Genomic DNA, 47,470 nt, shown 5'->3' with positions numbered 1-47,470 from the left:
AAGGCTCCAGGTCATTCAGGCGTAGGCAACCCCCATGATCAACCGCCCTGCCGTGCCCACCCCACAACACCGAAACAACGGTGTGTCACAACACATCTCAACAGGTCACGGAACCGAAAACCGACCTTGCCCCAGCCCTGCCTCGTGCCACCAGATCGCGGACAACTCGAACCGATAACCTGCGGGTACGCGATGGCGACGGATGGCGGCGGTGGGTAATACACTCACGATCATGAAAAGTGGCCGCTGATCTGCGGTAATGTCGAATGCGGGCGGCCAAAGCCGGAAACTCGGGCTAGATGGCCACCACACGGTCAACCTCCTGCCTGCTGGGCACACGAATAACCCTCCGTGTATTGGGAGGTCAGAAATTCGGGTCGAACTCGGCCAGGGACGCATGTCGCTCGTCTGGCGCGATCTGCACGGGTTTTCCGGTCACGCTGCGGTGGCCGAGATGGTCGCCCGCGATGTCGGCAAAGTGCCGGCTCCGCCTCGCCCACTGCCGCGGACGCGGGTCGGCGTAAACAACAGCATAACTCAACTAGTCCTCAAATAAGCGCCGATACGGTTACTTGAGGACAAGTAGGGCAGCCGCACTTGACTGTTGTGGCCGGTGAGGGTTGGCGGACCCTGTTGATCACGGAGGCCGCCGTTTCGCGATGATCAGGTTGTGAGTCAAGAAAATCACGAGGCGGCTGCGGCCGCCATGGTAGAGGGGGGAGCTGGCGGTGTCGAATCTGGCCATGCCGCATGAGCGGTCGGCGCCGTGTTTTGCGCGGGCCGAGCCGTTTGCGCAAGCGGGAAAGTATGTGGCGGCGTTGATGAGTGATCTCCCACGCCAGGATGGCTGTTCGATCGCCGAGCATGCCGGGGATGCCACGCCGGATCGCACACAGCGGCTGCTCGACCACGCGGTCTGGGATCACGAGGCCGCGATGGCGATGATCCGCGGTTTCGTGGCCGAGCACCTTGGCGCGGGAACGCGGCTGGTGGTGGCGCTGGATGAGTCCGAACAGGAAAAGACCGGCGCGGCCACGGCTGGGGTGCAGCGGCAGTACCTGGGCTGTGCGGGGCGGATCGCCAATGGTGTGAACACCGTGTACTGCACGTATGCCACTCAGGATGGACATGCTCTTGTCGGTGCCCGCATCTACCTGCCGGTCGATCAGTGCGGCGATGACGAGCGCCGGGCCGCGCCGGGTATCGCTGATGACGTCGAGGTTCGCACCAAACCCAACTGGCGCAAGAGATCCTTACCGACATGGTTGCCGACGGCACGCTGCCGCCTGGGGCCGGTGGGGACGAAGTGTATGGCCGCGCCGGGCGACTGCTTGCCTTTCTCGAAGAACACGAGGTGGGGTACATGCTGTGGGTGGAGTGCACCTTCCGCGCCGAAATGGCGTCCGGCCTGAGGATCCGGGCCGATCACCTGGTGAAGCGGTATCCGCGGGCCGCCTCGTGGCCGACTTACTCGGCGGCCGGCTCGAAAGGCGAACTCGTCTACGCCTGGGCACGGATCTCCACCACCAGTCCTCGCCACTTCCTGCTGATCCGCAAACACCTGACCACCGGCGAACTCGCCTACCACTACTGCCACATCCCCGAAGACAGGCCGATCCAGATGATGACCCTGGTCCGGATCACCGGTCTGCGATGGCCCGTCGAGGAGGATCTTGAGTTCAGCAAAGACCATTTCGGACTCGATCACTCCCAGATCCGGCTCCACACCGCACTCTTGCGGCACATCGTGCTGACTATGGCCGCCCTCGCCGTCTGCGCAATCACCGCCGCCCGTGCCAAAACCCGCACACCAACACAGGTCCTGCCTGCCACCGCGGATGACGAGCCACCCGCCGACCCCGGCCTGACCGCGCTCACCGTAGCCGAGATCAAACGACTGTTCACCCTGATCACCCGCCGACACCAGCCCGAAACCCACCACCTGCACTGGATCTGGTGGTGGTGGCGACGCCACCAAGCCCGCGCACGGCTGGTACCACCACCGAGCCCGACTCCGCCGACAAACCCGCACACCACGACAACATCAAGTGCGGCTGCCCTGCTAGCGGGAAATCATCGTTCGTGGAACGTCAGAACGCCACCACGCCGGCGATCAGGTCCGGTGGCAGGTCCTTGGCGACCAGTACGTCAACATCATCCTGCGCGGCCGGGATCTGGCGGCCGCCGCTCGAGCTGCTCACCAAGGTTACCGTGGGCTCGCTGTGGATCCGGGAGCAGCTCGATCGGCGGACGCGCGGCCTGGTCGCCCCTGGCAATGCTGGTGGCGCTCAACCGGCCTGACATAAGATCATTCGTGCGGAAGTGGAATAGGTGCGGCAATTCGTTGCCAAACGCACCCTGACCGGCACTCCTGCCAATGAACAACGACCGGGGCCACAGTAATGGTGGTCACATGTGAAAGTAGGTGAGCTCGGCGGTCATGGGGAAACAGTACGTTGCTGCCGCACGCGCGGACAACTCGTTCCATTTGATCTCCGATGGCCATCGGGCCGTCGAACTGGCCGGAAAACCCGGTGCTCATCTCTACACGCAGGCGGAGTTTCGTGGAACGGCACAAAGTGTGTCGCCGGAATTCTGGATGGACACGTTCATCCCGTTACTGCGCCGCTTCTCCAGCGAACGTGTTGCGGCCCGGCTGACCGCCGCCGCGAAACGCGCCCGCACCCACGTCGACACGTACCAGGCCGGCGAGCTCGGCCCTGCCGAGCTGGCGACCGAGATATTCTTCGACCGCCAGCTGACCAGGCCACGGGAACAGTTCCGGTCCCGCGCGAGTCTGCATTGCCATCTGCGCTCCCTGCGGGAGTCAAGGGCGCGATTGCGGATCGGTTTGCCGCTTTTTTCGCGAAAGCCCGTGTCTCCGGTCAAGAACCGCGGCCCGTATCCCGACCTCGCCGAGATCGCGTCGCTGCTGCGCTGCCACGAACTGGCCGCGATGCTATCGTGGGTATACGATGAGGAAGTCGAATTCTTGATCTTCGCGGACGGCATGAAGTATCGTCGTGCGTGTCGAACAGCCATGTCGCGGGTGCAGTGGTATCAGGACGGCCTGCGGTTCTGGTCCGACCAGCTCGGCATCGGCGACTTGGTGAAGATCGTCGACTACGAGGACGCCCTGTCGTCCGCGCTGGGCGTGGACGACACCTGGCGGAGGGAATCCCGCTACGAGGAGTATTGTGCCCAGATGGCGGCGACTTACGGCCGGTATTTCGATCCATACGATCCAAAATCGAGTCTGGCGGCCATTGGCGAAATGTCGCCGGAGGGCGCCCAACTCGCATATACCTTCCGATCCATCGCATCAACAGTGTCGTATCAGACCGACGAACTGACTGAACGGGTTGTCCGCGGGGAGGACGAGGCCGCCTGCCAGTACCTGACGTATATCGGGAATGTTTTCGTTGATCTACGCTCGGCCCCGTCGGGAACGAGTTCACTGGTTGACGTCGCCCGCGATGTCGAGTTGCGCACGGAAGCATGGCAGGCCGCTATCCGCTACGTGGCGATCTCACTTGTGGACCGAGAACTGGACGTGTGGTCACTGATCAATCCGGCCGGCGTCAAAATGACGATCCACGGAAAATCCGGGGAGATCCAGATTCGACCAACCCGCTCGGAGTACACGGGTGTCACGGCTCAGCACTCCGTGGGCGGGATCACCCATTCGTCGAAAGGAAACAAGATTACCTTTTCGTATCGGCTCCAGCATGAAAGCGGTGGTGACACTCCCGTGCTGTTCGACGGGCCGGCCAGTTCGGCGGGCCGGGAAGGAATTCCCACCCTCATTCAGGCCATGGCGGTCGACCAGCAGCCGATTTGCTACGTGAGCTCCACCGGCCGTGCACCTTTGGAGATTCTCAGTGACTGTGTTGCTGACTTATAGTTCAAGCGTCGTGTGGGAGACGGTCGCGCGTCTTGGCTGTCCACCGTGTCCGAGCACGTTCACCACAACGATTCCCGCGGCGGATTTGGACAGGCTGGCGTCCGACGTCGGCGCCAGAATCGAGCGTTCCGCGGTGCGGTTGGCCCAGCGTGCCCGGCAAGGTGTCGATCTGCTGGCGGGGCTGCGGGTGTATGAGCGCGTGGACGACCTGTGGTACCGAAGAGCGGCGGCAGTCGCCGAACTGTTCCGGGACGGCAAGGTGGCCGGAAACGCCGGCTACGTGGACGCGACCACGATACAGCGCAGCGTCGTCGCCGCGATGGATCACGGCGACGGCCTGGTGTACGAACTCGGCTGGGGCCAGGCGAAACGACCGGTCGGGGGCCTGAAGACCGAGGGTTGCGACGCCGACCTGGCCGAGATTGTGGCCATTGCCCGGCTCGCCACCATGACACGGGCCACCCAACTACTGCTCGACCAGCCGGTGAGGCTGCGGATCGTGCCCGGCGGTCGCCGCTTCTACGATGCCCTGTTCACCCGGCCGGAAGCCGACGAAGCCTACAACGAACAACGCGCGGCGATCGCCACCCGACTCGGTCACGGTGGCCTGATCACCATCGCAAAGGACGCCTTCGACGACCCCGACGGGCTGTGCGAGCGGTTAGCCGCCATCGACCGGGCGTTCTGGCCTTCACCGACTCAGTCGGAGCTGCGATTCATGCAGTTCGCGATCGACTGGGCACACGTACTGGACGCCGTCGAGGCGCCACACGGCCGACGACCGCCCAATGTGCTGAAGGCACGGTGGGCAAAGCTGTCTCCGGCCAATCGTGCCTTGCTGGTGCGCCACCTGTGCGTCGCGCTGGTGAACCCGGAAACCATTGGTGAGGTGTGCGACCACTTGATCGATCGGGCGGCCTTCGCCGACTCGGTCAGCTGGATGGCGATGACGGTACGGGACTCGGCGGCCAAATACGCGCTTCTGAGCCAGATCACCCGGCGCGACGCCGGGCCACACGGACAAGCACCAGGCGTGCTTCGGCTCACGGTCATGGAAAAGGCTGACCAACCCCAGGTTCCGGTGCTCAGCCTGCTGGGCAGCCAGCACGGGAGCTTCCTGCCGCAGCATGTGGTCGCACTGGTCGCGCGGGACGGCAGGTGCTTGCGTTTCCTGCCCAGGATGTCGGTGCCTGATGGCCACACCCTGGTCACGGCCGCACTGTCCGGCACGGAACCGCGGCCACTGTTCTTCACGGACCTGTCCTGGCAGGAGGCCACGGAACTCCTGCGGAAGATCGACCTTGTGAATATGAGCTAGGAGCACACCAGCAACCATGTCGACAGAGGAATTCGCCAGCACGAAACTGTTCAGCGACCGAGCCAGCTACTACGCCAGGTACCGCCCGTCATATCCCCAGGCCATTTTGGACATGCTCCGGCGCTTGGTGCCGCCGCCGGCGGATGTGGCGGACGTGGCGGCGGGCACCGGCATCCTGTCCAGGGCGCTGGCGGAAAGCGGGTACGCAACGGTGGCCGTCGAACCGAACCCCGCCATGCGCGGCGAGATCCTGGACGGCGCACCGCCGACATTGACCGTCGTCGAGGGCACCGGCGAGGACACCCGACTCACCGCCAGTGGTCTGGATCTCATCGCGGTCGCCCAGGCCTTCCACTGGCTGGAGCCGGTGGCGGCGTTGCGCGAGTTCCGCCGGATTGGCCGCCCGAACTGCCTTGTCGCCATCGTCTGGAACACGAGGCAGTTCACCGCCACGGAATTCATGCGTGACTATCGCGCGATGCTGCTCGAACACGCGCCCGACTACGAGCGGATGAAGGCGAAATGGGCCAACCTGCGCGAGGGCGCCAAGGCATTCTTCCCAAGCTGGACGCTGGAGAGCGCGGTCGACAACACGGTACGCTGGGATCGGGACACGTTCCTGGGCAACCTGTGGTCGGTCTCCTATGTCCCGCCCGTTGGCACGGATGGGCACGACGAGATCGCCGCCGCCGCGAACGACATCTTCGACAGGCATAGTGGCGACGGGCACGTGGACTTCGTGCTCACCACGATGCTCGTGGTCGGCCCGTTGGGATAGTGAGCCTTTTCCGCGTAAGCGTTTGCGTCTCGATCGGCGCCACCGTGATCGCGAGCGACCTGATTCGCACTTCCGGCCCCACCCATGACCACCCACAGCCTCCGACCGTTACCCGGAAAGGCTCAATGAGCATGACAGCAAGTGGACAACTCGAGAAGGTGCGGGTCGGGCTCCTCGTCTATCCGGAGGTGAACGCCCTCGACGTCATCGGACCGGCTGAGATCTTCGCCGGATCGTCGCACGTCGACGTGCACCTGGTGGGGAAGACGATCACCCCGGTGCGCACCTCCGGCGGGTGGCGCATCGTCCCGACGACATCCTTCGCGGACACGCCTGAGCTGGATGTGCTCTGCGTCCCGGGCGGGGTTGGACAGATCGCGTTGATGACGGATGAGAAAACGCTGGGGTTCGTCCGGCGACAGGCCGCTACGGCCCGGTACGTCACGTCAGTGTGCACCGGCGCACTGCTACTGGGCGCGGCCGGTCTGCTGCGGGGATACCGGGCGACCACGCACTGGATGTCGCACGACCAGCTCGCGCTGTTCGGCGCGGTGCCACAGCGGCAGCGGGTTGTCGTGGACCGCAACCGGATTACCGGTGCCGGCGTGACGGCGGGCATGGACTTCGCGCTGGTGGTGCTGGGCGAGTTGTTCGGCGAGCAGGAGGCCCAGGCCGTGCAGTTGGCGGTGGAGTACGACCCGGCGCCGCCGTACACCGCGGGACAGCCGCACCTCGCGTCCGCCGACGTGGTCGCGCAGGTCACGGCGCGGGCCGTGGCCAAGCAGGACAGCAGGCTCGAGACTTCGAGGGCCGCGGTGCTGCGCCTTCGCGACTTGTGATCACCCAGCTCGTTGTTCGGTGCGTGAAGGAGTGATTCTTGGATCGGGCCAACGTTGATGACACCTCGATGTCGGCGCCACCCCTGCGCGTCCTCCGGATGGTGCCGCTGAGCGCGGCTCAAGCTCTGTTCCAGTGCGGCATCAGCGTCGACCTGACCCTGACCGGCTTGGTCGGCTACGAACTCGCCCCGACGCCTGCGCTGGCGACGCTCCCTTTCGCCGCGATCACCCTGGGCGCCGCCGTGATGAGCGCGCCGGCGTCGTGGTGCGTCAAGAAGTGGGGCTACCGGGTCGCGTTCCGGCTCGGCGCGTCGGCGGCGGCCGTCGGCGGCGCGCTGTCGGCTGTCGCCATCTGGCTGCACCTCTTCCCGCTGTTCGCTGTGGGTACCCTTGCCGTGGGTATCTACCAGGCGTTCGCGAACTACTACCGGTATGCGGCGGCCGACAGTGTCCGGGCGCAGGACCGAAGCCGGGCCATCTCCGCCGTGCTGGCCGGCGGGACTATCGCAGCGATCATCGGACCGCTCCTGGCCGCCGCCGCCAGGGACGTCTTCCCCACGGCCTACGTCGGATCCTATTTGCTGGTGAGCATCCTGGCACTGGCGTCGACACTGGTCCTTGTGACGTGGCGCGGCGAATCACCCGTCACCGCGCAACCCGAACCCGACCGCACTCCCGCCATGACCGCCGCGGCGCCGCGGCGACTGGCCGACATCGTGCGCCGGCCGGCATTCCTCGTCGGCGTAGGCGGCACCGCACTGGGCTACCTGGTGATGATGGAACTGATGACCGCGGCGCCACTGGCAGCAGTCGAACACGACCACACGGGCGTCCAGGGCGCGCTCATCGTGCAATGGCACCTGCTCGGCATGTTCGCGCCAGCGTTTTTTTCCGGCTGGATCATCAGCAGGCTGGGTGCCATGGCCGTGTTGTGCTCGGGTATCGCGCTGTCCGCCGTGGGCGCCGTCATCGACATCGTGGGTACCTCGGAGGTTAACTTCATGGTGGCGCTACTCGCGGTCGGCGTTGGCTGGAACTTCCTGTACGTATCGGGCACCACGTTTATTGCCAACTCGTACGACACGCACGGACGCACCAGGGCACAAGCCGGCGCGGAACTGACGACCATGACCTGCTCGGCCATCGGCGCGTTCTCCGCCGGCGCCCTGCTCGACGCGTTCGGCTGGGCCGGACTCAACCGCATGGTCCTCGTCCCCCTGCTCATTTGCGCAATCCTGGCGTTCTACTACGCGCGAGCGCGCCGGGGCCCGGCAACACCGGCCGGATCGATCGGATGTTGAAGCGTGGGGTAAGCGGGACGCATTGCTGCGCCCGCTCCCCTCAGAACCGGGCGTGCCCGCTTTCCAGGCACCACGGCTCAAGCAAGCCCCATGGGCGACGGGGCTTCTGCCTTCGCGTCATCGCTGGTGCACTGCCGCTTCGGCGAGCACCCGCCGTTGGCGGTGCGCGTGCGGGAGCCGGTAGAACGTCCGATCCTGGCCGTCGACGTGTTCGACGATGTATTGCTTACGCAGCACTCGCCGGACAGTCATGAACCACTGTTCCCATTCTCGCGGAGTACGTGGTTCGTGGTCGGCGTGCAGCAGCAGTTCCCCGCAGGCCGGACAACGTCCGCCCTGAGCTCGCAAGAGCCGGGCGGTGTGCTCATCCACCGGCGGGGCCTTCCGCTTGCGTCGCCGTTCGGCCCAGTAGCCGGCGAGGTGCGGGTCGTCCGGGGACGATCCGCCCTGCACCGGGAAATGCCGGACGATCTTCGCCCAGGCGAACTTCGTGAGGTAGGCGCCACTGTCGCGGTCGCCGAACACCCACCGATCCTGTCTGGACTTGTTGAACTTGCCGAAATACCGGGTGGCGACCCAGCCTCTCGACTTGTCCTTGAGCAGGTGTGTCGGTCGTGTCGGATCGGCTCTGAGTAGGGCAAAGGCCTTATCCTGTCTGGGTTTGCGACCTCAACGCAGCCCGGACAAGAAAGGCCTTTGTGGTGAGGAAGGTACCGCATGTGCAGAGTCGGCGGAACGCGACACGTCGGCGGCGGCGGGTGGCGGCGCGTCACGCGCGGGCTGGGCACTGGGCCGTGCAGTCCACGCCGATGCTCGGCTCGCAGAAGGTGTCCTACGAGGTGGGCGGGAACGTGGACGCGACCTGTTTCGGGGGGATCGCCGCGCTGCACCGGCTGGTGGTCAGGTTGGGTCTGGTGGATCGGATCAACGACGATCTCGAGTTGGTGAAGGTGCACCTGCCGTATCACGAGTCCGATCATGTTTTGAACCTGGCCTACAACGTGGCCTGCGGCGGCACCCGCCTGGAAGATATCGAGCGGTTGCGGCACGACACCGCCTACATGAACGCGCTGGGTGCGGATCTGATCCCCGATCCGACCACGGCGGGTGATTTCTGTCGCCGGTTCAGCGAGACCGACGTGGTGGCCTTGATGGAGGCGACCAACGCCGTGCGTGGGCAACTGTGGTCGGGTCGGGGCCGTGAGTTGTTGGGCCCGATGGCCTACATCGATGCCGACGGCACGATCGCGCCCACCTGCGGACAGTACAAGCAGGGGATGGACATCTCCTACAAGGGTATCTGGGGATACGCCCCGTTGATCGTGTCGCTGGCCAACACCAAGGAGTGCTGTATTTGGTCAACCGGCCCGGTAACGCGCCCAGCCATCAAGGCGCGGCAGCGTGGATCGACAAGGCGATCGGGTGGGTGGCCCCGCACGCCGAGCGGGTCTGTCTGCGCGGGGACACCGACTTCTCGCTGACCGCGCACTTCGACCGCTGGGCCGAGAAGGTCGACTTCGTCTTCGGTATGGACAACACCACCGCGCTGCGTTCCCGCGCCGACGCTCTGGCCGAGTCGGAATGGACACGGCTGGAGCGGCCCGCGCCGTATCAGGCCGGCACCGGGAGCGCCCGTGCCCGCCGGGACAACCACAAACAGCGCATCGTGGCAGAACGCGGGTATGTCAACCTGCACCTGCACCACGAAGACGTCGCCGAATTCGACTACCAGCCCGGCAAATGTGCCCGCCCCTACCGGGTGGTCGCGCTGCGTAAGAACATCAGCAAGACCCGCGGCGAGCAGGTCCTCTTCGACGAGATCCGCTACTTCTTCTACATCACCACCCGCACCGACCTGTCCGCGGCCGAGGTTGTCGCGTGCGCCAATGACCGCTGCGACCAGGAAAACATCATCGAACAGCTCAAAAACGGCGTAAACGCGCTACGCGTACCGCTGTATGACCTGGTCTCCAACTGGGCCTACATGGTCATCGCCGCCCTGGCGTGGAACATCAAATCCTGGTTCGCCATGATGATGCACCGCCACCACGACCGGCGTGACTACATTCGCAGGGAATTCCGCCGCTTCGCCACCCACATCATCCTCATCCCAGCCATGGTCATCCGCCGCGCCCGCAGCATCACCATCCGGCTCATCGGCTACCAACCCAGCCTCGACCGACTCTTCAGCACCAGCAACACCATCGAACGCACCCGCTTCGGCTAACCCGCACCCGATTCCCGGACCCGCAATCCGCAAACCGACCGTCGCGGCAACCGCGGCGGCGACCACACCTGCCCACAACCGGAAAACCAGCGCCACACCCTCACCACGACCACCGCCACACCAGCCGATCCACGCCATCACCGCGCCCCAAACCACCCACCAACACACCCGACACCCACACCAACAAGATCAACTCAACCACGGCACGATACGGGAACCCGACACGCTTATTTGAGGACTTGTTCGGGTGCGAACGTCTGGCCCACCGGTAGGTGAGGTGCCAGACGTGATGGTCAAGGCCGGTGAAGATCCGGCCGGAAACCACGCTCCGGTAGTAGGCCGGCCAACCTCGGACGATCGGGTTGAGTCGGAATATCACTGCGGCGGCGTTCGAACCGTGCATGCCGCGCACTTCCGCCGACCGCGAGCACCGCCGCCGTCTCCCGCGCAAGGCGGCGGCCTCGGTCAACCCCGGCGGCGCGCTGCTGGTGTACGACCGCATGCTGGACGAGGACCCCGAAACGTGGAGAACCTGGTGTTCAGCATCGACATGCTGCTGGTCAGCGACGGCGGCTCGGAGTACCCGGCCAAGGAGATCCGCGAGCACGCGGCGGAGGTGGGCTTCACGGAGTTCTCGTCGAAGCCCCTGGGCGACTACGACACGCTGGTGGTGTGCCGCAAGCCCTGACGGGCTTTTCGTGACTCGACCCCCTGCCCACCCGGGCCAGGGGGTCGGCTCATGCCCCTCGTCGGCCCCCGGCAAGGTCCTGACTCGAAAATCGGCAGGTGAGTGGGCACGCCAGGTCTGCCCCGGTGGGCGCTGGGTCCGCTGGACTACCACCACGCGGTGAAGGGCTGGACCTTCGCTGCCATCGGCTGGTCCCTGACCGACTGCTGACGTGCTTGGGGGTACGAACCAAATTCGGCGGAAGGGGCCGTCTGCCGTCCAACAGGGGCGTGGTGAGGGCATGTCAACCCCCGTGCCGGACCGGCTTGCGTCAAGGCGGCGAGGCTGCCCGGCTCTCGGTCGAGGGACACGGCCGAAACAGCAGCTGGCACGGCGGAGCATCGCACCACCGAGCAACGCCGACATGATGATCGTCGTGATACTCGCGCAGCACGCGTTTCCAGATCGCGTGGGGGAGTCCTGTGCCCGCCGCTTGGGCTGAGCCTGCTCCTTCCTGGTGAACCAGGGTGATTCCGGCAATTCGGACATCTCCCGGGGTGTATACAGGGCCGTGTTCCGAACGAGGGAGGTAATGGTGGAACGCAGGGAAAACCCGTGGGGAAGACGGGCGCGAGCTGCGCTCGTGGGCGCGCTCGCAACGGTCATGGTGGTGGTGTTCGCGCCGCAGGTGCAAGCGGCGACGAATCCGTACACACCTGAGGGTGTCTGCGGCTCCGGCTATCGGCGCGTCTCGCCGGACGCGACGCTGACTCTGAAGAACGGCTCGCAGGTGTGGGGCCACACTTACCTGCTCTACAGTTCGGCCACGAGGAAGAACTGCGTGGTCACGCTCAAGCAGTTCGAGGTCGGCGTGGAAACCTTCACCGTCGCAGACTTGCAGGTGCAGGGCTCGAACATGGTCGGGGACGCCGGCTACTACTCGTACTACGCGGGGCCGTACTACGCGTACGCGCCGGGTCGGTGCGTCCGCATCCACGGCGTGATCTGGGAGGACGACATGGTCCGCTACGCGCAGGCGTACGGGCCGTACGGCTGGTGTGGCTGACTCATCGGCGTCTTCGTTCCATACTTCGACGAACTACTTGGCCCCGCTGCTGGTCAGAGACTTGGCGCGAGCCAGCTGCACCGCGGCCTGAACCAGCGCGGTCCTGGTCTTGGCCTGTGACCAATCCACGGTCTCGGGCGCGAGTTGCCCGCCGCTGGTCACCGGCAGGCCGGGCGGGAAAAGCCGAGCCTGGCCTACCAGATCGCGCGGGAGCTGGGGTTGGATCGGATGCACCGCGTGCGCGGACGTTTCCCGCGGGTCTACACCATGTACCCCCGGTTCGCAGGAGTTCGCGGTTTCCGACCGGGGCGGGCTGGTCGTGGCCAGGTCGAATGGTGCGACCGGTAACCACCGGCCGCCGGTGCCGTCCGTCCAAAGGGCGTATTTGGCCGGTTGGATTACCCCGTTGCGAAGTTTCCTGCTCTAGTACGTCTGCGCATTGCGTGTCTCGCCAGGCGCTCGCGCCTACCACGACGATCTCCGCCGCCGCGGCATCGGCCACCACGCCGCCCTACGCCAGCTGTCCAACCGACTGGTCGGCAACCTGCACGGCTGTCTCAAAACCGGCACCCTCTACGACGAGCACACCGCCTGGGCACACCACCAACAAGATCAACAAGCCGCCGCTCGACAAAACGAGATCATGGGGTGTCCAACGCATCAGAATATGAACCACACGGCGCTGGCCGAGCGGCTCGAGATCACGATCCGCCGGTGGGCACCCGTCGCCTGCTGGAGCGCGCGGCGGGAGATGCGCTGGGATCACGGATGACGTGGTTCCCAACCGGCTGGTGCCGGGAGCGCCACCAGTACGCGATGTCACCTTTGTCGGGCCGCAGGTTGTCCACCAGCCACGCCGTTCCCGATGGTTGCCAACACCAGGGCACCTCGTCCGGCGGCAGGTTGAGCGCGCTTTGAGGCGCTCGATTGTCAACGGCGGCCGAGATGGTTGGAGACGCAGGGTGGGGACGATGGATTGAGATCACACGGACCAACTCGGAGGGTAACTGCGGAATCGAGGTCGACACCGGAGGCAGACACCCGAACGACGTTGACCAGATCACGATCCACGCGCGCGGTGATGCCGCGATCGAGTCACTCGCCAACGTGTTTGGGCGGGCAGGCCGTCCGATATCGCCGTGCAGAGTGACGCGCCCGCACCGTGCGGAACGGGCGCGTCTGTGCTCAACCCTCAGATGACCCGCACGCCCTGAGCCTGCGGTCCCTTCTGACCCTGTCCGATCTCGAACTCGACGCGCTGGCCTTCATCGAGAGACTTGAAGCCGTTGCCCTGGATCTCCGAGTAGTGCACGAAGACGTCGGGACCGTCGCCATCCTGCGCGATGAACCCGAAGCCCTTCTCGCCGTTGAACCACTTCACACTGCCTTGCGCCATGCCTATATCTCCCTGCGGCGCCGTCTTGTCCTCACGGTGAGGCCAGCCGACTACCGGATTACGAAGCCACAAGCATCTCAGCCTTCTCCTTGGCCCGCCCGAGCGGGTTCACCGGAGCTTGCCGGACGCGGCGTCCAAACCGAGCATCGCCAGCAGTTGACTGCACTCCTCCACATCGGCCGCGTGACCGGCGACCGTCCTGGCCGCGCGGGCGTTCTGGACCGCTCTGTGGCGGTCTTCGACTGCCCTGGCCTGCGTAATCCGCGTTGGAGGCGGAGGACTGGCGTGTCGTGCCAAGGTCATCCGGCACCTTCCCTGTTCCGCCACGTTCACGTAGCTCTTACGACGAGAACTCGCTGTTGCGATCCGTCCGAATGACCCATGCTGACAGGTGCAGGCCGCCGCCACCAGCCCTGGCCACAGTGCGGTCACCAGCGCCCTGGCAGGGGAGGGCGCTTCGAGTGTGGTCGTGGACGCTGGGGTGCCCGCCGCCTGCCAGGTCACGAACGCTGTCGCCGATCCGTGCCACGTAGTGCCGGACTCGCACGCCGGGGTTCGCGCTGGGCAGGGGCCGGACCAGGCCCGGCAAGACCTATGCGTTCGTCCTACCGCCGCTGGCCAGGCGCGCCGCCACCCGCGCACCGCCCGGCAGGAAGACGGCCATGCCTCGTCCGAAGGCGTCATGGTGTGGTCCGACCCGCGCGTGCGTTTGCTCACGTCACGACCTTGCCAGGGCGACGGCTCGATCAACGGCAGCCTGACCGGTTCCCTCGAATGAGGACGCCGGCCCGGTGGTCATGGGCGGGCGGATCCTGGTGCGTCCGAGCCGCTGAATGTAGGCAGGCTGGCTGTTCGGGTAGAGTCGGTGACGCGGTCCGCTCAGTTCTGCCTCGGGCCGCGTTTCATGTCGACCACCACGCGCCGCGGTCCGCGAGCGGATCTGCGCCGGGCAGGACGACCCTTCTACTTTCGGAGCATTTATGGCGGTCACCCGCCCCCACAACACCTCCCTGTCCCCTGCCACCTCGTCCTTCGCCGAACTCGGCGTGCCATCGGCGCTCGCCCGTGCGCTCAAGGAACAGGGCATCGAAACACCGTTCGCGATCCAGGCCGCGACACTGCCGTCCTCGCTTGCGGGTCTCGACGTGCTCGGCCGCGGGCGCACCGGCTCGGGCAAGACGTATGCGTTCGTCCTGCCCGTACTGGCACGGCTCGCCGGTAGCGCCGCCAGGCCCCGGCCGGGGCGCCCGCGCGCACTGATCCTGGCGCCGACGCGCGAGCTCGCCAGCCAGATCGAGGGGGCGATGGCCCCGCTGGCCAAAGCGCTCTCACTGCGTACGCTCGCCGTGTTCGGCGGGGTGGGCGCCGGTCCGCAGATCTCCGCGTTGCGGGCGGGTGTCGACATCGTCGTGGCCTGCCCCGGCAGGCTCACCGACCATCTCGAATCCGGGCACGTACGGCTCGATGCCGTCGAGATCACGGTGCTGGACGAGGCCGATCACATGGCCGACCTCGGCTTTCTGCCTGCCGTTCAGCGGCTTCTTGCGAGAACCCCGGCGAACGGTCAGCGTCTGCTGTTCTCGGCGACGCTGGACGCCGGCGTCGACGTGCTGGTACGACGGTTCATGACCGACCCGGTCATCCACAGCGTCGACTCGGACCGGTCCCCAGTCGCGGCGATGCAACACCATGTGCTGCACCTGCGTGCCGACCAGCGGCTCCCGGTCCTGGTCGATCTCGCCTCGGCACCTGGACGCACCCTCGTGTTCACCCGCACCAAGCACCGTGCGAAAGTGCTCACCCGACAGCTCGTCGCGTCCGGAGTGCCCGCAGTCGAGCTGCACGGGAACCTCGGCCAGTCCGCGCGAACCCGAAACCTCGACGCCTTCGCCACCGGCACCGCGGCGGTGCTGGTGGCAACCGACATCGCCGCACGTGGAATCCACGTCGACGACGTCGCACTGGTCGTTCACGCCGACCCGCCCGTCGAACACAAGGCATACCTGCACCGGTCGGGCCGGACCGCCAGGGCCGGTGCGATGGGCACCGTGGTCACCCTGATGACCGACGAACAACTCACCGACGTGCGAGATCTGACCCGCAAGGCGGGCATCAAAGCCACCATCACGAAACTCGGCGCCGGACATCCGCTGCTGGCCGAAATCGCGCCCGGTGAACGTTCCCTCACCCCGCCTCCGGCCAAGCAACCGTCGGCCAACCGGCCGCCGCGCCGCCGCGGTGGCGGCAAGTCGACCAAACGGCGTGTTCCCTCCGCACAAGCCGAACCGAAGCCGGGCGCGCGTCGTGGGCAGTCCGCCGCCCACGTGGCGTCGAACGGCCGTTCCGGCGCCGCGTCCTTCTCCGCCGCAACGCGAGTGGGAACCCGTCGCGGTACCCGCTGACACAGGAGACAACGCATTCACGCGACCTGTGCTCGGCGCGGCGGGCCGAGGGCAGCACGTCGCCGTGGTCTGGACCCCACCGGCTACCGCGGCCCGGCCCCGGATACGTGGACGCGACGACCTCGTTGGGCTATAGCGTCACACTATTGGGGGTGCCGCCGGAAAAATCAGGTGTAATGGGCGAGTTCGTGGCGCCCGGGTCCCGGCGGGGATGACCCGGACAGGCTCCCGGTGATGACGTCGGTGACGAACCGGGCCACCGCAAGCGGTGCCGGGACGCCGTCCGCACCCGCGAGTCGAGAGCGCGCTCCAGACGGGGAAAGATCCCGGCGAGTAGCTCGCGCAGCCGGTTGACCCCCGCACCCACCATCCGCAAGCCCGACTGGCCTTCCAGCACCGCGCGGCCGACTACCCCCACCCAGTGGCACTCAAGCGAGGGAGATCATGACCTGGCCGTCGTGCTCCCATGCCGGGTACACCTCGACATGGTAGTCGGCGGTCACGCAGGAGCCGTCGGTGAGGCTGAACATGTTGGCGTGCAAGGGACACACCACAAGGTCCTGGTCGATCTGCCCGTCCGCGAGCGGGCCACCGCGGTGCGGGCAGAGCGCTTGCATCGCCCGCAGTTCGCCGCTGCCGCGCAGCCGGAACACGACGATCTGCTCGCCTTCGACGGCGTAAGCACGACCCTCGCCGAGGGGGATCTCCGCGGCCTGGCCCAGCGCCACGGTCCTCATCGGACCGGAAAAGCGTCGCGGAACTGGCCTTCGGTAACGGGTTTACCACCTTCCAGCCAGGGGTCGGAGAACGCATCGACGGATTCCCGCATCCGGGCGTCGAGTTCGGCCACGACGCCGTCGCGGTCATCGACCAGGACGGCTTTGAGCTCGTCCAGTCCCACTCGCGGCACGAAGTCGTAAGTGCGTTCGAGCCAGTTGGCGTTCTCCCGGTAGTACTGCATGAAGGTGCCGCACAGCCGCAGCGCCTCGGCGGACGAGCCGGCAATGGCCAGTACGTCGCCCTTGCGGACACTCGCTCCGGCCGCGCCGCCGATGTAGATTTCCCACCGGTCGTCGCCGACAGCGACCACCCCGACGTCCTTGACCATCGCTTCGGAACAGTTCCGGGGACAGCCCGCAACCGCGAGCTTCATCTTCGCCGGGCTCTCCAGGCCTTTGTAGCGTTCCTCCAGTTCGATGCCCAGCGCGGTCGAGTCGCCCAGCCCGTACCGGCAGAAATCGGTACCGACACAGGTTTTCACGGTGCGGAAGCTCTTGCCGTAGGCGAACCCGGACGGCATGCCCAGATCCGCCCACACCGCGGGCAGGTCCTCCTTCCGCACGCCGAGCAGGTCGATCCGCTGCCCGCCGGTGAGCTTGATCATCGGGACCCCGTACCGGTCGGCCACGTCGGCGATCCGGCGCAGCTGTGCGGCATCGGTGACGCCGCCGGAGATCCGTGGCACCACGGAGAAGGTGCCGTCCCGCTGGATGTTGGCGTGCACCCGGTCGTTGATGAACCGTGCGTCGCGCTCGTCGACGTACTCCGGGCCCCAGATCATCTTCAGCAGCGACGCCAGTGGCATCTTGCTCTTGACGTCCTCGCGCCCGTCGCGGGCAAGCTCGGCGAACACCGCGGACACGGACTTCAACCCGCGTGCCTTGATCTCGGCGAGCAGTTCCGGTTTCTCCATCGGGATCGCCGGGACATACCACCTGGTGCTCTCGTCCTGCTCCAGGTCACCGGCGGCCGCCAGTCCGACGATGTCGGCGACGAGGCTTTTGCAGGCGCCGCAACCCTTTCCGGCTCTGGTCGCGGTCATCACACCGCTCACGCTCTTCGTGCCGCCACGGACGCACGCGACCAGGTCGCCCTTGCTGACGCCGTTGCAGTTACACACCTGGACGCTGTCGTCCATCTCCTTGGCGCTTTCGGCCTGCGTGGGACCAGCCAGTTCGAAGAGCAGCTCCACCCGCTTCTCGGGCAACGGCAGCCCACGGTCGTAGGCCTGGGTCAGGAAGGCGACCTTGCTGCTGTCGCCGAGCAGGGTCGCCCCCACGAGTCTGCCGTCGCGGATCACGACGCTCTTGTAGACGCCGTGCCTGGGCTCGGAGAACCGGACGAACTCGTCGTCCTCGCGAGCCGGATGTTTCAGGCCCATCTGTGCCACGTCGACCCCGGCGACCTTGAGTTTGGTCGCCAGCCGTGAACCGTGGTACGCCGCCCTGGGATCGGTCCCGGTCAGGTGATCGGCGAGTACCGTGCACTGCTCCCACAAGGGCGCCACCAGGCCGTAGACCTCACCGCGATGTTGCACGCATTCGCCGACGGCGTAGATGTGGTCGTCGTCCACCGAGCGCAGCTGGTCGTCCACCACGATCCCGCGCTCCACGGTGAGCCCGGAAACGACGGCGAGCCCGACGTTCGGCCGGATGCCCGCGGTGACCACGACCATGTCACACGCGGTCGTCTCGTTCCCAAGCTCGATGCCGGCCACGCTGCCGTCCTCGCCGCGCAGGATCGCCGAGCTGCGCGTCCCCGTGCGCACCGAGATGCCCAGGCGTTCGACCGCGCGCCGCAGAATCCGGCCGGCCTCGTCGTCGAGCTGCTGGTTCATCAGCACCGGCGAAGACTGCACAACCTGCACGTCCAGCCCTTGTTTCCGCAGCCCGTGCGCGGCTTCCAGACCGAGCAGGCCGCCGCCGAGCACGACCGCACGCCGGTGCCGGCGGGCATAGTCGATCATGGCGGTGGTGTCGTCCAGGGTGCGGAACCCGAACACGCCCGGGGTGAGCGTGTGGTTGTCCACCCACATTCCTTCCGTCTTCGGGAAGAACGTGCGGCTCCCGGTCGCGAGGACGAGCTTGTCGTAGGACGCGATGGAACCGTCGTCGCCGTATACCCGCTTAGCGAACCGGTCCACCCGCACGATCCGTACGCCGTGCCGCAGTGTCACTTCGTTCTCGGCGTACCACGGCACCGGATTGAGGAAGATGTCGTCACTGGGTTCCTCGGCCAGCAAGCCGGACAGCATGATCCGGTTGTAGTTGCCGTAGGGCTCGTCCCCGAAGATCGTGATGTCGAGCCGGTCCCGGCCGCCGCGGTCGAGGATTTCCTCCACCACCCGTGCGCCCGCCATCCCGTTGCCCACCACGACCAGCTGCTGTCGCATGCTCATCTCAGACCTCCACCAGACCCAGGTCGACCACGACGGTGCCGGTCAGCCCGTCCGGAGCGGCCAGGTACAGCTCGACCTTGGTGCCGTCCTCCAGGTCCTCCACCACCCGCAGTGGCACATGGGTGTCGGCCTTCGCGCCGATCGGGAAGTAACGCATTGGCATGCCGTCCCGCATCAGCACGAGGGCCACCAGTTCGTCCGTGCTGTTCCCGCCGCGGAAGTACAGCGGCTGCGTGATTCCGCCAACCGGCACCGAGTACGTGAGATCGGGATGGAGCGGTACGGTCTTGTCCATTCCCTTGCCTTCGAACGAGTAGATCCCTTGCATGAAGCGGGGCGTGCTGTGCATGCTGACCTCCTAGGGACTGTTTGAGGGTGGTTTGCTGACCGCGACCGCGCAGGTCTTGAACTCGGGCATCCGCGAGTGCGGATCGAGCGACGCGGCGGTCAGCGCGTTGACGCCGCGCCAGTGAAAGGGCACGAAGACGGTGTCCGCACGGAGCGTGTCGGTGACCCTGGCGCGGAGCACAGCGGTACCCCGGCGCGTGGTCAGCTGGACGTCCTCACCGTCGGAAACCCCGACCAGGCGGGCGAGTTCGGGATGCAGCTCGGCGTAGGCCACCGGCTCGGCGGCGGCCAGTGTCGGGCTGCGGCGAGTCTGTGTGCCGGACTGGTAGTGCTTCATCGTGCGTCCGGTCGTGAGCACCCAGGGGAAATCCGGGTCGGGCAGCTCGGTGACCGGTCGATACCGGACAGGCACGAACCGCGCGCGGCCGTCCGGGGTCGGGAAGCGGTCCGTGAACAACCGCGGAGTGCTGGGATGCTGCTCCGACGGGCACGGCCAGAACAGCTCCTCACCGGCGGCCAACCGGTCGAGGGTGATACCCGCATAGTCCGCCGGACCGCCCGCGCTCGCCCGGCGCAACTCGTCGTAGACCTCACGGGCGCCGGAATCGAAAAACTCGCCGCGGCCCAGCCGGTTCGCCAGCAGCCAGAGGATCTCGAGGTCCGACCGCACGCCGGCCGGCGGTTCGGCCGCCTTGGCGCGGAGCAGCACCCTTCCCTCGAGATTGGTCATCGTGCCGTCTTCCTCGGCCCACTGCGTCGTGGGCAGCACCACGTCGGCGAGCTCGGCCGTCTCGGACAGGAAGAAATCCGACACCACAAGGAAATCCAGCTTTCCCAGCCGGTCAAGAACACGGTTGCCGTCCGGCGCGGACACCACGATGTTGGAGGCCAGCACCAGCAGAACCCGCACGCCGCTGTCTGTACCCAACCCGTCCAGCATCTCGTAGGCCGACAGCCCCGGCCGCGGCAGTTCGTCCGGCGGCACGCCCCAGACGGCCGCGACATGCGCTCGCGCGGCGGGGTCGGAAAGCTTGCGATAGCCGGGCAACTGGTCCGCTTTCTGACCGTGTTCCCGGCCGCCCTGACCGTTGCCCTGGCCGGTAATGGTTCCGTACCCGCTGCCCGCACGGCCGGGTAGCCCGAGGGCGAGCGCCAGGTTGGCGAAGGCCTGCGCGGTGTCCGTGCCGTTGCTGTGCTGTTCGGCGCCGCGGGCGGTGAGCACCATGGCCGTGCCCGCGGTGGTGAGGGTTCGCACCGCCGCGGTCATCGCGGCTTCCCGCACACCGGTGATCCGCTCCACCCGCTCCGGCCAATACGCGCGCACCGCACGTCGCACGGAGTCGAAACCCGTTGTGCGGGCGGCGATGTAGTCGTGATCGATCAGGCCGTCCCGGATCGCGATGTGCAGCAGGCCGTTGGCCAGGGCGAGATCGGTGCCGGGCACCGGCTGCAGATGCTGGGCCGCCACGGCGGCGGTCGGGGTGACCCGGGGGTCGACGACGATGTGCCGGGCGCCGCGAGCGCGGCCGGCGTCGAACCACTGCATCGCGGGCGGCATCGTGTCCGCGGGATTGCTGCCCACCAGGAGGATCGCGTCCGCGGCGGCGACATCGGAGAGCGGGAAGGGCAATCCCCGGTCGACGCCGAAGGCCCGCTGCCCGGCGACGGCCGCCGAGGACATGCAGAAGCGCCCGTTGTAGTCGATGGCCGAACTGCGCAGCGCCACCCTCGCGAACTTGCCGAGCTGGTAGCTCTTCTCGTTCGTCAGCCCACCGCCGCCGAAGCAGCCCACGCTGTCAAGGCCATGGTGCCGCTGGGCCCGCCGGATCTCGGCTTCGATCCGGTCCAGCGCCGTCGTCCACGAGGCCGGCCGCAGCGGAGCGTCCCGGTGATCCCGGATCAGCGGAACGGTGAGTCGTTCGGGGTGGTCGAGGAGTTCCACCGCGGTGGCCCCCTTCACGCACAGGCCGCCCCGGTTGACCGGGAAATCCGGCCTGCCCGCGACTTCCCACTCGCCATCGCGCTTGCTCAGCAACATGCCGCACTGCAGCGCGCAGTACGGGCAGTGCGTCGCGGTCTGCCGTGGCGTGTCCACTGCCCCCAGCATCGCGGCTCCACGTTTCCAGCCTGTTGCGTCGCGAAACCACGCCCGGTAAAACCTGGGATTGCTGGATGATCGAGACGCCGCGGACATCCGTTCAGTCGTGACCACGGTCATCGCCGACGTCGTGCCAGGGCGCTTGCCCTGAACCACGCACAACGACGAACCTTGCCGGAACACTCTTCCGGCAAGGCCCGTCGTGCGATCGTGAGTCAGCCCGGCGAACCGGCCGTGCACGAGTATTTCGTGGCGTGCGCCGGGTCGAGGGCGTTGGTTACCACGTTCCAATCGTTGAGGTCGTAGGCCTCGCCGGCGGACGTCTACGCGCTGCAGGCGGTCGGCCTCACAGGCATCGCGAATTCGGCGAGTCAGCAGCGCGACGTCGGCTCCTTGACGGCCGCGGTAGGTGTGCAGCTCGTCGACTACTCTGCCACCTCGTGACACGACGTTTTCCGAAGTCTGCAATGCGTTTGGCCGGCCGGTGGCGGACCGTGGCGATGAGTGGCTGGGACCGCGACGCGATCGACCTGGTCGAGCCTGGTTTCATCGAGTTCGCCGGGGACCGGACCGGGCAATTCGGGTTCATCGCCGTCAACGGTTGGCTGGACTGCCGCCCCGCCGATCGGGACGGCCGGCCCGGTGTCGAGTTCACCTGGGAAGGCGCCGACGAGGGCGATCAGATCAGCGGACGCGGCTGGGCGGTTTGGGTTGACGACGAGACGATCGAAAGGCATCTGTTCTTCCACCCGGGCGACGACTCGAGTTTCCGAGCGGAGCCGTTCACCGGCGCCGATGAACTGGACGGGCAGTGAGCGAGTACCAGTACTACGAGTTCCTGGCGATCGACCGGCCGCTGGACGATGACGAGCAGGCCGATGTCCGGTCGCTGTCCACCCGGGCGAGGATCACCTCGACCAGTTTCGTGAACGAATACCACTGGGGCGACTTCAAGGGTGACCCGCGCCGCCTGATGGAGCGCTACTACGACGCGCACCTGTATGTCGCCAACTGGGGCACCCACCGAGTGATGTTCCGTCTGCCGTGTGATCTGCTCGATCCCGATGTCGTCGAGGACTACGGCGCTGGCGATGAGGCGAGTGCCTGGGTCACGGGCGAGTTCGTCGTGCTCGACTTCACCAGCGAGGACCACGCCGGTGAGTTCGACTTCGACTACGACCCCGAGACCTTGCTGTCGGCGATCGTCGGAGTTCGCGCCGAACTCGCCGCCGGTGATCTCCGGCCGCTTTATCTCGCCTGGCTGGCGGCTTATGGCGCTTGGGAGCGCGACGAGGACGTTTTCGACCGCGACGCCGACGACGATCTCGAACCACCGGTTCCGCCCGGGCTGGGCACGCTCACTGCGGCGCAGCGGGCGCTGGCCGACTTTCTCCGCCTCGACGACGACCTCCTCACGACCGCGGCCCAGGTTTCTCCACCGCTGGAGGAGACCGCTGACAATCCCGATGACCTCGCCACTTGGGTGACCCGCCTGCCGGTCGCCGACAAGAACCGGCTCCTCGCGCGGGTCGTGCTGGGGGAGGCCGCGCGGGTGCGGATGGAGCTGCTGCACCGCTTCCGCGGCGACACCGCTCCGGCCATCCCCGTCCCAGCCCGCCGGACCGTGGCCGACCTGCTCGACGCGGCGGCCCGCCGACGAACCAACCGCGAGCGTCGCCTGGCCCTCCAGCGTGTCGAAGACGAGGCACGCCGGGAACAAGCGCGCGCCCTGGCCCGCGACCGACGACTCGACAGGCTGGCCGAGGAGGGAGACGCGGCGTGGTCGCGCGTCGACGCACTGATCGCCACCCGCAAACCGGCCGACTACGCCGCCGCCGTCACCCTGCTCACCGATCTCCAGTCACTCGCCGAACGCGAGGACCGCGACGACGCATTCACGTCGCGCATCACCGCACTGCGGCAAACGCACGCTCGCAAACCCAGCCTCATCGAACGCCTCAACCGAGCGGGCATCTGAGGGTCATTCGCCTACGCGACGAATGCACCTCCTTCTTCCGCCGCAACCGCAAGCAGAGCAACTGCCCAGCCCCTTACGTGAACGTCGCCGTCGCCGAGTACGCCTTGTGCGCTACTACGGTACGGATCTACCGGGCCCGCGACGACGACCAGCACCGGCTGCTCAACCACGTCCTCTTCCGCCGGCTCGACCTCGCCGATGGCCGAACCACGAACCACGAACCACCGCCAGCGATACCTACACCTGAGCGACACCAGCCACACAGGCACGACACCTTATGGGGTTAAAAGCCCAAAAACAGGCTATGACCGGCAAAAACCCTTTCGCTCGTATTGGGAGCGAGAGGGTTACTCTGCATATGAAGCCGCACGTCAGACTACAAAAATGGAATCTTCGGCGGTCCTTGTGGGCGCTTACTCCAAACGCCCGGACCTGGCGAACGCTGTCAGCGGGTGGTCGACTTGGCCCGAGGTCGTTCGAGTTGGCCCGCACCCAGGGCACCCATCCCGAACTCGACCCACGACCCGTCCTTGACCCCGTTGGCCAGGTCCACCGCCGACTCGTCGATCCCGATCCCCGTTACCGCGGTCGTCCGCGACCGCGCCTGGGCTACCGATTCGACATGCCATCCCCCGTTGTTCGCCTGGGGTACAACGGAACCAGCCGGCAAAGCGGTTCCACAATCACCTGAATGTCGCAACTCCGGCCGTGGCGACTGACAGTGCTACAGCGTGAGGACGAAGTGCGCCCACGTGTCGGATTCCTGCGCGCTGACGCGGAGCGCGTGGGTGGCGGGTTGGAGCACCGTGTGGTTGTTGGTCTGCCAGACCACTGTGAAGGCGGTGTATCCGGCGATTTTGAGGTTGAGGCTGGTGAGGCAGTGGTGGTGGGCTTGGCGCACGGCGTCGTTGGGTGGCGGGTAGGACTCGGCCTCGTCGCGGAGTTGACGCAGCGGTTCGAGGACGTGAGTGCGGGCCTGGTCCGCGCGGGCTTCGGGGCCGAGGTTCTGGTCCGCGGCGATGTTTTCCATGGCCGTCTCGAGGTTGTGGCGGCGCAGGAGGATGTCGGGTGCAAGACGGGTTTTGTAGTCGTGGACCGCTTCGGCCACGACCCACGCTCCGTCGTCCACAGCGGACCCGGCCGGCGGTGGCAGGTCAGGCATGGCGAGGGCCACGACGGGGGAGATGGCTGTGGTGACCACGGCGGGCACAGCGATCAGGGCGAGCCATGACGGCCCGCGGCGGGGTGTCGAGGGTCTGGCCAAAGCGAGCGGTGCCGCCACCAGAGACAAGAGAAAGCCGGCGGCGAGGGCGCGGGCCAGGATGTCGGTGGCGAAGCCGGCGGTGAGGTCGCCGCCGCGCAGGGTGTTGATCACGAGGAGGCCGGCACCGAGGGTGGCGGCCGCGACAGGTCCGGCCAGAAGCGCGGTGGCGCGCCCGAGGACGCCGAACGTCAGGGCGAGGGTCGTGGCGGCGGTCGCCGCCACGGTCCCGGCGACCCACGCGTAGGTGTGCAGCAGGTTTTGCTGCTCGGTGATCCCGGCCGGTGAGGGTGTCAGGGAGCGGAGCACGGCGAGCACGGCGGCGCCGGCCGCACCGGTGGCCAGACCGGTGGCGACGGCGTGCCGGGGGAGCGGGGTTCCGGGAAGGGCGCGGGCGGTGGCCCGGGTGACGACCACGGCGAGGATGACGGCCACCACGGCGGTGACCCGGCTTTCTCCCAGGTCCACCAGGGCTGTGAGCGAGTCCCACCCCGCCGGTACGAGGGCGGTGAGCAGGCCGGCTGCCCAAACCGCGATTCCGAACACGATCGTGGCGAGCACGGCCGGCGGGATCGCGCGCGGCCGGGCGCGGGTGCGTGACCACACGTCGCCGAGCGCCGCGACCACGACCGTGGCGCCCGCGAGGAGTGCGGCGCTGAGGACGACCGGCAGGGGCTGCCCGAACCGGGCGAGCCCCTCCAGCGCGGTCCCGGCGAACGATGCGGCCTGCCCGGTGACGCAGCCGGCGAACACCCCCAGCGCGGCTGGTGCGATGTGGGCGGGCCGCCCCGCAACGGCTTGCCGCCACAAGCCCACGCCCAGCGTTCCGCCCAGCAACGGAGCCAGGAACAGGGCGACGACCGCCCGGGCCAGACCGGTGACCGCGGGGTTGTCGAGAAAGGCGGAGACGATCAGGTTGCCGAGTAAGGGCAGCATGAGCGTGGCGAGGAAGGCCACGGTGAACCCGTCGGCAACGGTCACGGCCGTCGCTCGGGCGGGGTCGCGGACGACGTCGAGCCGGGTGGCGGGGTCGGGGTGGTTGGCGATCCAGCGGTGGAACGCGGTGCGGCGGGCCGGTTGGGGCAGAGACGCGAGCACGGCGATCACCGAGGCAGGTCCGCCGGTTCGGGCCGCCCGCAGGTCCGCGTCGTGCTCGCGGGATCGGAGCAGGGCGCGCCGAGCGACGTGGGTCACGCAGGCGAGCACCACGGCGCGCCACAGGTAGTCAGGCACCACGGACAGGTCGTCGGCGGCCAGGCTCAGCGCCACCGGCAGCAGGAACATCGGCGCGAGCAGGTACCACACGGCGTTGGCCAGCCAGGACCACCCCACGTCGCGGTGCGCCAGATGGGACAGCTCATGCCGGAGAACCGTGTCGAGGACCGGGTGTCCACAGTGGAGGGTGAGTTTCAGTGGCAGGGCGATCCGGTACCGGCCGGGTCGGCCGAAACAGAACGCATCACGTTGGGTGGGCCGCCCGATCAGCACGACCGGTACCCGGCGCAGACCGAGTTCACGCGCCAGAGTTCGCGTGCGGTCGACCGCCCAGGCCATGCCGGGGCCGGGGGGCCGCAGCCTGCGACGCCGCTGGACGACGGTCGGTGCGATGATCAGCACCGCCAGACCGGCGAGCAGCATGCCCACCGCCGAAGCGAGTGCGAACGCCGCCCGACCGCGTTCCGCGGATGCGGAGCAGGTCAGGAAAGCATCCTGCTGCCCGGCCCCATCGGGCGCGGCCGCTGACACGGTGGCGCACTCGCCGACCGCGGCCGTCCACTCCCGCCCCTCGATGAGGTTGAAGGTGGCGCTGCCGACGAACAGTCCCGCGGTCAGGATGGCCGCGACGAGGACCACGAACCGTGCCGTGGTCACCAGGGGGACCGTCGGCACATGCGGCCTCGCCTCGGTACGCACCGGCACGCGTCAATTCCGGCTCAGCAGGCTGCCCACGACCGCGTCGGCCAGCGACGCCGCCTGGTCGCCCGGCATGCCGAGGGCGACGGCATGCCGATAGGCCGCGTCGCGAACGCAGTGGACCTGCTCAGGCCCGAGGGCGAGGCTCTCGCCGGCCGCGGGGCGTGCGCCCGCCCGGCGGAACAACCGGCGCACACGCTCGGCCACCACGTCCGCGGCGGCGTCCTTGACCCCGTCGGCGACAACCGACGCGAGGTAATGCACCACAGGCGTCACGGCAGCCAGCACGTAGGGAGCGGCCAGCGCGATGTCCACACCGAAGCCCAGCGGCTCGTCACGACGTTTCGGACGCACAACGGCCTGCGGATCGGCGAAGTATTCCTCCGCAGTCTCCGCCAGGATCTGCAACTCCTCCGGAACCGTCCGTTCCAGCACGAGCGCGGCCAACTCGGTGACCAGCTGTTTCTCGACGCCCGGCATCCCGTTTCTTTCCATGACTACCCGTCCTTCACGTAGCTGAATTCGCCGTAGAGATCGGTGAGTACGAGCACCTCGATGTCGTACCCGTAGACGTCCCCCGCGTTCTGCAGCGACCATCCGGCGGTCCGTTCCACCCGTTCGACCGGGCCTGCCACCTCCACCGGCCGCAACACGATCTCCTCGCCCGTGCCACCGGCCACCCCGTATTCCACGAATCGCGGAATAGCAGTACTTTTGTCATGGGACAACTGATAACGACCGTCCCCACGGAAGACGACGGTGTATCCTGACGCGGCCCCTTCACCGCCGACCCACCGCCCGATCAGGTCCGTCGGAATGCCGCCCGGAAGGGGCTCCACCGTCGAGGGTTCGGGCGTCGTCACCTCCGCCTCCGCGGCGGATGAACCCGCCTCGGCCGTCCTCACCACGGAATTCGGCGATGTGCCGGGAAAATTCCGCGAACCCGACGGCGACCCGCCGTCGGCGCAACCGGTGAGCGGAAGCACCAGCACAAGCACCAGCCCCCACGCGCGACAACAGAACCGCACCCTCGCTCCGAACAAGCCATCGCCTCCTCGAAATCGGCGATCCGGGCACACCCGCCCGATGAGGGCGGGCGACTACGACATCTGGTTCGGAAGACGCACGTCGTGATGGATCTGTTTCGGCTACCGCGCCATTTCACTCGTCCGGCGCAGCGCATTTTCGTTGTATGACCTAAACAAGTAAGAAATACGATTATTCCCGGCCCTCGGGTGGTCAGTGCGTGCGACCACGAAAAACTGAGATTTTCTGGGGCATTCGAAGCGGGATTCCCGCGGGAGACGAACGAACAGCACCGACTCCGGTTCCGGCTGCGCCAAAGACCGGAATTGTCCGGCCGGAGATGTCGAACCTACCGCTGTGACGGTGCGGGCCGGGTAGGCCGGGCCGCCTGGAATGGAGGGGTTGGAATGGCGGCCGGGTCGTTGGGTTCGTTCCGCGGGTGCCGGGCCGCCTCGCGCTCACCTGGCCGAGCCGCACCTGCTCCGGCACGTGGTCGAGTTGCTTGGTCACCTCGTCGGGCGCGTACGGGCGGATGCGCCGCACCATGACGGTGTCCAGGGTCGATCAGCGGCCGCGCGTCGCGGCGTCCCTGCTTCGCTTGGGCCGCGTTCAGCACCATGTACACCACGTCCGCGACAATCCGGTGTGCCGGCGAGGGCCGGAGTTGCTCGACGTACTTCCGCGCGTCCTCAATGGAGATCCGTGGCTCACCCCGATCGGGTCGAGAGCCCGATCCGCTGCCGGTGCTCATCTCGACACCTCACCTACGAGCTTCGCCGACATCAGCACAAGTGCACCCGACAACCATCATTGCCCGATCCACGTCCACAGTCCATTCCCGACACCTCGAGAGATCGTCCTGAGCTGGCCGGCTCCCGGCGCCCCCGCAAGAGGTTGAAACCAGGGACTCGACAGATCACCGGCGCGAGATCGACGAGAAGTGAGGGGGACCAGGACCAGTTGGGCTGAAGAGTGAAGCGCCGAGGATCAGGCTTGTCTCGAAAGCCCCAGGTAAGGCCAGCCGGCCGAGTTGATGCCACGCCAACTCCTGACTGTGCCCGGGACAGCCTTACTCGCGAGGCGATCGATCCAATCCTTGAGCTCATCGACCAATTCCCCGACTATCGCGAGCTACCAGGTAGTGCGCAAGGTGAGGAGCGCGACGGCGACTGTAGCCATCGCCGTCCCCGGCGACCGAGTCGGAGGCCGCCATAACCGCTCCAACTCCGACAGCCGAGCACTTTCGCCCACCGTCACCAACGCCACCAGCGACGACGCCTGCGCGCCAATCGTAGAATGTCGTGATCAACTACGTGAGGTCAACGTGCCCTGCCATCACCCCGCCCGCCAAGTAGACGCACAAACAGCGCTCGAATCACCAAAACCGCAGCTCGCAGGGCTACCAGCCCGTTCAAGATCAAGTAATTCAGGTCAAACTCAAGATCCAATAAACCCTGCGCTGGTTGAATTCTCGATGGTAATTCCTCGTTTGAATGGATGACGAAATGAACATTGTTGAACTCGCTGCAGCCCAACAGGTTCCCGCCAAGGGTGGCGATATGCAACCCCTGGAAGCAATACTCCCCGGTATGCCCGTGGGATGCACTGAACTGATACCCGTCGTTGCCGCTGGTCGGGCGCTCGCGCACTTTTATCACTTTGCCAAGGCGGCCATTGGCGTGCAGTACGTGGACCAGACGGGGGCAAGTCTCGCGAGCACGAAGCATCTCGATCAGTTGTCGTTTGATGGTCTGGTCGACCTCGCATCCCGCACGAGGGATTGAGGAGTTACCGGCCTTGATCATTCACGGGCCCTGAGTATTCGTCGATGAATAAAAGTGCTCCTGGCCAGGGAAGACAAGGGTGTCCAGGTCAGATGCGCTGCGGCTGTGATCTCGTTGCGAGGCGCCGTTTGGCAGAATCCTCTCGGGCTCATCGGACTGGAAGCGTGCTTTGATGGTGCCGTAGCGGCGTTCGACCGACTTCCTGGCCTTTGTAGCGGCGCGGGATCTCGGCCGGGTCGACGTTGGCGGGCCAGGTTGGTCAGCAGCGCGTACCAGCCGTGGCGACTTGGTCGAACCACCAGCGCAGGGAGGGTTTGCCGGTGGGGGATCGGTGCCGGTCTCGGTACGGAGGTAGGCGCCGACGCGGCGGGCGGAGGCGATCGCGGTGATCCGGACGGTCACGGCTTTCTCGTCGGGGTAGTGCCGGGAGCCCAGTCCCCGTTGCAGGCGTTGAAGGTCGTCGCGGGCGCGGTCGAGTTTCTTGGCCCGCGCGGTGGCCGCAGCGTGTGCCCGGGCGGTGGAGCGCACGAACACCCGTCAGAGTGTGCACACAGGGTCCCGTTTGCGTTTGCCCGCCAGCGTCATGGTGTCCTCGGTGACGTGCCACTGGCCGCGTTGTGCGGCGGTGGCACGCGTCGCGTTGCGCGACGTAGTCGACCTCGATGGCGGAACCGAGGTCCGGCGCGGCCAGCGTCGCGGCAGGGGTGTAGGTCTTCGCCGCGGGGGCGATGAACCCGGTACCGGAGGCGATCATCGCCCAGACACTGGTGTAGGATGTCAGATTGGCGTCCCTGATCAGCAGCAACCCCGCGGCCTGGCCATCTTTTGCAATTCGGTCATCGCACCCACCACCTGGGCGACCTCTGCGGCCCCGCCGTCGTAGGCCCGATGGAAGACCGGTATCCCGCCGTCGCCGGTGACCGCCGGTCCGGTTTGGATCTGCTTCAGGTCCGGGCGGCGGTCCTTCGGGTGCCCGAACTTCGGCGCCGCTGCGAAACCTTGTTACGTGCTTGCCGAGTCGATGGGCACCGGCATCCGAGCCGGCATATCCAGCCATAAGACCTGACTGTCGCCGGGTTTTGAGAACTGTTCGCTCACAGACGTGGGTGGACGCGTTCGCCGTCGAGCGCCGCTCCTGGGACAATCACCTTCACGACCGCGAATTCGGTAGCCGTACTGAGATCGGCTAGTAACGGTTCAGTTCCGGTAACCTGCTGGACCCTCTGGCAGATCCAGTCCAGCTCCGCACCCAAATCGACCGACGGCGTCGGCCCTTCGGCGGCCAACTCGTCCCACGGCACTACGGTTCCCTGTCGTGGCGTGAAATTGCTAACTTCCCAGTGGCCTGGCCGGTAGATCGGAGGAAGATCGTCACGGCTGCCGGTAATAGCGGTCAGCCTGCTCTGAGCGGCCTCTGTGATCGCCCGGGACACCGCAACATGCGGATCGAGATGGGCCCCCCAGCCCAGACAGACGACCGGGAAGTCCGTGCTCCAGACTTTGGCTCCGAAGCATGGAACACCGAATCGGTTGGTTAGCCGGTTGATGGTCAGGCTTGCCCCCGTAGCCATTATCGATTTGACCAGGGACGAGCAAGCGACATCTGCTATGGAGGCAGGATCGACGTACTCCGGCGAAGCTGAGCGAGGCTGCCTGCTCAAAGCGTCTCGCTCGACAACCTCATAGAGTGCGTGCAGGCTCGCTTCCTTACGGCTGTTGCCGGATGCCAGCCCATTGCTGCTCCACTTCAGGCCCGCCGGCGACCACCGACGCTTGTCATGGCCGTTCAGTGCCACCAGTTCCGAGGGGACGGGCACCGCTCGGCCACTGAGCATACCGACGCATTCGCCCCAGTCAAGCAAGATCGTGTCGGTGACCAGGGCGTCCGGCCCGGACGCCAAGTCCCCGATCCGGTAGGGAAGATTCAGCGCCCGGCCGGGCGTCTGCGGATACGTAATGGCTTTTTTCGTATTCTCCGCGTGCCAGAGCTCGATCGCCTCCATCGCCGCCGAGATCTTGGCCAGCAACTTCGTCCGGCCTTTTCCTTGGGAAACGCTGAGACTCTTGGCCAACGGGCGAACTGCCATCGCCACTGGCACGCCGAGTGTATCCAGTCCTGTCACGTCCGCGATTCGAGTAATACCGAATTTTTCCAGCATCGGGGCAATCAAAGCCCAAGTCTGCTCCGGTCGCCGCACCCGGTGAGTACCAGTAAAGAAGACCTTGACATCGCTGGACGGGGTGGACTCGGATCCACCGATGGGATCTGGGGTGTCTGTGCCGAGCATGGTCAGCTTGTGACCACCGCGGAACGACCGGTACCGACAGGCCGGAACCGACTCCGCAGGAAGAACATGCGTACCGCGTCGACCGCATCCTCAACCGAGCGGAATCCGCGATCTCTGGCCGCGGCTAGCAAGGCAGGCACGGCCCTACCTTCGACACCTTCGACCTGCCACACCTGCGCCAGATGGTCGCGAAGCACTTCGGGTTTCAAGTTGTCCGCACTCTGCCCACCCGCCCACGAAGCCACCTCCGCGTTGATCACGTGGGATTCGGCAACTGCGCGCAGGACCTGCGGATCGGCGAGAAGGCCGGCTTCCGCCTGAGCGAGGTCATGACTTTGGTACAGCGGATCGTAAGACCGCACGAGGACACGGATCAACGCCTCGTCCGCCGGCAGTTGCGCCATCTCCGCCGTAGTCAGCCAGCGCGCAGCTTGCCGCTCGGTCAGAGACCCGGGGGTCAGCCCGTGTCGAGCGGCAGCCGCCAGCGCGCTGCGAAAGAGGTCATGCCCGTCACTGTCTGCCAGCTCCGTCACTTGGGCGAGAACAAAGCGGCGCCATCGTGAAGGGAAACCATCATGATAGATCTGAAGGTAACGAAGCGTGTCGCGTCGGCCGACTTCGACGCCGTTGACTTTCGTGACCGAGAACTGTGTCTCCCATTCGGTGAGGAAGTGGTTCCGCCACTCACTGTTCATCACCAGGTTCCGATGCCCGCTGCTCTTCTTTCCCTTACCAGCGGCTACCACACGCAAGGTATCCAAGGTGTCCGACGACTTTACATCCGCGCTTTCAGGCTGACCTTCCATGAAGGCTTGGAGCTTGGTGAGCGCACGGTTCGAGCTACCCGGACTGCGATCCGCCGCGGATCGGATGGAACGCCAACTACGCTCAGTGTAGTGGCAACTTCGCGCGATCGCGACAATTTCGCTCCCTTCGGCTTCGGACAGCACACTCGCTGATTTGGCTGATTCTACGGCGTAACGAATGCCAACCAGAGGTATGGTGAGCTTGCGATACTCAGGCGCGGGCGTGTGCGCGACAGCCACCTCGTCGTCCGCGTCGACCACACCGTCGCGATACATCTCGAACACTACCCCGTTGCCGATCATTCCATACCTATGAAGCTCGGCTGCGCGAAGCGCGCCCATACTGGCGCACCCGAACACTGACACATCCTCGTCGAGCAGCGCAAGGATTTCCTTGTGGCGAACCGAAGCACTGTGATGGTAATAGCCATCAACGAGCACGACCACGTCCCCGGCCACGCAGCCCACCCTGAAGAGATCGCCATGACCTACCGGAGGATGTAGGATCGCATCAGGAATAACGTGCAGCGCAGCCGGGGCCGGTAACGACGGACCCAGAAATATATGGACGGTCAATTGTCGTCAGTCCGAAAACTCCACTGCACAACACGCGACTTCAGCACTCGCTTGCACCTCGAACACGTCGGACAGTTCCGCTTCCTCTCGGCGAGCATTGACGTGCTTGATCAAGTCTTCCACGTAAATCTCCTCATCTTCACTGAAGCTGCTCCAACATTCCGGTGATACAACTACACCGCCAATCAAAGCGCTTCGACGGTAACTCGCTGACGGCAAGAAGCATAGAGAAGAACCGGGGTGGGAAGGAACCAACAAAATTGGAAGTCGGTGGCATCTGGTGGGCCACATTGGACGTAGGCCAGGCCGGTCAGCCTGCTGAACTTGGCAAACGGGCAGAACCCGCCGACTATGTGATTTACATCACTTCTTGCTTCTGTCAGGTTTCGGTGAGCGGTGGGAGATCTTGTGGTTCCTGCACGACACTGTCGGTGTCTTGCACGGACGCATACACTGAGCCGTGCCAGGGCGAACGGCGACCGTGGACCCCCGCCGAGGCCGGCGCCGCCGGCGTGACCGACGAGGATCAGGCGACAGTGTCAGCCAGCGGGGCAGACACTTTCCGTTGAGGTAGCCAGCGTTACCCACCGCGAACTCCAGACCCGCCTCCGCCAACTCCTCCGCACCCGCATAGACAAACCACTCGTACCGCGGCTGATGCTCTCGGGAGTCCGGCCCCGGCGAACCCATCCGGCATCACCGTCAGCCGCTCACCCGCGGAATCCCAACGCCGGGGCCACTGCTCAACAAACCGCTGCCGCCGGTCGCACTCCTCCGCCCACACCGACGCCAACGGCTCGACCGCGAGCTCCTCCCACTCCACTCGGTCCGCTCCGCGGGCAGGCGACGCTCGCCCAACACGCCAGCCTCCGGCTGGCCGACACCTCGCACCGGGCTTTCGACTTCAACGACGAACAATCCGGATCCGTATGCCAGCGCGTACCCGTCCACGTCGCGCACACTCGCACCTCCCCTCTTGGCCAGACTGGTGTGAGATGCCCCGAGTGAGTGCGGGGTCCCCGATCGAGAGGGCGGGACCGGAGATCCTGTGCGCGTGTCCACACCAGCTGATGAGCAGTTTTGGCGTTCGGGCGAGAGAGTACGCCTGTCCGGCGGGCGAGCCTGACCCTGACGCGGCAGCGTTCACCCCGGAGGACTCGCCACGGTCGCGTCCTCTGCTGCGGCGATCAGCCAGCCGGTGACACAGCGAAAATAGATGTCGAGGATGACGTAGTACCGGTACCAGATTCCTTTCACCGGTCCTTTCAGCGCGGTGATGTCCCAGAACCACACCTGTCTTGGGGCGCGGGCCACGAGTTCGGGCCAAACCCGGGCCGGGTGGGTGGCCTGGCGGCGGCGTTCGCGGACCTGGCCGGCGGCGCGGGCGATGCGGTACATCGCGGAGATCGAGCACCAGTACCGGCCTTCGTCAAGCGGCGCCCACACCTACGGGATCGCCAGGTCCCGGTAGGCCGGGCCGGTCAGCAACTGCAGCACCCGGGCCAGCTCCCGTAACGTCGGGGGCTTGTGGTGGGGGTGCGCCGGGCAGCCAGGGTCCGTGCAGGGGCCTTTCGGGTTGGCGTGCCGATAGTGGGTCGCTCGGGATATCCCGGTCAGCGCACATGATGTCGTCACGGAGATTTCGGCGGTACGGAGTTCGGTGAACGCGGCGGCTATGACGTCCTCGGCGGCTGGTCGTTCTCCGCGCTCTCGGAGATTCGGGCCAAGAGCGCGTGTGCTTTTCCCATGGTGTCCAGTGCCATCCGGGTCTTTTTCAGCTCGGCGGCCGGTTTGTCGTTCCGGCGGCGGACTTTCTCCACCTCGATTCGCTCGGCGGTTTTCTTCCCGCGTTTCACCGGCGGCTCCGCCGCGCCGGCGGTCAAGGCTCCCGCGTCCCGGGCTCGGGTCCATTCGATGATGTGCGAGGAGTCACAGGCCCTCCCGACGCGGAATCGCACCTTTCTCGCCAATGGGGGCTTTCTCGTGCTCGGCCACCATGGCCAGCTCGTACTCCGGACTGAACGCCCGCCGCGTCGGGCGCGGAGCCGGATCGCCCTGCTCCCCAGCCGCCGGACTCCCGGGCTGCTCGTCAGATGATGTGGACACGTGCACACGATCTCCGATCCCGCCCCTCGATCAGGGACCGCACTCACACGGGGTGTCTCACCTCAGTCTGATCAAGAGGGGTCAGCACCGCGCAAGAGAGGCACTGACCTGTCCTGTTGGACACTCGTGGCACCATCATCACAGGCCACTGCCGGAACTCTTGGCAGGGCAACCCGCACTACCGCGCAGAGGAACGGACCGAAACCCGTTTGGCTCCCGCGCCCCTCACTGCGGAGCGCAGGAAATCACCGGCGACGGCGCCCGGTCGGGCGGTCAGGCGGAGGAGCCCACGGCCAGGAGTTTCCTTGTCGACTTGCGGCTTCCGTCGACCGACGGTAGGTACAGCACCGCCTCGTACGTGCGGTTCTGTTGCGGGTGGAACTTCAGAATGACCGTGCATGTGCTTCCGTCCGGTAGCAGCGGATTCGGGCAGGACCCCGGGTCGCGGCTGACTTCGAACGCCGACGCGTCCTGGCCGCCGAGGGTGAACCCGGCGGTGTTCGCACCCGTGTCGGGCCAGCAGTCACCGAGATACAGGGAGCGTTGAGTGGTGCTGGTTTCGCCGACCTGGGTGGTTCCGAGGTCCCATGGTTCGTTGGGGGTCCCCGACTGGCATTCGGCCGGCACCCCACCCACGGAGCTGGGGTCGCTGGATGGTGGTTCCGGACTGCTTGGCGCGCTGGACGGGGTCGTCCTCCGGCTTGTCGCCGATGTGCTCCGAGGCGCGCTGGAAGTCGGCGGTTCCTGGAAGGTGGTCTGCTGGCCGTACGACGCCACGCTGCTTTCCGGGGCGGCGATCGGAACGTCGGTCGCGGCCACCGGGGCCGGAGAGCCGGTCAGCGCGATGGCGGTCACCACCGCGCCGATGATGACCGTGGCGGCCACCCCGCCGACCACCGCCGGTTTCCCCACCAGCGCGCGCCCGGCGTGCCGGGCGCCGGTCGCCGTCCCGCTCACCGCCGGGTGGGCGAGCAGTGTCTTGCCGGCGAACAGGGCGCCGCCCACGGCGGCCCCGGCGGCGACTCCCGTCATCAGCGCGCGTTTCCGGGCGTCCTGTTCGTGCGCGAAGTACGCCTCGTCCGCGGCCGAGCCCAGCCGCGCGGCCGCCTGGCGCCCGAGCTCCAGAACCTCCTGCCAGGCCCCCCAGCGCAGCGTGCGGGCGAGAACGGGCGCGGTGAGCCGTGCCAGATCCCGGACCACGTCGTACTCGCCGCCCGCGCTCGCCGCCCGCAGCACGCCCACGATGACCGGGGCGGCATCCCGCAGGGATTCGAGCGTGGCGCCGGTTTGGGCCCAGGTGAGGAGCCGGCGGCCCAGTTCCGCCGGGTCGGCCTCGATGCCGGTGCGCTCGGCCACCGCCACGGCCAGCCTGCCCGACGCCTGGTAGCCACCGGAGGCGAGTTCTACCACGTGCGCCTCGGTCAACTCGGCCAGCGCGGACGCCTCGGCGTCGGCGCCGGCCGCGAGCAACTCTGCCGGGACCGTGAGATCCGGCAGCGCGCACAGCAGGGCGAGCGCCCGTTGGGCGGCCGGGCTCAGGCGCGGCGCGATCGCCGTGGCGATCACGTCCGGATCGGCGGCGCGTCCGGAGGCGCCGAGGGCGGACCACGCCTGGATCAGGGCCAGCGGGTGGCCGTGTGCGGCCTTCCAGAGCGCTCTGGCGGTGGTGATTTCCTCATCGGTGAGCGAACGTTCTTCCTGGCCGGCGAGCAGGTTCACGGCCGGGCCTTCGGCCAACCCCCCGACCGGCAGCACCACGCTGTCCGGCCGCGCGCAGGGTGCCTTCGAGGCGATCAGGACCTCGCAGGCCGGTGCGGCGTCCAGCAACTCGGCGAACTCGCGTTCGGACCCCCCGAAGTCGTCCACGATCAGCAACGCGTCGATCGAGCCCATCAGCCGCCGCAGCCGAGCGTGCTCCGGCCGGTAGTCGTGCACGTCGTAACAGGCCTCGAACAGTTCCTGGAGGAGGTCCTGGCCCGGTATGCCGGCGGCCGGGAGGTAGACCACGTCCCGCCCGCCAGCCACGCGACGCGCGGCCACCTCCAGCAGCACAGCCGTCTTGCCGACCCCCGGCGGGCCGACCACCTGGACCGGCCGTCCCTCGTCCAGGGCCGCGATGATCCGCACCACCTCGTCATCCCGGCCGACCACCACCCGGCCACGCCGCGGCAGCGGCCTCCCGGCCGGGCGCCGCCGGCGCCGCACCGGTGGCGGATCATCGGAACGGACCGTGACCGACGCTCCCCGCATCGCATTGATCAGCACATTGTGGTGGCCGACGACGACCTGCCCGTCGACTTCGCCGCTGATCACCGCCGAATATCTCGGCGCTTCGCCGTCCTCCGGCATCCGATCCCTTTCGAAGTTTCGTCAGAGAAACTGATCAAAACGATTCCGGAACTCGGTGGCGAGCTCGTCTCCGGCCGCGGCGACCAGCTTGACGACCACAGGATGCACAACCAGTGAGGTCACCGCGGCCGACCAGCGCGGCAACGTCTTGGCGAACCAGTTCCGAACATATTCCATTGTGCTCAACTCGGGCCGGGGCGCGGTCACCGCGTCTTCCAGTTCGGCGAGCCGTTCCTGGGCCTGTTCGACCGCTTCGAAGGACGTACCGACCAACTCCCGCCGGATCTCGTCGAGCAGTCGCGACCATTCGCGAATGTCTGCATCGGTGACCTGCGGGACGTGGGACACCTCCTTGTTGACCAGCCGATTACCATGACCGATCGCCACCTGGCCGTTGACATTTCCCGAGATCGTGGCGTGCACGTCGCCATCCTGTCGCATCGCCGAAGCGTACTTCCGACCCGGCGCGCTGTTCCACCTCGACCAGTGGCCATCACCCGAACGTACCCATGATTCGGCCGAACAATATTTGCGACGACGAATCAAATACGCTTTCCCGCCGCGCCCACCACCGCATTCCCATACCACCGGAATTCGGCAAATTTCCGACACGGGCCGGCGTGGAAATTGCCCACCGCCGGCGACCGGAACCCGACACCAAGACCCGACTTTTCTCCAAAGCATCTCAAGGAGCAGGAAGGGAAGAAGAGAAAGGAGCAGTCGGCAGGCGACCTACCGGACGGTTCGTCGACCCACGACGGTGCCGTCGCCGCGTACGGGAGTTCGCTAATGACGGAGGTCTTCGCGGTCAACAGTCCGGGGTGGGCCGTTCTCGATGTGGTGTTCGTCCACGGGCTGGACGGGGACACGCGCAGGACGTGGTCGCGGGAGGAACTGGAGTCCTTCTGGCCGCGGTGGCCGGCCGACGACGTTGAGGATGTCGCGGTCTCGACCGTCGGCTACGACGCCTGGTCGAGCGGGTGGCGTGACCGGTCCATGAACTTGCCGGACCGGCCCGTCAACATTCCGCCCAACCGCGGAACCACGGGATTGGTGACCGCTCTGTATCGTCACCCACAGCATGGGTGGTCTGCTGGCCAAGGAGATGCTTCTCCACGCGGCGGAAGGCCGCACGGGTTTCGAAACGTCCCGGAGCTGTTGAGGTCATGTTCGGGACACCACGTTGTCAGGAGCTGTCTGCGCCGAACTCGAACCGTGGCGAGGACGCGGTGAGCATCGCGGTCCTGGTGGCCGACGACGAGGTCGCGCCGAGCTCCTCGGCGACCGCCGCGGTGAGTTTTTGCACATCGGCCAGCGCGGTGTCGTGCATCGCCTCGGCGACGACAAGCACCGAACCGGTGCTGTCGCTGACCGCGGAGTAGCGGCTCTGCCGGTTGGTCCACCGCCTGGCGTGCGCCCGGCCCGAGTCGTCGGCGAAGATCACTTCGCGGGGTTCCGGGTGCTCCGTCTCGCCGGCGAACGTCAGGTGGCTCTCGTCGCCGGTCGCGTGCCGTACGGTCAGGCCGCCGTTGACCTGGGCGACGTCGAACACCGCGATCGGGACCGCGAACCCCAGCGAGATCGCGTTGCACAGGTCGATCAGCGGGTGGATCTGCGGTAGCGACCGCTCCTTGCGGAAGCGCCGCAGCAACGATTCCGCCGCACACCGGTATTGTGTCGGCTTGAAGCCCATGCGGCTGAACGCGCGCCGCCATGCCTGGATTTCTGGGAACTCACCCTCGGTGCCCGTGGCGAGCCTGGATGCAGCGGTTTCGGTGAACGGGGTCGTGCGGTTGGCTACCGAAATGCCGGGTGTGATCCGGTTCGCGAACACCACGCCGACGACGAGTTCGGGAAACTCGGCCCATATGTCGGCCGAGTGCTGGAAATACATTTGACAACCTTACTGGTTATGCCTCGGCGAACGCCAGGCCTGCGGCCAGGGCAACGAACGTGCCCGCGAAGGTGCGGCGCATCCAGGTCAGCACTTTCGGGCGGGACAGCACGTGGTTCCTGATCAGCGCGGCGAATTTCCCGTAGCAGACGAACACCACGAACGTCAGCAGCATGAACACCACGCTCAACTCGATCATTTTGAGGAACGCGTTTGGTTCCTGCGGACTGACGAACTGCGGCAGGAACGCGAAGAAAAAGATGGTGAGCTTCGGATTGAGGATGTTCACCAGAATGCCGGAGACGATCACCTTGTACGCCGACCGGATGTCGGGATCCTGCTCGACGGTCAGCGCCCCCTTGTCGCGCAGGGCTCCCCACGCCATGTACAGCAGGTACGCCACGCCCAGGTACTTGAGCGTGTGGAAGGCAAGCGCGCTGGCGTGCAGCAGTGCGGCGAGGCCGGTGATGGCGGCTGCCATGTGTGGAACGATCCCGAGCGTGCACCCGATCGCGGCGACAATGCTCGCGCGGAAGCCGCGGGACAGCCCGGCGGCCATGGTGTAGAGCACCCCGGTTCCTGGGGTCGCGACGACAACGAGTGACGTCAACCAGAAACTAATGGTCATCGGACACCTCCCAGCCCGCGAAACCGGGCAGGCTTCCCCGTCTCGGCCGTGCCGCAAATTATACCACGTCGCGTGACCGAGATTACCCGGCTGGGCCGTCAGCGGCTGCTAAAGTCGGCGGCGTGTTCGTGAAAGTGTGCGGTCTTCGCACCGAGCGCGATGTCACGGCCGCGGTCGAAGCCGGCGCGGACGCCATCGGATTCGTGTTCAGCCAGAGTGTGCGCCAAATAGAACCCGAGGTCGCCCGGCACCTCGCCCAGGCGGTTCCGGAGCATATTCTTACCGTCGCGGTATTTGGCGGAACGCCCGCCGCGCAAGCCGGCCGAATCGCGTCCGATTGTGGAATACGCGCGATTCAACTGCATGGCGACTATCCGCGCAACGCATTCGCCCAATTGGCGGAACTTCCCGTCCGGCTGATCCGGGCGACCACTCTCGGCCCCGGCGTCGAGGTCGCCACCGGCGCGTACGGCGAGCACATGCTGCTGCTCGACTCTTCGGTGGCCGGTTCCGGACAGCGCTGGGACCTGGCGCTGCTGCACCAGAAGCGGCCGTCGGGCAACTGGCTGCTCGCGGGCGGGCTCAACGCGGGCAACGTGCTCTCGGCTATCGAGGCGGCGCACCCCTGGGGTGTGGACGTCTCCAGCGGCCTCGAGTCCGCACGCGGAGTGAAGGACCCCGGCCTGATCCGGCAATTCGTATCCCTCGTCCGATCGGCCCTCCCCTGACGGACCCTTAACGCGTCAGCAGTTCCCGGGTGGCCGCGCGCAGGTCAGGACGCCGCATCAGGCTCTCGCCGATCAGGAACGTGTTCACCCCGGCGCGCGACAGTCTGGCCAGATTGTCCGAAATGGATAGTCCGCTCTCGCTGACCGCCACACGGTCGCCCGGGATCTTCGCCGCCAACTGCTCGCTGGTGCCCAGGTCCGTCTCGAACGTGCGCAGGTCCTTGTTGTTGATACCCACCAGCCGCGAGCGCATCCCGAGCGCTCGGTTCAGTTCGGGCTCGTCATGTACCTCGATCAGCACGTCCATGCCGAGCGAGAACGCCACGTCCTCGAGCTCTTTCGCGGTCGCGTCGTCGACGAGAGCGAGGGTGATCAACACGCCGTCCGCCTGCCAGGCACGGGCCTGCACCACCTGGTACGGGTCGTACATGAAGTCCTTGCGCAGCACGGCGAGCCCGGTCGCGTTCCGGACCGCCGCGACGTAGTCCGGGCTGCCCTGGAACGACGGCACGTCGGTCAGCACCGACAGGCACGCCGCCCCGCCCGCCTCGTACTCGCGAGCCAGTTCGGGCGGGTCGAAATCCGCCCTGATCAGACCCTTCGACGGGCTCGCCTTCTTCAACTCGGCGATCAGCGCGTACTCACCGGCCGCGAGCCGGCGCTCGATCGCGGCCAGGAACCCGCGCGGAGGCGGCGCGGCTTCCGCGTCGCGCCGCAGGTCCGAGAGTGGGCGCTCGCGCTTGGCACGCGCGATCTCCTCGCGCTTGTATGCCTCGATCGCGGTAAGGAAGTCGGCCATGTTTGCTCCCGTTCACTCGTTGGACACAGCGACCAGCCGCTGGAGCCGGTACAGCGCCTGCCCGGACTCGATCGACTTCGCGGCGATTTCCATGCCACCGGCCAGATCAGGCGTCCGGCCGGCGACCACCAGCGCGGCCGCCGCGTTGAACATCGCGACATCGCGGTATGGGCCGGGCCGGCCACTCAGCACCGCTCGCAACGCGGCCGCGTTGTGGTCGGCGTCCCCGCCCTTGAGCGCATCCGGCGTGGCGCGCGCGAGCCCGACGTCCTCGGGTGCGATCTCGAATGTGCGCACCTCACCATCGGACAGCGACGCGACCGTGGTCGGCCCGGTCATGGTGATTTCGTCCAGCCCGTCGCTGCCGTGCACCACGAACGCGCGCCGCGAGCCAAGTGCCGCGTACACCCGGGCGAGCGGCTCTACCCACTCGCGCGAAAACACCCCGACCATGTGGTGGCGCACCCCGGCCGGGTTGATCAGCGGACCAAGCAGGTTGAACACGGTCCGGGTGCCCAGCTCGATTCTCGTGGGACCGACGTGGAGCAGCGCGGGGTGGTGGGCCGGTGCGAACATGAAACCGATCCCGGCGTCGCGCACGCACCGGGCCACCTGGTCCGGCTCGATGGCGATGTTCACGCCGAGCGCGGTGAGCACGTCCGCCGCACCGCACCGGGACGACAGCGCCCGGTTGCCGTGCTTGGCGACCGGCACGTCGGCGCCCGCGACGATGAACGCCGCGCAGGTGGACACATTGTAGGAGTTTGACGAGTCGCCCCCGGTGCCGACCACGTCGACCGCGTCGGCCGGGGCCTCGACGGTCCGCATCTTGGCGCGCATGGCGGTGACCGCGCCGGTGATCTCCTCGACCGTCTCGCCCCGCATCCTCAGCGCCATCAAGAACGCGCCCATCTGCGATGGCGTCGCGGCACCCGAGGTCATCAGGTCGAACGCCCACGCGGACTCATCCCGGCTCAGCACCGCGCCGGTGGCGACCTTGCCGACCAGCGCCTTGAACTCCTCCACGATCAGCTCCGTCCAGTGGGCAGCGGCTGGTCCCAGCCGAGCTCGACGTTCTCACGGCGGAACGGCGTCCAGTCGGTCAGCGCGGTGTCCAGCGTCCGGGCGAACAAATGTCCACTATGGACGGCGGCGGCGATGATCCCGGGCCCGAGGCAGTCGCCGATACGCACCACCCGGCGGATGCCGGCGTCGCGCAGCGCGGGCTCACCCAGTGCCCGGAGCTCCTGGTACAACTCGTCGCGCGGCAGGCACCCGGTGACCAGCACCAGTGCGTCCGCGGCGACCGCGGTCTCGCGGCCGGTGTAGACGCAGGCCAGGTGCGCTGCGCCACGTTCGGCGCGGGTGAGCGTGGTGGACAGGTGCACCGCCGCGCACGATTCGAGCAGCCGCTGCTGCACCTTGCGCTGCTCGGTCGTGTACTGGGTGAACGAGGACACCAACGTTTCCGGCGTCACGAAAGTGACCTCGCAGCCGGCCTCGATCAGCTGCTCGGCGATCACGCCGCCCAGGTAGTAGTGATCGTCGTCGAACAGCACGACGCGGCCGGACGGCAGCCGCCCGTCCATCACGTCGTCCGGCGTATACACCGGCAGGGCGCCCAGGGCCGGCACGGGCTCGCTGTGGTAGCGCCCCGCTCCATCGGCGCGCCAGCTCGCGCCGGTGGCGACCGCGATCAGCGAGCATTTCGACTCGAGCACCATGTCCGCGGTGATCTCGTTGTCGGGCAGCAACTGCACGTTGGCCATCCGGCGCAACCGGCCGAGCCGGTAGTCGCGCACCCGCGCCCAGGTGGCCAGCCCCGGCAGCCGGCTTTCCCGGCTCACCCGGCCGCCCAGCTCACGGTCGCGGTCGGCGAGCAGCACCTGGTAGCCGCGTTGGCCCAGCGCGCTGGCCGCCTCCAGCCCGGCCGGGCCGGCGCCGATGACGAAGATCGTGTCGTCGGTGTCCCGGGGCGGGATGCGCTCGGGGTGCCAGCCGCGCCGCCACTCCTCGCCCATGGTCGGATTCTGCGTGCACCGGATCGGCACGTTCGCCTTGTCCCAGGCCACGCAGACGTTGCAGCCGATGCACTCGCGGATGTCCTCGAACCGGCCCTCTTCGACCTTGCGTGGCAGGAACGGGTCGGCGATCGACGGACGGGCCGCGCCGATGAAGTCCAGCGTGCCGTTCCGGATCATCGACACCATGGTGTCCGGCGAGATGAACCGGCCGACGCCGACCACCGGCCTGGTCGTCACCGTCTTGACGAACTTGACGTACTGCTCCTGGTAGGCCTCGCCACCGAAGCGCGCTGTCTGGCCGTCGTTGTCCCAGTTACTGAGATTTACGTCCCACATATCGGGCAGCTCGGCGAGCATCTCGACCACCTCGCGGGCCTCGTCCCCGCTCGCCGTGCCGCGTGGTCCGGGCAGCGTGTCCACGCCGAACCGGATGGCCACCGCGCAGGTGTCGCCGATCGCCTCCTTGGTGTCCTCGACCAGTTCGCGCAGCAGCCGGGCGCGGTTTTCCAGGCTCCCGCCGTACTCGTCGGTGCGCTGGTTGTGCCGCCGGGAAAGGAAGTGCACCGGCAGCGAGATCTCGTGGCCCGCGTAGACGTAGACGATGTCGAAGCCGGCCCGTTTGGCGTTGAGCGCGGCCTCACGGTGCCAGCGGCGGAACGCCCGGATGTCGTCCTTCTCCATCGCCCGTGCGGTGACCGGGAAGATCCCCTTCGTCGGCCGCGCGCTCGGCGCGATCGGCACCGTCCTGGTCTCCAGGTTCGGCACGTGCGAGCCATTGTGCACCAGCTCCACGCCCGCGAGGGCACCGTGCTCGTGGATCTCGTCGGTTGCCCTGGCCAGGTAGGGCACGTCCTTTCCGTCCCAGAGCCGCAGTTCGCGCTGGTGCGCGCCCGAGTAGTGCACATCGCACTGCTCGGTACAGACCACGCCCCAGCCGCCCTCGGCCTTCACGCCCCGCATCGCGGCCATCGAACTCGGGTAGGCGCGGCCCATCCCGTTGCAGTGCGGCACCTGGTAGAAGCGGTTCTTGGCCACCACCGGGCCGATCCGCACCGGTTCGAATAGGATGTCGTAACGCGCCGGGCGGGTCATGCGCGCGCTCCGAAGATGGCTGTGCCGACCCGCACGTGGGTCGCGCCGTAGGCAATGGCGGTGGCGAAGTCGGTGCTCATGCCCATCGACAGCGACTCGAGCCCGTTGCGTTCCGCTAATGCCGCCACCATCGTGAAGTGGGGCTCGGGCGGCTCGTCGAACGGCGGGATGCACGTCAGGCCCGCGATTTCCAGGCCGTAGGCGTTCTGGCAGTCGCGCACGAACGCGTCCACATCGGCGGGCAGCACCCCCGATTTCTGTGGCTCGGCGCCGGTGTTCACCTGCACGAGCAGCCGGGGTCGGCGGCCCTGTTTCTCGCACTGCCTGGCGATCGCCTCGCACAGGCTCGGCCGGTCGATGGAGTGGATGGCGTCGAAGAGCGCCACGGCCTCCTTGGCCTTGTTCGACTGCAGTGGCCCGATCAGGTGCAGTTCGACCTGCGAAGCACCCGACCGGATCACCGGCCACTTCGACTTGGCCTCCTGGACGCGGTTCTCGCCGAAAACGCAGTGCCCAAACGCGATGACCTTCTCGATGACTTCTCCCGGCACTGTCTTGGACGCCGCGACCAGCGTCACCGAGCCGGGGTCGCGGCCAGCTTCGCGGCAGGCCGCCCCGACTGTTTCACGGACCGACTGGAGTCCGGCGGTCGCATCGTGGCTCATGGGTACAGCCGCCCCCCGTTCCATTTGCCGTCCGGGGTCTCCCGCCGGAACACCAGCCGGTCATGCAGCCGGAACGGCATGTTCGTCCAGAACTCGAGGTACACCGGCCGGATGCGGTAGCCCACCCACTGCGGCGGCCGGGGCACGTCGGCGTTGTCGAAGCGCGCCGTTTCGCGGCGCACATCGGCTTCCAGGATTTCGCGCCCGGCCAGTGGCTGCGACTGCCGGCTCGCCCAGGCACCGATTCTGCTGTCTCGCACCCGTGACGCGAAGTAGGTGTCCGCCTCGGCGTCGGTGGTGTGCCCAACCGGGCCCCGGAAGCGCACCTGGCGGCCTAGCGACTTCCAGTGGAGGACACCGGCCGCCTGCATGTTCGCCGTCAATTCCACCCCCTTCTGCGACCTCGCGTTGCTGTAGAACACGAAACCGCTCGAATCGAACGATTTCATCAGCACCATGCGCACATCGGGCAGGCCGGCCTCGTCGGATGTTGCCAGCGCCATCGCGTTCGGGTCGTTCAACTCCCGTTCCCGCGCCTTTTCGAACCACTCGGTGAACAGCGTGAACGGATCGTCCACGGCGTCCACGGAAACCAGGTCCCCGGGATCCCCGACCGGTGGAACTCGCAATGTCGTCGTCTCCACGGTCAGCGAGCCAGTTCCTTTTTCGACGCGAGCAGGTGACGCCATTTGTCCAGGTCGTCACCGCGGGCGGTGATCAGGTGTGCGTTCCCCTCGGCGTCGATGAGCGCCTCGGCGGGCGGCGGGACATTGAGGAATTCCATGTGCTGGGTGGCGCAGTAGGCGCCCACGTCGAGGATCACCATGTGGCTGTTCGCGTCGACACCGTCGGGCACCCAGTACTCGCCGGGCAGGATGTAGTCGTTGCGCAGGATGGTGCGGCCGCGGAGCACGGCATTGCACCCGTCCGCCGAACGGATCTCGTTCAGCTCCGAGTCCAGGAACACCACGTTGTGGTGGCGGTCGCGAAGCTGAGCCGAAGGCATCAGCATCCGCGAGCCGTCTGTGGCGACCAGGTTGTATATCGGGTTGGTGACCAGGTCTCGCTTGACGCTGAGCAGCAGCGCGCCGACATCGGCGAGTACGTCGCGGGCCGGTTCGAACATGAACTTGACGTGCTCTGGCACGCTTATCTTCTCTGCCGTCTCACGCAGCGCGCGCAGGTATTCGTGCCAGTCGAAATGCTTGGCCGACTCGTCCCACTCGCCATAGGAGAATCCGTGCCCACCGGCGAAGTTCACCGAGCGCACATGCGGGAAGTATTCGGTGAAGATGGAGAACATGGTCCCGATGACCCGGATCATGTCATCCCGCGAATTCCCGCTGCCGCAGTACACTTCGAAGCAGTCAAGATTGCGCTCGTACTGCCGCAGCAACTCGACCACGCGCGGCAGCTCGCCCAACTTGATGCCTGGTTTGCCCGAGTCGAGGCTGTCGATCCGGGCACTGATCGACGGCGCGCCGATGCGCAGCGCGTAGGCCACCTCGTCAAGGCTGGACAGGAAGGTCGGGTGGCCGGTCTTGGCCCAGAACGCGATCTCGTCGTCGGAGACGTGCCCGGGCGAGACGATGAACTTGTCGAACCGGAACTGAGTGGCGATCGCATGCTCGCCGGGCAGCTGCAGCAGCAGCCCGACCCCCAGGTCTCGCAAAGATCCGAGCACGTGGGGGTTCGAGTTCGGGAAGAACGGTATGTAGAGCTCGAGGCGGTTGTCGATACCGGCGGCGGCAGCGGCACTCTTGATGCGATTCACGTTCCGGACCAGCTGCGCTTCGCTGTAGATGAAGACCGGCGTGCCGACCTGGTCGCGGATCAAACGAAGGTCTGCGCTGTCGATCCACGAACCAGCCATTCTGCGGTGCGTCGTTGCCGTAACTGGTCAGGTGGTCGCGGTGTGGTTATTGGTGTGTGGGCATCCAGGGGCGGCCCTTGGCGAGCATGATGAGGACTTCGAGGAAGTGTTTGGCGTGTTTTGCGGCGGTGGAGAGGTAGCTTCGGATGGCGCAGAA

General features: G+C 66.8%; 45 protein-coding genes and 2 pseudogenes. 14 read left to right on the top strand and 33 right to left on the bottom strand.

What is annotated here, in order from left to right; all coding sequences use genetic code 11:
* Positions 1-364: 364 nt before the first annotated feature.
* Entirely contained in the window at positions 365-541 is a 177-nt protein-coding gene (locus VJT49_RS15225) for a hypothetical protein (RefSeq protein WP_324165462.1), read from the bottom strand.
* Positions 542-670: 129 nt separating this feature from the next.
* On the opposite strand from VJT49_RS15225, the pseudogene VJT49_RS35595 reads away from it, so the two are divergent.
* The 6 genes and pseudogenes from VJT49_RS35595 to VJT49_RS15190 all read left to right on the top strand — a co-directional run bounded on the left by VJT49_RS35595 (position 671) and on the right by VJT49_RS15190 (position 8,140).
* Positions 671-2,066: pseudogene (locus tag VJT49_RS35595) on the top strand (IS701 family transposase).
* Between the two features lie 359 nt (positions 2,067-2,425).
* Positions 2,426-3,904, top strand: a complete 1,479-nt coding sequence (locus tag VJT49_RS15210) for an L-tyrosine/L-tryptophan isonitrile synthase family protein (protein WP_324165459.1) — start codon at positions 2,426-2,428, stop codon at positions 3,902-3,904.
* A complete protein-coding gene (locus VJT49_RS15205) occupies positions 3,882-5,222 on the top strand; it encodes a hypothetical protein (RefSeq protein ID WP_324165458.1) in 1,341 nt (446 codons plus the stop codon). The genes VJT49_RS15210 and VJT49_RS15205 overlap by 23 nt, the downstream gene beginning before the upstream one ends.
* 16 nt (positions 5,223-5,238) lie before the next feature.
* Positions 5,239-6,000 carry a class I SAM-dependent methyltransferase gene (locus VJT49_RS15200; RefSeq protein ID WP_324165457.1) on the top strand — a complete coding sequence of 254 codons (762 nt, stop codon included), beginning with the start codon at positions 5,239-5,241 and terminating at the stop codon, positions 5,998-6,000.
* Between the two features lie 125 nt (positions 6,001-6,125).
* On the top strand, positions 6,126-6,839 hold the full coding sequence (locus VJT49_RS15195; RefSeq protein ID WP_324165456.1) for a DJ-1/PfpI family protein: 714 nt from the start codon (positions 6,126-6,128) through the stop codon (positions 6,837-6,839).
* A 38-nt stretch (positions 6,840-6,877) separates the two neighbouring features.
* The gene (locus tag VJT49_RS15190; protein WP_324165455.1) at positions 6,878-8,140 is read left to right on the top strand and encodes an MFS transporter; all 1,263 of its coding nucleotides are present in this window, start codon (positions 6,878-6,880) and stop codon (positions 8,138-8,140) included.
* 117 nt (positions 8,141-8,257) lie between these two features.
* On the opposite strand, the gene VJT49_RS15185 is transcribed toward VJT49_RS15190, so the two are convergent.
* Positions 8,258-8,665 carry a hypothetical protein gene (locus VJT49_RS15185; protein WP_324165454.1) on the bottom strand — a complete coding sequence of 136 codons (408 nt, stop codon included), beginning with the start codon at positions 8,663-8,665 and terminating at the stop codon, positions 8,258-8,260.
* 194 nt (positions 8,666-8,859) lie between these two features.
* On the opposite strand from VJT49_RS15185, the pseudogene VJT49_RS35260 reads away from it, so the two are divergent.
* Positions 8,860-10,367: pseudogene (locus VJT49_RS35260) on the top strand (IS1380 family transposase).
* 100 nt (positions 10,368-10,467) lie between these two features.
* Here VJT49_RS35260 and VJT49_RS35255 read toward each other — a convergent pair.
* Positions 10,468-10,770 (bottom strand): group II intron maturase-specific domain-containing protein, encoded by a 303-nt coding sequence (locus VJT49_RS35255; RefSeq protein WP_414635966.1) that lies wholly within the window; start codon positions 10,768-10,770, stop codon positions 10,468-10,470.
* A gap of 120 nt (positions 10,771-10,890) precedes the next feature.
* Between VJT49_RS35255 and VJT49_RS15170 the strand changes: the two genes are divergently transcribed.
* Both VJT49_RS15170 and VJT49_RS15165 read left to right on the top strand, forming a co-directional pair.
* Positions 10,891-11,055 (top strand): hypothetical protein, encoded by a 165-nt coding sequence (locus VJT49_RS15170; protein ID WP_324165452.1) that lies wholly within the window; start codon positions 10,891-10,893, stop codon positions 11,053-11,055.
* Positions 11,056-11,677: 622 nt separating this feature from the next.
* Complete coding sequence (locus VJT49_RS15165; protein WP_324165451.1) at positions 11,678-12,100, top strand: hypothetical protein; 423 nt, start codon at positions 11,678-11,680, stop codon at positions 12,098-12,100.
* Positions 12,101-12,133: 33 nt separating this feature from the next.
* On the opposite strand, the gene VJT49_RS15160 is transcribed toward VJT49_RS15165, so the two are convergent.
* Positions 12,134-12,334: a hypothetical protein gene (locus VJT49_RS15160; protein ID WP_324165450.1), complete on the bottom strand. Its 201-nt coding sequence runs from the start codon at positions 12,332-12,334 to the stop codon at positions 12,134-12,136.
* A gap of 205 nt (positions 12,335-12,539) precedes the next feature.
* Between VJT49_RS15160 and VJT49_RS35250 the strand changes: the two genes are divergently transcribed.
* Positions 12,540-12,872, top strand: coding sequence for a hypothetical protein (locus VJT49_RS35250; protein WP_414635965.1), 333 nt, complete (start codon positions 12,540-12,542; stop codon positions 12,870-12,872).
* Here the strand turns inward: VJT49_RS35250 and VJT49_RS35590 are convergent.
* From VJT49_RS35590 to VJT49_RS15145, 3 genes are all read right to left on the bottom strand, one after another.
* Positions 12,802-12,987, bottom strand: a complete 186-nt coding sequence (locus VJT49_RS35590) for a DUF7711 family protein (protein WP_422652936.1) — start codon at positions 12,985-12,987, stop codon at positions 12,802-12,804. The two genes, VJT49_RS35250 and VJT49_RS35590, sit on opposite strands and share 71 nt — an antisense overlap.
* A gap of 305 nt (positions 12,988-13,292) precedes the next feature.
* Positions 13,293-13,496: a cold-shock protein gene (locus VJT49_RS15150; protein WP_324165449.1), complete on the bottom strand. Its 204-nt coding sequence runs from the start codon at positions 13,494-13,496 to the stop codon at positions 13,293-13,295.
* A 108-nt stretch (positions 13,497-13,604) separates the two neighbouring features.
* Complete coding sequence (locus VJT49_RS15145) at positions 13,605-13,799, bottom strand: hypothetical protein (RefSeq protein ID WP_324165448.1); 195 nt, start codon at positions 13,797-13,799, stop codon at positions 13,605-13,607.
* A 677-nt stretch (positions 13,800-14,476) separates the two neighbouring features.
* Between VJT49_RS15145 and VJT49_RS15140 the strand changes: the two genes are divergently transcribed.
* Positions 14,477-15,898: a DEAD/DEAH box helicase gene (locus VJT49_RS15140; protein WP_324165447.1), complete on the top strand. Its 1,422-nt coding sequence runs from the start codon at positions 14,477-14,479 to the stop codon at positions 15,896-15,898.
* Positions 15,899-16,326: 428 nt separating this feature from the next.
* Here VJT49_RS15140 and VJT49_RS15135 read toward each other — a convergent pair whose 3' ends face one another.
* Genes VJT49_RS15135 through VJT49_RS15120 form a run of 4 tightly spaced genes read right to left on the bottom strand, consistent with a single transcriptional unit; the run spans position 16,327 to position 21,531 of the window.
* A complete protein-coding gene (locus VJT49_RS15135) occupies positions 16,327-16,635 on the bottom strand; it encodes a Rieske (2Fe-2S) protein (protein WP_324165446.1) in 309 nt (102 codons plus the stop codon).
* On the bottom strand, positions 16,632-19,076 hold the full coding sequence (gene nirB / locus VJT49_RS15130; protein WP_324165445.1) for a nitrite reductase large subunit NirB: 2,445 nt from the start codon (positions 19,074-19,076) through the stop codon (positions 16,632-16,634). Before nirB ends, VJT49_RS15135 begins: the two co-directional genes overlap by 4 nt.
* A gap of 1 nt (position 19,077) precedes the next feature.
* Positions 19,078-19,425: a molybdopterin oxidoreductase gene (locus VJT49_RS15125; RefSeq protein ID WP_324165444.1), complete on the bottom strand. Its 348-nt coding sequence runs from the start codon at positions 19,423-19,425 to the stop codon at positions 19,078-19,080.
* 9 nt (positions 19,426-19,434) lie between these two features.
* Positions 19,435-21,531, bottom strand: coding sequence for a molybdopterin oxidoreductase family protein (locus VJT49_RS15120; RefSeq protein ID WP_324165443.1), 2,097 nt, complete (start codon positions 21,529-21,531; stop codon positions 19,435-19,437).
* A 491-nt stretch (positions 21,532-22,022) separates the two neighbouring features.
* On the opposite strand from VJT49_RS15120, the gene VJT49_RS15115 reads away from it, so the two are divergent.
* Together VJT49_RS15115 and VJT49_RS15110 are read left to right on the top strand one after the other, a co-directional pair.
* Complete coding sequence (locus VJT49_RS15115; protein ID WP_324165442.1) at positions 22,023-22,337, top strand: hypothetical protein; 315 nt, start codon at positions 22,023-22,025, stop codon at positions 22,335-22,337.
* A complete protein-coding gene (locus VJT49_RS15110; RefSeq protein WP_324165441.1) occupies positions 22,334-23,500 on the top strand; it encodes a hypothetical protein in 1,167 nt (388 codons plus the stop codon). Before VJT49_RS15115 ends, VJT49_RS15110 begins: the two co-directional genes overlap by 4 nt.
* Positions 23,501-23,511: 11 nt before the next feature.
* On the opposite strand, the gene VJT49_RS15105 is transcribed toward VJT49_RS15110, so the two are convergent.
* From VJT49_RS15105 to VJT49_RS15030, 16 genes are all read right to left on the bottom strand, one after another.
* Complete coding sequence (locus VJT49_RS15105; protein ID WP_324165440.1) at positions 23,512-23,763, bottom strand: hypothetical protein; 252 nt, start codon at positions 23,761-23,763, stop codon at positions 23,512-23,514.
* A gap of 182 nt (positions 23,764-23,945) precedes the next feature.
* Entirely contained in the window at positions 23,946-24,170 is a 225-nt protein-coding gene (locus VJT49_RS15100) for a hypothetical protein (RefSeq protein WP_324165439.1), read from the bottom strand.
* 54 nt (positions 24,171-24,224) lie between these two features.
* Complete coding sequence (locus VJT49_RS15095; RefSeq protein WP_324165438.1) at positions 24,225-26,633, bottom strand: M48 family metalloprotease; 2,409 nt, start codon at positions 26,631-26,633, stop codon at positions 24,225-24,227.
* A gap of 51 nt (positions 26,634-26,684) precedes the next feature.
* Positions 26,685-27,170 carry a hypothetical protein gene (locus tag VJT49_RS15090; RefSeq protein WP_324165437.1) on the bottom strand — a complete coding sequence of 162 codons (486 nt, stop codon included), beginning with the start codon at positions 27,168-27,170 and terminating at the stop codon, positions 26,685-26,687.
* Between the two features lie 2 nt (positions 27,171-27,172).
* Positions 27,173-27,367 (bottom strand): hypothetical protein, encoded by a 195-nt coding sequence (locus tag VJT49_RS15085; protein ID WP_324165436.1) that lies wholly within the window; start codon positions 27,365-27,367, stop codon positions 27,173-27,175.
* Between the two features lie 1,653 nt (positions 27,368-29,020).
* A complete protein-coding gene (locus tag VJT49_RS15080; RefSeq protein WP_324165435.1) occupies positions 29,021-29,506 on the bottom strand; it encodes a hypothetical protein in 486 nt (161 codons plus the stop codon).
* 1,073 nt (positions 29,507-30,579) lie between these two features.
* Positions 30,580-31,773, bottom strand: coding sequence for a YcaO-like family protein (locus tag VJT49_RS15075; RefSeq protein WP_324165434.1), 1,194 nt, complete (start codon positions 31,771-31,773; stop codon positions 30,580-30,582).
* Positions 31,774-31,775: 2 nt separating this feature from the next.
* A complete protein-coding gene (locus VJT49_RS15070) occupies positions 31,776-33,038 on the bottom strand; it encodes a TfuA domain-containing protein (RefSeq protein WP_324165433.1) in 1,263 nt (420 codons plus the stop codon).
* Positions 33,039-34,298: 1,260 nt separating this feature from the next.
* Positions 34,299-34,601: a hypothetical protein gene (locus tag VJT49_RS15065; protein ID WP_324165432.1), complete on the bottom strand. Its 303-nt coding sequence runs from the start codon at positions 34,599-34,601 to the stop codon at positions 34,299-34,301.
* Entirely contained in the window at positions 34,602-34,790 is a 189-nt protein-coding gene (locus VJT49_RS15060) for a hypothetical protein (protein ID WP_324165431.1), read from the bottom strand. It abuts the gene before it with no gap.
* A 38-nt stretch (positions 34,791-34,828) separates the two neighbouring features.
* Complete coding sequence (locus VJT49_RS15055; RefSeq protein WP_324165430.1) at positions 34,829-35,011, bottom strand: hypothetical protein; 183 nt, start codon at positions 35,009-35,011, stop codon at positions 34,829-34,831.
* A 73-nt stretch (positions 35,012-35,084) separates the two neighbouring features.
* Positions 35,085-35,261 (bottom strand): hypothetical protein, encoded by a 177-nt coding sequence (locus VJT49_RS15050; RefSeq protein ID WP_324165429.1) that lies wholly within the window; start codon positions 35,259-35,261, stop codon positions 35,085-35,087.
* Positions 35,262-35,534: 273 nt separating this feature from the next.
* On the bottom strand, positions 35,535-37,610 hold the full coding sequence (locus VJT49_RS15045) for a hypothetical protein (RefSeq protein WP_324165428.1): 2,076 nt from the start codon (positions 37,608-37,610) through the stop codon (positions 35,535-35,537).
* 21 nt (positions 37,611-37,631) lie between these two features.
* Positions 37,632-38,051: a hypothetical protein gene (locus VJT49_RS15040; RefSeq protein ID WP_324165427.1), complete on the bottom strand. Its 420-nt coding sequence runs from the start codon at positions 38,049-38,051 to the stop codon at positions 37,632-37,634.
* A gap of 745 nt (positions 38,052-38,796) precedes the next feature.
* Entirely contained in the window at positions 38,797-39,504 is a 708-nt protein-coding gene (locus VJT49_RS15035) for a B3/4 domain-containing protein (protein WP_324165426.1), read from the bottom strand.
* Positions 39,505-39,520: 16 nt separating this feature from the next.
* Positions 39,521-40,132 carry a LysE family translocator gene (locus VJT49_RS15030; protein WP_324165425.1) on the bottom strand — a complete coding sequence of 204 codons (612 nt, stop codon included), beginning with the start codon at positions 40,130-40,132 and terminating at the stop codon, positions 39,521-39,523.
* Between the two features lie 122 nt (positions 40,133-40,254).
* Here VJT49_RS15030 and VJT49_RS15025 point away from each other — a divergent pair, with 122 nt between their 5' ends.
* Positions 40,255-40,860, top strand: coding sequence for a phosphoribosylanthranilate isomerase (locus tag VJT49_RS15025; protein ID WP_324165424.1), 606 nt, complete (start codon positions 40,255-40,257; stop codon positions 40,858-40,860).
* A 7-nt stretch (positions 40,861-40,867) separates the two neighbouring features.
* On the opposite strand, the gene trpC is transcribed toward VJT49_RS15025, so the two are convergent.
* From trpC to VJT49_RS14995, 6 genes are read right to left on the bottom strand one after another with little or no spacing between them, the layout of a single operon-like run.
* Positions 40,868-41,659 (bottom strand): indole-3-glycerol phosphate synthase TrpC, encoded by a 792-nt coding sequence (trpC, locus tag VJT49_RS15020; RefSeq protein WP_324165423.1) that lies wholly within the window; start codon positions 41,657-41,659, stop codon positions 40,868-40,870.
* Positions 41,660-41,671: 12 nt separating this feature from the next.
* Complete coding sequence (trpD, locus tag VJT49_RS15015) at positions 41,672-42,685, bottom strand: anthranilate phosphoribosyltransferase (protein WP_324165422.1); 1,014 nt, start codon at positions 42,683-42,685, stop codon at positions 41,672-41,674.
* 2 nt (positions 42,686-42,687) lie between these two features.
* Positions 42,688-44,775, bottom strand: coding sequence for an NAD(P)-binding protein (locus tag VJT49_RS15010; protein ID WP_324165421.1), 2,088 nt, complete (start codon positions 44,773-44,775; stop codon positions 42,688-42,690).
* Positions 44,772-45,440 (bottom strand): YggS family pyridoxal phosphate-dependent enzyme, encoded by a 669-nt coding sequence (locus VJT49_RS15005; protein ID WP_324165420.1) that lies wholly within the window; start codon positions 45,438-45,440, stop codon positions 44,772-44,774. The genes VJT49_RS15010 and VJT49_RS15005 overlap by 4 nt, the downstream gene beginning before the upstream one ends.
* Positions 45,437-46,069 carry a pyridoxamine 5'-phosphate oxidase gene (pdxH, locus tag VJT49_RS15000; protein ID WP_324165419.1) on the bottom strand — a complete coding sequence of 211 codons (633 nt, stop codon included), beginning with the start codon at positions 46,067-46,069 and terminating at the stop codon, positions 45,437-45,439. The genes VJT49_RS15005 and pdxH overlap by 4 nt, the downstream gene beginning before the upstream one ends.
* 17 nt (positions 46,070-46,086) lie before the next feature.
* Entirely contained in the window at positions 46,087-47,313 is a 1,227-nt protein-coding gene (locus VJT49_RS14995) for a hypothetical protein (RefSeq protein WP_324165418.1), read from the bottom strand.
* Between the last annotated feature and the right edge of the window lie 157 nt (positions 47,314-47,470).

The organism is Amycolatopsis sp., assembly GCF_035276945.1.
Classification (GTDB): Bacteria; Actinomycetota; Actinomycetes; order Mycobacteriales; family Pseudonocardiaceae; genus Amycolatopsis_E.
The sequence above is the reverse complement of the archived record's forward strand: the minus strand, read 5'-3'. Positions and strand labels throughout refer to the sequence as shown.

Coding starts and splice junctions, on each gene's coding strand:
- VJT49_RS15200 (WP_324165457.1), top strand. CDS start 5,239: ATGTCGACAGAGGAATTCGCCAGCACGAAACTGTTCAGCGACCGAGCC.
- VJT49_RS15195 (WP_324165456.1), top strand. CDS start 6,126: ATGAGCATGACAGCAAGTGGACAACTCGAGAAGGTGCGGGTCGGGCTC.
- VJT49_RS35255 (WP_414635966.1), bottom strand. CDS start 10,770: ATGCACGGTTCGAACGCCGCCGCAGTGATATTCCGACTCAACCCGATC.
- VJT49_RS15150 (WP_324165449.1), bottom strand. CDS start 13,496: ATGGCGCAAGGCAGTGTGAAGTGGTTCAACGGCGAGAAGGGCTTCGGG.
- VJT49_RS15145 (WP_324165448.1), bottom strand. CDS start 13,799: ATGACCTTGGCACGACACGCCAGTCCTCCGCCTCCAACGCGGATTACG.
- VJT49_RS15140 (WP_324165447.1), top strand. CDS start 14,477: ATGGCGGTCACCCGCCCCCACAACACCTCCCTGTCCCCTGCCACCTCG.
- VJT49_RS15135 (WP_324165446.1), bottom strand. CDS start 16,635: ATGAGGACCGTGGCGCTGGGCCAGGCCGCGGAGATCCCCCTCGGCGAG.
- nirB (WP_324165445.1), bottom strand. CDS start 19,076: ATGAGCATGCGACAGCAGCTGGTCGTGGTGGGCAACGGGATGGCGGGC.
- VJT49_RS15125 (WP_324165444.1), bottom strand. CDS start 19,425: ATGCACAGCACGCCCCGCTTCATGCAAGGGATCTACTCGTTCGAAGGC.
- VJT49_RS15120 (WP_324165443.1), bottom strand. CDS start 21,531: ATGCTGGGGGCAGTGGACACGCCACGGCAGACCGCGACGCACTGCCCG.
- VJT49_RS15115 (WP_324165442.1), top strand. CDS start 22,023: ATGAGTGGCTGGGACCGCGACGCGATCGACCTGGTCGAGCCTGGTTTC.
- VJT49_RS15090 (WP_324165437.1), bottom strand. CDS start 27,170: ATGGAAAGAAACGGGATGCCGGGCGTCGAGAAACAGCTGGTCACCGAG.
- VJT49_RS15080 (WP_324165435.1), bottom strand. CDS start 29,506: ATGATCAAGGCCGGTAACTCCTCAATCCCTCGTGCGGGATGCGAGGTC.
- VJT49_RS15075 (WP_324165434.1), bottom strand. CDS start 31,773: ATGCTCGGCACAGACACCCCAGATCCCATCGGTGGATCCGAGTCCACC.
- VJT49_RS15045 (WP_324165428.1), bottom strand. CDS start 37,610: ATGCCGGAGGACGGCGAAGCGCCGAGATATTCGGCGGTGATCAGCGGC.
- VJT49_RS15040 (WP_324165427.1), bottom strand. CDS start 38,051: ATGCGACAGGATGGCGACGTGCACGCCACGATCTCGGGAAATGTCAAC.
- VJT49_RS15035 (WP_324165426.1), bottom strand. CDS start 39,504: ATGTATTTCCAGCACTCGGCCGACATATGGGCCGAGTTTCCCGAACTC.
- VJT49_RS15030 (WP_324165425.1), bottom strand. CDS start 40,132: ATGACCATTAGTTTCTGGTTGACGTCACTCGTTGTCGTCGCGACCCCA.
- trpC (WP_324165423.1), bottom strand. CDS start 41,659: ATGGCCGACTTCCTTACCGCGATCGAGGCATACAAGCGCGAGGAGATC.
- VJT49_RS15010 (WP_324165421.1), bottom strand. CDS start 44,775: ATGACCCGCCCGGCGCGTTACGACATCCTATTCGAACCGGTGCGGATC.
- VJT49_RS15005 (WP_324165420.1), bottom strand. CDS start 45,440: ATGAGCCACGATGCGACCGCCGGACTCCAGTCGGTCCGTGAAACAGTC.
- VJT49_RS14995 (WP_324165418.1), bottom strand. CDS start 47,313: ATGGCTGGTTCGTGGATCGACAGCGCAGACCTTCGTTTGATCCGCGAC.